The organism is Bacillus sp. z50 (assembly GCF_058313585.1).
Genome location: NZ_JBZFQL010000004.1, coordinates 172,216 through 229,886, shown reverse-complemented (window position 1 = coordinate 229,886; position 57,671 = coordinate 172,216). Strand labels below are relative to the sequence as shown.

59 protein-coding genes, 1 pseudogene and 1 riboswitch (2 of these 61 only partly in view) are annotated in these 57,671 nt (G+C 36.6%); of the genes and pseudogenes, 37 read left to right on the top strand and 23 right to left on the bottom strand.

Annotated features, from left to right (window positions below):
- Together AC4G3N_RS13785 and AC4G3N_RS13780 are read right to left on the bottom strand one after the other, a co-directional pair.
- Positions 1-86, bottom strand: a pseudogene (locus AC4G3N_RS13785) (hypothetical protein) (its annotated part extends 130 nt beyond the left edge of the window); the annotation flags it as partial.
- 47 nt (positions 87-133) lie between these two features.
- A complete protein-coding gene (locus AC4G3N_RS13780) occupies positions 134-340 on the bottom strand; it encodes a hypothetical protein (protein WP_066101973.1) in 207 nt (68 codons plus the stop codon).
- A 167-nt stretch (positions 341-507) separates the two neighbouring features.
- Here AC4G3N_RS13780 and AC4G3N_RS13775 point away from each other — a divergent pair, with 167 nt between their 5' ends.
- Positions 508-1,605, top strand: coding sequence for an AI-2E family transporter (locus AC4G3N_RS13775; protein WP_066101969.1), 1,098 nt, complete (start codon positions 508-510; stop codon positions 1,603-1,605).
- A 186-nt stretch (positions 1,606-1,791) separates the two neighbouring features.
- On the opposite strand, the gene AC4G3N_RS13770 is transcribed toward AC4G3N_RS13775, so the two are convergent.
- Positions 1,792-3,153: a hemolysin family protein gene (locus tag AC4G3N_RS13770; RefSeq protein WP_077247972.1), complete on the bottom strand. Its 1,362-nt coding sequence runs from the start codon at positions 3,151-3,153 to the stop codon at positions 1,792-1,794.
- Positions 3,154-3,627: 474 nt separating this feature from the next.
- Here AC4G3N_RS13770 and AC4G3N_RS13765 point away from each other — a divergent pair, with 474 nt between their 5' ends.
- The 4 genes from AC4G3N_RS13765 (at position 3,628) to AC4G3N_RS13750 (ending at position 7,038) form a co-directional block, all read left to right on the top strand.
- On the top strand, positions 3,628-3,798 hold the full coding sequence (locus AC4G3N_RS13765; RefSeq protein WP_175354230.1) for a hypothetical protein: 171 nt from the start codon (positions 3,628-3,630) through the stop codon (positions 3,796-3,798).
- Between the two features lie 348 nt (positions 3,799-4,146).
- On the top strand, positions 4,147-5,406 hold the full coding sequence (locus tag AC4G3N_RS13760; RefSeq protein ID WP_066101967.1) for a dicarboxylate/amino acid:cation symporter: 1,260 nt from the start codon (positions 4,147-4,149) through the stop codon (positions 5,404-5,406).
- Positions 5,407-5,470: 64 nt separating this feature from the next.
- A riboswitch (TPP riboswitch) is annotated at positions 5,471-5,571 on the top strand.
- Positions 5,572-5,684: 113 nt separating this feature from the next.
- The gene (gene thiT / locus AC4G3N_RS13755) at positions 5,685-6,275 is read left to right on the top strand and encodes an energy-coupled thiamine transporter ThiT (RefSeq protein WP_066101964.1); all 591 of its coding nucleotides are present in this window, start codon (positions 5,685-5,687) and stop codon (positions 6,273-6,275) included.
- 301 nt (positions 6,276-6,576) lie between these two features.
- Positions 6,577-7,038 carry a helix-turn-helix domain-containing protein gene (locus AC4G3N_RS13750; RefSeq protein ID WP_066101963.1) on the top strand — a complete coding sequence of 154 codons (462 nt, stop codon included), beginning with the start codon at positions 6,577-6,579 and terminating at the stop codon, positions 7,036-7,038.
- A 169-nt stretch (positions 7,039-7,207) separates the two neighbouring features.
- Here the strand turns inward: AC4G3N_RS13750 and AC4G3N_RS13745 are convergent, their stop codons facing one another.
- Entirely contained in the window at positions 7,208-7,708 is a 501-nt protein-coding gene (locus tag AC4G3N_RS13745; RefSeq protein WP_066101960.1) for a universal stress protein, read from the bottom strand.
- Between the two features lie 300 nt (positions 7,709-8,008).
- On the opposite strand from AC4G3N_RS13745, the gene AC4G3N_RS13740 reads away from it, so the two are divergent.
- Positions 8,009-8,173, top strand: a complete 165-nt coding sequence (locus AC4G3N_RS13740; protein WP_175354229.1) for a hypothetical protein — start codon at positions 8,009-8,011, stop codon at positions 8,171-8,173.
- A gap of 111 nt (positions 8,174-8,284) precedes the next feature.
- The gene (locus tag AC4G3N_RS13735) at positions 8,285-10,282 is read left to right on the top strand and encodes a transglycosylase domain-containing protein (RefSeq protein ID WP_066101956.1); all 1,998 of its coding nucleotides are present in this window, start codon (positions 8,285-8,287) and stop codon (positions 10,280-10,282) included.
- 100 nt (positions 10,283-10,382) lie between these two features.
- On the opposite strand, the gene AC4G3N_RS13730 is transcribed toward AC4G3N_RS13735, so the two are convergent.
- Positions 10,383-10,679 (bottom strand): HPr family phosphocarrier protein, encoded by a 297-nt coding sequence (locus AC4G3N_RS13730; protein ID WP_066101953.1) that lies wholly within the window; start codon positions 10,677-10,679, stop codon positions 10,383-10,385.
- A gap of 427 nt (positions 10,680-11,106) precedes the next feature.
- On the opposite strand from AC4G3N_RS13730, the gene fumC reads away from it, so the two are divergent.
- Positions 11,107-12,495 carry a class II fumarate hydratase gene (fumC, locus tag AC4G3N_RS13725; RefSeq protein ID WP_491090344.1) on the top strand — a complete coding sequence of 463 codons (1,389 nt, stop codon included), beginning with the start codon at positions 11,107-11,109 and terminating at the stop codon, positions 12,493-12,495.
- Between the two features lie 67 nt (positions 12,496-12,562).
- Here fumC and AC4G3N_RS13720 read toward each other — a convergent pair whose 3' ends face one another.
- From AC4G3N_RS13720 to AC4G3N_RS13705, 4 genes are all read right to left on the bottom strand, one after another.
- Positions 12,563-12,778 (bottom strand): alpha/beta-type small acid-soluble spore protein, encoded by a 216-nt coding sequence (locus tag AC4G3N_RS13720; protein ID WP_066101945.1) that lies wholly within the window; start codon positions 12,776-12,778, stop codon positions 12,563-12,565.
- 651 nt (positions 12,779-13,429) lie between these two features.
- Complete coding sequence (locus AC4G3N_RS13715) at positions 13,430-14,530, bottom strand: ABC transporter ATP-binding protein (RefSeq protein WP_066101941.1); 1,101 nt, start codon at positions 14,528-14,530, stop codon at positions 13,430-13,432.
- A gap of 135 nt (positions 14,531-14,665) precedes the next feature.
- Positions 14,666-15,565: a PucR family transcriptional regulator gene (locus AC4G3N_RS13710; protein ID WP_066101938.1), complete on the bottom strand. Its 900-nt coding sequence runs from the start codon at positions 15,563-15,565 to the stop codon at positions 14,666-14,668.
- A gap of 31 nt (positions 15,566-15,596) precedes the next feature.
- A complete protein-coding gene (locus AC4G3N_RS13705) occupies positions 15,597-15,812 on the bottom strand; it encodes a YheE family protein (RefSeq protein ID WP_066101936.1) in 216 nt (71 codons plus the stop codon).
- Between the two features lie 199 nt (positions 15,813-16,011).
- Here AC4G3N_RS13705 and AC4G3N_RS13700 point away from each other — a divergent pair, with 199 nt between their 5' ends.
- The 5 genes from AC4G3N_RS13700 to AC4G3N_RS13680 all read left to right on the top strand — a co-directional run bounded on the left by AC4G3N_RS13700 (position 16,012) and on the right by AC4G3N_RS13680 (position 21,755).
- On the top strand, positions 16,012-17,148 hold the full coding sequence (locus tag AC4G3N_RS13700) for a DUF445 domain-containing protein (RefSeq protein ID WP_066101932.1): 1,137 nt from the start codon (positions 16,012-16,014) through the stop codon (positions 17,146-17,148).
- Between the two features lie 93 nt (positions 17,149-17,241).
- A complete protein-coding gene (locus tag AC4G3N_RS13695; protein WP_066101929.1) occupies positions 17,242-17,592 on the top strand; it encodes a YlbF/YmcA family competence regulator in 351 nt (116 codons plus the stop codon).
- 171 nt (positions 17,593-17,763) lie between these two features.
- A complete protein-coding gene (locus tag AC4G3N_RS13690; protein WP_066101926.1) occupies positions 17,764-18,633 on the top strand; it encodes an HAD hydrolase family protein in 870 nt (289 codons plus the stop codon).
- Between the two features lie 673 nt (positions 18,634-19,306).
- Complete coding sequence (locus tag AC4G3N_RS13685; protein WP_066101923.1) at positions 19,307-20,809, top strand: coproporphyrinogen III oxidase; 1,503 nt, start codon at positions 19,307-19,309, stop codon at positions 20,807-20,809.
- 154 nt (positions 20,810-20,963) lie between these two features.
- Positions 20,964-21,755 carry an enoyl-CoA hydratase gene (locus AC4G3N_RS13680; RefSeq protein ID WP_139891505.1) on the top strand — a complete coding sequence of 264 codons (792 nt, stop codon included), beginning with the start codon at positions 20,964-20,966 and terminating at the stop codon, positions 21,753-21,755.
- 46 nt (positions 21,756-21,801) lie between these two features.
- Here the strand turns inward: AC4G3N_RS13680 and AC4G3N_RS13675 are convergent, their stop codons facing one another.
- Entirely contained in the window at positions 21,802-21,987 is a 186-nt protein-coding gene (locus AC4G3N_RS13675) for a YhzD family protein (RefSeq protein WP_139891504.1), read from the bottom strand.
- 152 nt (positions 21,988-22,139) lie between these two features.
- On the opposite strand from AC4G3N_RS13675, the gene AC4G3N_RS13670 reads away from it, so the two are divergent.
- The 6 genes from AC4G3N_RS13670 (at position 22,140) to AC4G3N_RS13645 (ending at position 29,991) form a co-directional block, all read left to right on the top strand.
- Complete coding sequence (locus AC4G3N_RS13670; RefSeq protein WP_148630830.1) at positions 22,140-23,039, top strand: ABC transporter ATP-binding protein; 900 nt, start codon at positions 22,140-22,142, stop codon at positions 23,037-23,039.
- On the top strand, positions 23,032-24,270 hold the full coding sequence (locus AC4G3N_RS13665) for an ABC transporter permease (RefSeq protein WP_139891502.1): 1,239 nt from the start codon (positions 23,032-23,034) through the stop codon (positions 24,268-24,270). The genes AC4G3N_RS13670 and AC4G3N_RS13665 overlap by 8 nt, the downstream gene beginning before the upstream one ends.
- Before the next feature lie 216 nt (positions 24,271-24,486).
- Complete coding sequence (locus AC4G3N_RS13660) at positions 24,487-25,710, top strand: metallophosphoesterase family protein (protein ID WP_066101903.1); 1,224 nt, start codon at positions 24,487-24,489, stop codon at positions 25,708-25,710.
- Between the two features lie 18 nt (positions 25,711-25,728).
- Positions 25,729-28,707: an ATP-binding protein gene (locus AC4G3N_RS13655; protein ID WP_491090343.1), complete on the top strand. Its 2,979-nt coding sequence runs from the start codon at positions 25,729-25,731 to the stop codon at positions 28,705-28,707.
- A 65-nt stretch (positions 28,708-28,772) separates the two neighbouring features.
- Positions 28,773-29,711, top strand: coding sequence for a 3'-5' exoribonuclease YhaM (gene yhaM, locus AC4G3N_RS13650; RefSeq protein ID WP_066101894.1), 939 nt, complete (start codon positions 28,773-28,775; stop codon positions 29,709-29,711).
- Between the two features lie 109 nt (positions 29,712-29,820).
- A complete protein-coding gene (locus AC4G3N_RS13645; protein WP_066101891.1) occupies positions 29,821-29,991 on the top strand; it encodes a sporulation YhaL family protein in 171 nt (56 codons plus the stop codon).
- A gap of 38 nt (positions 29,992-30,029) precedes the next feature.
- On the opposite strand, the gene AC4G3N_RS13640 is transcribed toward AC4G3N_RS13645, so the two are convergent.
- Complete coding sequence (locus tag AC4G3N_RS13640; RefSeq protein ID WP_066101888.1) at positions 30,030-30,878, bottom strand: peptidylprolyl isomerase; 849 nt, start codon at positions 30,876-30,878, stop codon at positions 30,030-30,032.
- A 282-nt stretch (positions 30,879-31,160) separates the two neighbouring features.
- Here AC4G3N_RS13640 and AC4G3N_RS13635 point away from each other — a divergent pair, with 282 nt between their 5' ends.
- Positions 31,161-31,247 (top strand): YjcZ family sporulation protein, encoded by an 87-nt coding sequence (locus AC4G3N_RS13635; protein WP_066101885.1) that lies wholly within the window; start codon positions 31,161-31,163, stop codon positions 31,245-31,247.
- 34 nt (positions 31,248-31,281) lie between these two features.
- Complete coding sequence (locus AC4G3N_RS13630) at positions 31,282-31,368, top strand: YjcZ family sporulation protein (protein ID WP_066101882.1); 87 nt, start codon at positions 31,282-31,284, stop codon at positions 31,366-31,368.
- An 81-nt stretch (positions 31,369-31,449) separates the two neighbouring features.
- On the opposite strand, the gene AC4G3N_RS13625 is transcribed toward AC4G3N_RS13630, so the two are convergent.
- The 3 genes from AC4G3N_RS13625 to AC4G3N_RS13615 form a co-directional block, all read right to left on the bottom strand.
- Positions 31,450-31,638: a hypothetical protein gene (locus AC4G3N_RS13625; RefSeq protein WP_066101879.1), complete on the bottom strand. Its 189-nt coding sequence runs from the start codon at positions 31,636-31,638 to the stop codon at positions 31,450-31,452.
- A 209-nt stretch (positions 31,639-31,847) separates the two neighbouring features.
- Positions 31,848-32,423: an HTH-type transcriptional regulator Hpr gene (locus tag AC4G3N_RS13620; protein WP_066101876.1), complete on the bottom strand. Its 576-nt coding sequence runs from the start codon at positions 32,421-32,423 to the stop codon at positions 31,848-31,850.
- A gap of 123 nt (positions 32,424-32,546) precedes the next feature.
- Positions 32,547-32,912 carry a YtxH domain-containing protein gene (locus AC4G3N_RS13615; protein WP_139891499.1) on the bottom strand — a complete coding sequence of 122 codons (366 nt, stop codon included), beginning with the start codon at positions 32,910-32,912 and terminating at the stop codon, positions 32,547-32,549.
- Between the two features lie 216 nt (positions 32,913-33,128).
- On the opposite strand from AC4G3N_RS13615, the gene yhzF reads away from it, so the two are divergent.
- Positions 33,129-33,356 carry a membrane protein YhzF gene (gene yhzF, locus AC4G3N_RS13610; RefSeq protein WP_483861443.1) on the top strand — a complete coding sequence of 76 codons (228 nt, stop codon included), beginning with the start codon at positions 33,129-33,131 and terminating at the stop codon, positions 33,354-33,356.
- A 60-nt stretch (positions 33,357-33,416) separates the two neighbouring features.
- Here the strand turns inward: yhzF and AC4G3N_RS13605 are convergent, their stop codons facing one another.
- On the bottom strand, positions 33,417-33,932 hold the full coding sequence (locus AC4G3N_RS13605) for a tryptophan transporter (protein WP_066101867.1): 516 nt from the start codon (positions 33,930-33,932) through the stop codon (positions 33,417-33,419).
- Positions 33,933-34,046: 114 nt separating this feature from the next.
- Positions 34,047-35,126 (bottom strand): 3-phosphoserine/phosphohydroxythreonine transaminase, encoded by a 1,080-nt coding sequence (gene serC, locus AC4G3N_RS13600; protein ID WP_066101865.1) that lies wholly within the window; start codon positions 35,124-35,126, stop codon positions 34,047-34,049.
- A gap of 349 nt (positions 35,127-35,475) precedes the next feature.
- Between serC and AC4G3N_RS13595 the strand changes: the two genes are divergently transcribed.
- Positions 35,476-36,462, top strand: a complete 987-nt coding sequence (locus AC4G3N_RS13595) for an alpha/beta fold hydrolase (RefSeq protein ID WP_257468977.1) — start codon at positions 35,476-35,478, stop codon at positions 36,460-36,462.
- Between the two features lie 279 nt (positions 36,463-36,741).
- On the opposite strand, the gene AC4G3N_RS13590 is transcribed toward AC4G3N_RS13595, so the two are convergent.
- Both AC4G3N_RS13590 and AC4G3N_RS13585 read right to left on the bottom strand, forming a co-directional pair.
- Positions 36,742-37,608 carry a glycosyltransferase family 8 protein gene (locus AC4G3N_RS13590; RefSeq protein ID WP_139891498.1) on the bottom strand — a complete coding sequence of 289 codons (867 nt, stop codon included), beginning with the start codon at positions 37,606-37,608 and terminating at the stop codon, positions 36,742-36,744.
- A gap of 327 nt (positions 37,609-37,935) precedes the next feature.
- Positions 37,936-38,358 carry an HIT family protein gene (locus AC4G3N_RS13585; RefSeq protein WP_066101859.1) on the bottom strand — a complete coding sequence of 141 codons (423 nt, stop codon included), beginning with the start codon at positions 38,356-38,358 and terminating at the stop codon, positions 37,936-37,938.
- A gap of 520 nt (positions 38,359-38,878) precedes the next feature.
- Between AC4G3N_RS13585 and AC4G3N_RS13580 the strand changes: the two genes are divergently transcribed.
- The 3 genes from AC4G3N_RS13580 to AC4G3N_RS13570 are packed head-to-tail and all read left to right on the top strand — an operon-like array spanning position 38,879 to position 41,556.
- Positions 38,879-39,619: an ABC transporter ATP-binding protein gene (locus AC4G3N_RS13580; protein WP_066101856.1), complete on the top strand. Its 741-nt coding sequence runs from the start codon at positions 38,879-38,881 to the stop codon at positions 39,617-39,619.
- Positions 39,612-40,811: an ABC transporter permease gene (locus AC4G3N_RS13575; protein ID WP_066101853.1), complete on the top strand. Its 1,200-nt coding sequence runs from the start codon at positions 39,612-39,614 to the stop codon at positions 40,809-40,811. The genes AC4G3N_RS13580 and AC4G3N_RS13575 overlap by 8 nt, the downstream gene beginning before the upstream one ends.
- Positions 40,812-40,830: 19 nt before the next feature.
- Complete coding sequence (locus AC4G3N_RS13570; RefSeq protein WP_139891497.1) at positions 40,831-41,556, top strand: EcsC family protein; 726 nt, start codon at positions 40,831-40,833, stop codon at positions 41,554-41,556.
- Between the two features lie 108 nt (positions 41,557-41,664).
- Here the strand turns inward: AC4G3N_RS13570 and AC4G3N_RS13565 are convergent, their stop codons facing one another.
- Both AC4G3N_RS13565 and AC4G3N_RS13560 read right to left on the bottom strand, forming a co-directional pair.
- A complete protein-coding gene (locus AC4G3N_RS13565) occupies positions 41,665-42,849 on the bottom strand; it encodes a M20 metallopeptidase family protein (protein WP_139891496.1) in 1,185 nt (394 codons plus the stop codon).
- 205 nt (positions 42,850-43,054) lie between these two features.
- Positions 43,055-43,549: a hypothetical protein gene (locus AC4G3N_RS13560; RefSeq protein WP_066101844.1), complete on the bottom strand. Its 495-nt coding sequence runs from the start codon at positions 43,547-43,549 to the stop codon at positions 43,055-43,057.
- Positions 43,550-43,836: 287 nt separating this feature from the next.
- Here AC4G3N_RS13560 and hemE point away from each other — a divergent pair, with 287 nt between their 5' ends.
- The 4 genes from hemE to AC4G3N_RS13540 all read left to right on the top strand — a co-directional run bounded on the left by hemE (position 43,837) and on the right by AC4G3N_RS13540 (position 48,058).
- Complete coding sequence (hemE, locus tag AC4G3N_RS13555; protein WP_066101841.1) at positions 43,837-44,898, top strand: uroporphyrinogen decarboxylase; 1,062 nt, start codon at positions 43,837-43,839, stop codon at positions 44,896-44,898.
- The gene (gene hemH / locus AC4G3N_RS13550; RefSeq protein ID WP_066101838.1) at positions 44,898-45,836 is read left to right on the top strand and encodes a ferrochelatase; all 939 of its coding nucleotides are present in this window, start codon (positions 44,898-44,900) and stop codon (positions 45,834-45,836) included. The genes hemE and hemH overlap by 1 nt, the downstream gene beginning before the upstream one ends.
- Before the next feature lie 29 nt (positions 45,837-45,865).
- Positions 45,866-47,299 carry a protoporphyrinogen oxidase gene (gene hemY, locus AC4G3N_RS13545; RefSeq protein ID WP_491090342.1) on the top strand — a complete coding sequence of 478 codons (1,434 nt, stop codon included), beginning with the start codon at positions 45,866-45,868 and terminating at the stop codon, positions 47,297-47,299.
- 228 nt (positions 47,300-47,527) lie between these two features.
- Positions 47,528-48,058, top strand: coding sequence for a GNAT family N-acetyltransferase (locus AC4G3N_RS13540; protein ID WP_491090341.1), 531 nt, complete (start codon positions 47,528-47,530; stop codon positions 48,056-48,058).
- Positions 48,059-48,361: 303 nt separating this feature from the next.
- On the opposite strand, the gene AC4G3N_RS13535 is transcribed toward AC4G3N_RS13540, so the two are convergent.
- Positions 48,362-48,496 carry a hypothetical protein gene (locus AC4G3N_RS13535; RefSeq protein ID WP_257468976.1) on the bottom strand — a complete coding sequence of 45 codons (135 nt, stop codon included), beginning with the start codon at positions 48,494-48,496 and terminating at the stop codon, positions 48,362-48,364.
- A gap of 898 nt (positions 48,497-49,394) precedes the next feature.
- Complete coding sequence (gene yhfH / locus AC4G3N_RS13530) at positions 49,395-49,529, bottom strand: protein YhfH (RefSeq protein WP_077247967.1); 135 nt, start codon at positions 49,527-49,529, stop codon at positions 49,395-49,397.
- A gap of 349 nt (positions 49,530-49,878) precedes the next feature.
- On the opposite strand from yhfH, the gene AC4G3N_RS13525 reads away from it, so the two are divergent.
- From AC4G3N_RS13525 to AC4G3N_RS13500, 6 genes are all read left to right on the top strand, one after another.
- Positions 49,879-50,616, top strand: a complete 738-nt coding sequence (locus tag AC4G3N_RS13525) for an MBL fold metallo-hydrolase (protein WP_066101825.1) — start codon at positions 49,879-49,881, stop codon at positions 50,614-50,616.
- Positions 50,617-50,634: 18 nt separating this feature from the next.
- Positions 50,635-51,624, top strand: coding sequence for a lipoate--protein ligase (gene lplA, locus AC4G3N_RS13520; protein ID WP_066101822.1), 990 nt, complete (start codon positions 50,635-50,637; stop codon positions 51,622-51,624).
- Between the two features lie 287 nt (positions 51,625-51,911).
- A complete protein-coding gene (locus tag AC4G3N_RS13515; RefSeq protein WP_491090340.1) occupies positions 51,912-53,465 on the top strand; it encodes a fatty acid--CoA ligase family protein in 1,554 nt (517 codons plus the stop codon).
- Positions 53,466-53,735: 270 nt separating this feature from the next.
- Positions 53,736-54,725 (top strand): ABC transporter substrate-binding protein, encoded by a 990-nt coding sequence (locus tag AC4G3N_RS13510; RefSeq protein WP_491090339.1) that lies wholly within the window; start codon positions 53,736-53,738, stop codon positions 54,723-54,725.
- A 45-nt stretch (positions 54,726-54,770) separates the two neighbouring features.
- Entirely contained in the window at positions 54,771-55,817 is a 1,047-nt protein-coding gene (locus AC4G3N_RS13505; RefSeq protein WP_491090338.1) for an ABC transporter permease, read from the top strand.
- Positions 55,783-56,577 (top strand): ABC transporter ATP-binding protein, encoded by a 795-nt coding sequence (locus AC4G3N_RS13500; protein WP_066101815.1) that lies wholly within the window; start codon positions 55,783-55,785, stop codon positions 56,575-56,577. The genes AC4G3N_RS13505 and AC4G3N_RS13500 overlap by 35 nt, the downstream gene beginning before the upstream one ends.
- Before the next feature lie 61 nt (positions 56,578-56,638).
- Here AC4G3N_RS13500 and AC4G3N_RS13495 read toward each other — a convergent pair whose 3' ends face one another.
- Positions 56,639-57,046, bottom strand: a complete 408-nt coding sequence (locus tag AC4G3N_RS13495) for a hypothetical protein (protein WP_066101814.1) — start codon at positions 57,044-57,046, stop codon at positions 56,639-56,641.
- Between the two features lie 244 nt (positions 57,047-57,290).
- Here AC4G3N_RS13495 and AC4G3N_RS13490 point away from each other — a divergent pair, with 244 nt between their 5' ends.
- Positions 57,291-57,671 carry the 5' portion of an AzlC family ABC transporter permease gene (locus tag AC4G3N_RS13490; protein WP_491090337.1) on the top strand. 342 nt of this gene lie beyond the right edge of the window, so 381 of the gene's 723 nt are visible here — the first part of the coding sequence; it begins with the start codon at positions 57,291-57,293; the stop codon falls past the right edge of the window.

Sequence of the window (57,671 nt, the reverse complement as noted above, 5' to 3'; positions counted from 1 at the left end):
GCCGAATGGAAACTAACTCCCGGGTCATAACTCATAATATGATATTTGAAAATCTCATCATTATGTTTCTCTATCCATACTCCGTAATAGCTGGTGAATTGTTATACCCTTTTCAAAGTTCGGGAATTGAATATTAAGACAATCTTCTAATTTCATCTCCCATTTCTGTGTTTTGGTTCTTATGGTTGTTTATGCTTAGTGAAAAAGCTGAACAAAGCAAAAATATGAATGCTAACCCAACTCCAACTAACATTGAATATCCGAAAATGTTTTTTAGCGCCATACCACCTGCGATACTTGCAACAAATAGCAACAGAAACATCACTGTGTAGTTCTTCAATTTAAACACCGCCTTACCAATATTATACAACAATCAGTAGGAAAACAGATTTTTATAAAAAGTATGACATCTAATGTATTAAAACATTATATTAATGGGAATGTTTTTTCTAACGAATAAATACGATATAATGGGGAATAACCGAATATGAGGAGAGGAGGATACAATTGAAATCAAAATTACATTTTTGGACATTGGAAATCTTGTTACTGTTATTGATTATATTCGTAAGTACAAAAATTTCCTTCTTATTTAATCCGATTGGGATCTTCATATCTACGCTTTTTTTCCCAATTTTGATTTCAGGATTTCTGTTTTATTTATTAAATCCACTTTTAAAATTTATGATAAAGCGGAAAGTACCAAAAATCATTGGAATCTTGATCGTATACATAGCCCTGATTGGTTTATTTATATTTGGTGGAGCAACAGTTGGGCCAATCGTTTCGAATCAAATAACAGATATAGTCGAGAATACGCCTAAAATCATTGATGATATTGGAAGAATCATTGAGGATGCATCTGATTCCCCTTTGGTTAATTATGTAATTCAACAGGATATAGTTAAAATAGACGAACTGAAGGACAGATTGCTTGAATTCACAACCACTGTGACAAAGAATATAACGACTGGAGTCTCGGCCGTCTTCTCCTTTATCACAAATCTGACATTAATTATCATAACAGTTCCGTTCATCCTGTTTTATATGTTGAAGGATGGGAATAAACTTCCCAATGCAATCATGAGATTTTTACCATCTTCTTTTAGGAAAGAAGGAATGGTTATTATTCAGGAAACCTCTGAGACATTGGCAAGCTATATACAGGGACAAATTATTGTCTGTATTTTTGTCGGTACGTGTTGTTTTATCGGTTTCTTAATACTGGATTTACCATATGCACTGACGCTGGGATTAGTAATTGCAATTACAAACATTATTCCTTATGTAGGCCCGTTTATTGGGGCTGCACCGGCAGTGGTAGTCGGTCTATTCCAATCGCCGCTAACAGCTATTTTGGTCATCTTAGTGATTGTAATAGTTCAACAAATTGATGGTAATCTGATTTCTCCGTTGATTATTGGGAAATCACTTAATATTCATCCATTGACCATTATCTTGATATTATTGGTTGCAGGAAGTTTAGCTGGTATAATGGGGATGATATTAGCCGTGCCGACCTATGCTGTTGTAAAAACGATCACCAAAAATATTGTAAGGCTCTATAGATTGTATAAGACGAAAACGACTGTTATAACCGAGTAATGATTGAGCAGGACCTGTTAAGGTTCTGCTTAATTTTGTTTTCCTGAAGTAAATAAGCTAGCTCGAAAGGATCTTGTAGCTAATCAGGAGAAGAGGCATACATTATAAAAACCGCTTCTCTAAGGAAATTAAATTCCAATTTGGAGAAGCGGTTTGTTGGTTGGTGTTCTATAAATAATTTAAATATTAAGAGAAGAGGACATTATCTTCTTCAGCGACGTTTTTTTGTGGTATACCGATTATCTGATATTCTTTAACCTTTTGCTTAATTTCAACATAATGGATATGATGGTCTTCCATATCGATGATGGTTACTTCATATCCTTCGAGGTCAATCGTATCCCCCAACTTGGCATCATAATTTTCGGTTAGAACCCATCCGCCGATTGTATCAATATCTGAGTCATCCAAATTAGTTCCAAGCAAGTCATTAATTTCACTGATAAGTACTTTTGAATCAACGATATAGGAGCCGTCTGGATTTTTACGAATCTCAGGTATCTCGTCAGCATCGAATTCGTCGCGGATTTCTCCAACAATTTCTTCAACTATATCTTCAATAGTGACTAAACCTGAAGTTCCGCCATACTCATCCATCAGAACAGCCATGTGAATGCGTTCAGTTTGCATCTTGACTAATAAGTCATGAATCGGCATGGTATCTAAGACACGGATTATCGGCCTAATGTAGGGATCAAGAGTGACAGTTGTCACCTGTTTATGCTGGACGATATCTGTCAGTATTTCTTTTACATTTACTAATCCAATGATGTGATCCTTATCTCCATCAATAATAGGATAACGAGTGAATTTCTCAGCATGAAATACATCAATAAATTCCTTTACGAGGTCATCTTTTGATAAGGAAATCATTTCTGTTCGTGGTACCATAATTTCTTTTGCAATTCGGTTATCAAATTCAAATATATTGTTCACATATTTAAACTCAGATTGATTAATTTCGCCGCTCTTCAAACTCTCAGACAAAATAATTTGCAGTTCTTCTTCTGTATGTGCAATCTCATATTTTGATGCGGGTTCAACTCCGACTGATTTGGCAATCAGCCTTGCTGACCCGTTAAGAGCCCATATAAAAGGATACATGATTTTATAGAAAGTCATAAGTGGCTTTGAAGTAAGAAGAGCAATTGATTCCGCTTTTTGAATGGCAACAGTCTTTGGTGCCAATTCACCAATGACTACGTGAATAAATGTAATTAACATAAAAGAGAGAATGATGGTCAGTGTTTTGGCAACAGCATCCGGTAATGTCAAGAATGATATTACTGGAGATATGATAGTGGCAAAGGTTTCTTCTCCGATCCAGCCAAGTGCCAGTGCTGTCATCGTTATGCCAAGCTGACAGGCAGACAAGTATTCATCCAGATTTGTGATGATTTTTTTTGTACTTATTGCCTTTTTATTTCCTTCTTCTAGTAATTGATCTATCCGTGAAGAACGAATTTTAACAATTGCGAACTCCGATGCAACAAAAAATGCGGTTAATGCAATCAAAATGGCTATAAAAACCAAATTCCATATGTCCAATAAATTTCCTTTAACCGTTTATGACGGTCAAGGAGTCACCTCCTGTAGTAATAAGCTGCTATCAGCTAAATGGTTTAAATATAAAAGATCGACTATATGAATGTTTTTGGTCATCAACTTCCCATGTGAATCACCCCTTGGATTATAAAAGAGAAGTATTTGAAAAAGAGTTATTACTATCCATTATATTAAATTTATAAATGAATAGCATTTGTTTTTATTCCTAATTTAATAATTTGACTATATTTTCAATAAATATGAAATTTGGGACTATCTTTTTTTCAGCAATTTAGTAAAATTTAAGTTGTGGAATTATTTACATAAGTAACATAACTATAGTGTTATTTACATAAAATCAGTTAGTGAATAAAACAGATATAAATGTCAAATAAAATGCTTGTATTTTGGTTTGAGGGATTAATATAAGGGTATATTTGTATGGATTAGTATAAATTAGAGGTGGAGATAGTGTGTATGGATATCGTATCTAAATTTAAGGTGCAGGGAGTTATCATTGAAAAGACAAAATCACGTAATGAAATATTTTCAAATGTATTTATTTCAGGGTTCTCTGATTTGGGTCATGAATTAATGGCTGAGGAAGCATCTGAGTCCAAGAAGGAAGTAGAACTAAAAAGTCATTGATCAATCTCATACATACATATTAGTTAAAAATACGATCATTTCACAGAAGACGCATGTATGCGTCTTTTTTTGCTGTTGTATGAGGATATTCAGAAAGGACGGAAATATAAAAATTATATTTATGTAATCAAGGGACAAAACGAGGAAAAATAGGCCCTCACTCAAGCTAAGAGTAAGATTGTACACACCTCCCTGTAATTCTTTCCATTGTCATCTTAGGAATAATCTACTATTATTATATAGAAATAAGAAAAACCATTCTAATTTGTGGGATGTTTTTTCGTTAAATTCTCCTTTTATGTGGAGTATAGTAGATTTTTTCTAATAGATAATTGAAGGAGGGCATCTATGAACCTTACAGTTAAAATTATATTAGGATTGTTTTTTGGTGCGATTGTTGGATTAATGCTTAACATTTTTTCACCTCAATCATTTGAAATCTTAAATGCTTTAGTATTTTCACCAATCGGCAGTCTGTTCATTAACGCTATTACCATGCTGGTTGTTCCTATTGTACTTATCTCAATTACTCTAGGTACGGCGGGTTTAGGGGATCCTAAAAAACTCGGCAGAATTGGTGGTAAAACCATTCTTTATTTTCTTTCAACGACTGCATTTGCTATCACAATTGGTATATTCCTGGCCTTAGTCATTAAACCAGGGAACGGAGGTAATTTTGATATTGCCTCAGCTGAATATACAGCCACTACAGCCCCTTCTATAACTGAAACTCTCATTAATATCATTCCAAAGAATCCAATTCAGGCAATGGCGGATGGAAATATGCTTCAGGTAATTGTAATGTCTATTTTCTTTGGGATCGCAATTACGGCTCTTGGAGAAAAAACAAAAGGTATTATCAACCTTTTGGAGCAAGGTAATGAAGTACTGATGTATTTAGTTAACCTAATTATGAAGGCAGCACCTTATGCAACATTTGCCTTAATAGCAACTGCTGTCGGAAGCCAAGGTCTTCCGGCTATTAAAAATATGGGTCTTTATATGATCGTAGTTCTTTTGGCATTATTGGCTCATACAATTGTCATATACGGGGGAGCGATTGCAATATTCGCGAAACGTAATCCAATAGAGTTTTTCAAAAAGTTTTTCCCAGCTATGACAGTCGGGTTTAGTACTTCGTCGAGCAGTGCAACTTTGCCGGTAGCTATGGAGCTTACACAAAAAGAGCTGAATGTACCAAAAAGTATCAGCAGCTTTGTGCAGCCGCTTGGCGCTACCATTAATATGGATGGAACTGCTATTATGCAAGGGGTTGCTACTGTATTTATTGCCCAGGCATATAGTGTGGACCTTACAATGACGCAATTAATTACTGTCATCCTGACAGCTGTTCTTGCAAGTATTGGAACAGCAGGTGTGCCGGGTGTAGGATTAATCATGTTGACTATGGTTCTTGGCCAGGTTGGCCTTCCAGTTGAGGGTGTAGGTTTGATCCTCGGTATTGATCGCTTACTTGATATGACGAGAACAGCAGTTAATATTACTGGAGATGCATCTTGTGCTGTAATTATTGCCGAATCTGAAAAGAAACGTGAAGAAAAAGAAGATAAAGCAGATACAATAAAAATAGAAGAAATGACTGCTTAGTTAGATTTGGATTAATAATACTTGCTAATGTATGGAAAAATTAGTACGATGTAAGAAATGAATAGTATTCCACAAGGGGAGCCTATGGCTGAGAGTGAACGATCGAGTTCTGACCCTTCGAACCTGTTAGTTAGCACTAGCGTAGGAATGTGGCTGAATGAATGTAATGTAAGCAATGCGAGCCATTTTTGTGCGAGCATTGCTTTTTTGCATTTTTGGATGCCCGATCAAGATGGAGGTTACGATTCAGGAGCTCTTGATTAGAAAGGGGAAGTAAGATGAGAAACAAACGATTATTATTTATGGTGGAGATTGCTGTTTTTTCTGCTTTGGCATTTATTTTTGATTTGTTGGCCACTGTTGTATCTTTTAGTTTATGGCCGCAGGGTGGCAGCGTGTCAATCGCTATGGTACCTGTTTTTTTAATGGCTTATCGATGGGGTGTTAAAGGTGGCGTAACCACAGGATTACTGTTGGGTTTGCTACAAATTCTATCAGGAACTGCTTATATCATGCATCCTGTACAAGGTTTTCTCGATTATATTGTCGCTTATACGGTTGTTGGCTTAGCTGGGATTGTATTTAAATATGCAGATAGAGAACGAATTGGCAAAAAGGATATTAAAACATCAGGTATTATTGTTTTAGGAATACTACTGGGAAGTACGATGCGTTTTTTTGCACACTTTATTGCTGGAATGGTTTTCTTTGGAACTGGCGCAGCAGATGGCCAATCAGTCGCAGTTTTCTCATTGTTTTATAATTTATCCTATATGCTGCCAAGTGTTATTGTAAGCGGAATGGTAATGATGCTATTATTTGCAGCAGCACCACGGGTTATCTTGCGGAAATCTGTACATCATTCCTAAAAAGATTAATAATTTGAATTTAGGGCTCTCGACATAGTCGAAAGTCTTTTTGAGTTTTTCTCATTCCATGTACTTGAACCCGACCCATCTTGGCTTCGCTCCTGAAAGAGTTATAGTTCTATCGTCCTTTTTAATTAATAGAAAGCAGTTTTTTGTAAAAAGAAGAAGAGAATATAAAAAAATTAGTAAATTTATACATAATAATACCTATCTTCCATTTATTTCTATTATAATGATAGTAGTGAACATTAAATTTGGAGTATAAATATTATATTTTATATTGATGGGAAGTGGGATGATTATGAGTAAGGATGAAATTATTCGTCTAATATCTGAACGTATGCGATTAATCCGTGTGGAAGTTGATTATACACAAGACAAGATGGCCGAAATAATCGGTATTTCTAAAAAAACATTGGTACAAATTGAAAAAGAGCGTAATGAAGCAAGCTGGACTACTGTCGTGGCTGTCGTTTCATTATTTCGTGAAACATTAACAGTGCAGACTTTATTTGGCGGGGACCCTCTCGAGGTCATTGAAACGGTTTCAAGAGAAAGAATTGATTACAGGAAAGAAAAAATGCTTGGCGGTAAGGTATGGTGGAAAGATATTCTTAATGATGGCGGGTATGTTCTGCAGCAAAATATGATTAGTGAGCACTATCGTATTTTAGATGGGGATCAGTATCGAATCTATAGTTCATTAAACGAGAATGATGCACATAATAAATATAAAGAATTGGTTAATAAAGTGTTGCAATAATACTCTGATATTGAGAGATTCCTGTTGAACGTACGTTTGTATGAAGTTGCCTGGAATGTCTCTTATTTTAGTTTGATGATTTTTTTAGATTTGGATTTTCTAGCAAAATAAATGGCCTCCTTTTGCTCTCTATGAGGCAGGAGGCCTTATATAGTTAAGGAACAATTAATTATTTTGCCACTAACACAGGACATGAGGCATTTTTAATGATTTTTTCAGAGATATTGCCGAGAAACAATTTACGAAGACCGGTAGTGCTGCTATTGCCGACAATAATTAAATCGACTCCCTCTTTTTCAGCATATTGAAGAATCATATCATCAATTGTCCCTTCAAGTACTACAAAATGTGAATGGATAAGATTATTACCTTCCAAGCTGTTTACATAGCGTTCAATTTCCTCAAGTCGATTGTTATTCGCAGAGTTATTGTTTATTAAAGAATTAGTTTCTGGAACGATTGCCTGCCCCTGGCTGGAGTCTGCGTAAAATGTGCTATTGGTTGAGGCTACAAATGTATTCTCAGGAATTAATCCTTCATTATTTTCTTCATAAACATAAACTACTGATAATAAGGAGTTCTCTTTACTCTTACAAAAATTTAATCCCATTGATAAACCCAATTTAGCCGAATCTGAGCCGTCGAACGCCACCAATATATGGTTAAACATATAACTCAGTCCCTTCATTTTATTTGCACTCGTTATTATTTATCCTTTATTTGGCTTTTGGAAACATCAGGCAAGGGAACCTGTCAATCCAATATCCTATATAGTGACCTTATGCCTTAAAAGAGTAGGTATGTTATTTTTGGGATAATTTGGAAAATTAGTCTTAATTTGTTGTGAAATAGGGTCAAATCAAGATTACCTATTTAGAAGTTCGAAAAATAGATAAATATGCCAAAAGACCAATGGTCATACCAGCAAATATCTTGTATTCTTGTATTATAGAAAAAAGAGGTGATGAGGATGTTAGATGAAAAACAACCCCAGGATATTCACCCAATTATTAAAAAATGCTTAACTCACTTGGATGTTTTGGGAGCAGATGTAAAATTAAAGCAAATTGTTTATATGTATATGGAAACATTGCATAAAGAAATTGGAAACTCGAATAATGAGATTAACAAGTGAAAGATATAGGTAAACCTAAAACAACTGTCTATCAGTTGTTTTTTATTTTTTGTGTATAATATGTAACAATGGATAGAAATTTAGTTGATTTTTAGAGAGGATGAGAATTGGATGGGTTATAAGTTTTTAAAAATATTTGACCATTCTCGTTTAGTACACATTCTTCTGCTTGGTCTATCGTTCATAGCCCTTATCATAAGTTCATTCCTTTATCTGCTCTTAAATCAGGAAGTTGATTTGTCTCATCTGAAAACTGAGCTTATGCAGCCAACCATCATTTATGATATGGATGGAGAAGAGGCTAGTAAAATTTCAGCAAATAAGACAGAAGGGGTTTCAATTAATCAGATTCCAGAGCATGTGATTGATGCTGTTATATCAATAGAAGACCGACGTTTTTATGAACATAGTGGGATTGATTATATAGGGATTATTCGAGCAGCATATGAGAATTTCACTGCAGGAACTGTTGTTCAGGGTGGAAGTACTATCACGCAGCAACTAGCAAAAATAACACTTTTAACGCCTGAACAAACCTTGAAGAGAAAGCTGAAGGAGGTTTCGATAGCCAGCCAGATTGAACGTGAATACTCAAAAGATGAAATCATGGAGATGTATTTAAATCAAATTTATTTTGGGCATGGCGCTTGGGGAATTCAAAATGCCAGCAAAGTATATTTTGGAAAAGAAATCGAAAAGGTCAATCTATCTGAGGCAGCTTTGTTAGCTGGTTTAATACATGCTCCCTCTGTTCTGGATCCTTATAAAAACTTTGAGGCGGCAAAAAAAAGGCAAGAAGTAGTGTTGGTTCAGATGGAAAATAGTGGGTTTATTACGAGTGAAGAGAGGGAATCAGCAGCTGAAGAAGAAATAAGTTTCACAGAGTTAAGCGATCCCTTAAAAGGAATGTTTCCCTACTATGTTGACCAGGTGATTATGGAAGCTGACAAAACATATGGAATAAAGCAGGACGAGTTGTTAACAGGTGGATATAAAATATACACAGAACTAGATCAAGGTATGCAGGAAGATATGGAAGAAGTATATAAACAAGATGATTTGTTTGCAAAAGGTTCAAATGCAGATGAATTAGTACAAAGCAGTGCCGTTTTGCTTGATCCAAAGACTGGCGGTGTCAGAGCCCTTATTGGGGGAAGGGGAGAGCATGTTTTTCTTGGATATAACAGAGCGACACAATTAAAAGCCCAGCCAGGTTCAGTGATGAAGCCCCTCGCAGTTTATACACCTGCCCTTGAAAAAGGATATAAACCTACAGATTTGATTAAAGATACGGAGATGGAATTTGCAGGAGGTTATTCACCGAAGAATTATAATGATCAGTATGAAGGAGAAGTTCCGATGTTCGAGGCTGTGTATAAATCGAAAAATATCCCTGCAGTCTGGCTTTTGAATGAAATAGGCATACAAGCTGGAATGGATTATGCAGAGAAATTTGGCATTAAACTTGGAAAGAATGACCGAACACTGGGTCTTGCTTTAGGTGGGCTAAACGAGGGAGTATCTCCACTGCAGATGGCTTCAGCCTATTCTGTATTTGCAAATGGAGGTGTACGTCAGGAAGCACACCTTATCCGGAAGATTGTAGATGCGAGCGGCAAAGAAGTTGCTGTCTTTAAAGGGAAAAAAATTAAAGTAACGACCAAGGAAGTAGCAAAAAATATGACTGCCATGCTAAAGGGTGTGGTTGATTATGAAGGTGGAACTGGAACAAATGCAAAGGTTGAAAATAGAGATATCGCTGGAAAAACAGGTTCAACTCAGGTAGATAATGTGTCTAGACAGGACGCGGTAAAGGACCAATGGTTTGTCGGTTATTCTCCCAACCTCGTTGGTGCCGTGTGGATGGGCTATGATAAAACAACAGCCAATCAGTATCTTTACAAAGATAAAATAAGCGGTGCAAATATTGTTTTTCAGGAAATTATGACAAAAGCCTTACAAAATGTCGAAAATCAAACATTTGATGTTCCAACAATAGATGATATGGAAAAGGAAGTAGAAAAGAACCGTTTTAAAAACTATTGGATTGAGCAAAAGGAAAAGATTCAGAAAAACTTTGATGAATGGATCAATCGCTGGAAAAATTAATTAAAAAATAAGTTGCCTTCCATATTCAATAGGAATGAAAAAAGCCCATTTGAAATCGTAAATTTTACGGTCTCAAATGGGCTTTTCTACTATGCTGTAATTAAGACATAGAGGGTGTTAACTCAGTATTTTCTGTCAGACATATTGTTTCGATTTGCTCAATTGCCCCTTGAGCATTTTCGCCTTTAACAAGGACTTTAACATGTGCATCCGTACCTAATGTTAGGAAAAAAGCTGTTAAAGAAGAAATATCCTTTACGTTAATTTCTTGTGTATTCCTTACCAATTTGATTGTTCCATTAAAGTTTTTCGCATATTGTGCTATACACATTAATTGTGGAAGTGTTATTTGTTTTTGAATGGAAAGTTCAGAAGAACCGATTTCATATTTTTGCATTTTGTCTCACCTTTTCCTCTGTTATTGAGCTAATTTATATACTATTTACCCTGTGTTAAATTAATTAAACAAAATATAGATAACGTGGGAAATTAATGATGGATTGGAATCAACATGAGTGATAGTCATAGAATTGTAAAATATTTTCATTTTTTAACCGGTCAGCCCAGAGTTAAATGTGCTATTTTTATCATTATAAGGATATGAGGAGGTAGGGAAAATGATTGATTATACTGTAACGCTTGCTATAGCTAGTATCATGACTTTAGGCTTTTTTATCGGGCACATGCTTTGGGATGCGTAAACCTAATATCTCCTAAAAGCTAACAGTCAAGGGGGCTAGATTTAAGCGCTATCATTTGACCATCTGCTATAATAGAGAGTATGTTCTTAATAGTAAGATAATACTTTATAGGGGATGATGAAGGTGGAATATCGGATTGAAAAAGATACGATGGGAGAAGTGCGTGTTCCAGCTGATAGCTATTGGGGGGCTCAAACAGAGCGTAGCCGCAACAATTTTAAAATTGGACAAGAATTAATGCCAATTGAGATTGTATATGCCTTTGCCCACCTAAAAAAAGCCGCTGCTTATTCCAATTTTGATTTAGGTAATTTATCGGAAGAAAAAAAGAATGCGATATCATACGTATGTGATGAGATTATCGCAGGAAATTTAAATAGTCAATTTCCTCTAAAAGTTTGGCAAACTGGAAGTGGAACCCAAAGCAATATGAATGTGAATGAAGTAGTAGCACGTAAAGGGAATGAATGGCTGGAGAATAATGGGTTTGAAGTAACGCTGCACCCTAATGATGATGTAAACATGTCTCAAAGCTCCAATGATACATACCCAACGGCTTTACATATTGCAGCTTATGAAACTATACATAAAAATGTTTTGCCTGAAATTATTGCTTTTAGGAAAGTACTTCAAGAAAAAGAGCAGGAGTTTATGGGAATTGTTAAAATTGGACGTACTCACCTGCAGGATGCTACACCATTAACACTTGGCCAGGAAATAAGCGGATGGAGATTCAGTTTTGAACGTTCAGAACAGATGATTAGGGAAAGTGCCGAGAAGCTGCTTAGCCTTGCGATAGGAGGTACTGCTGTTGGTACAGGCATTAATGCCCATCTCGAATTTGGGGATAAAACAGCGGGATATATATCTGAACAAACCGGTTATAACTTCATTTCTTCACCAAACAAATTTCATGCATTGACCAGCCATGATGAGATTGTTTATGCGCATGGTGCATTAAAAGCTTTGGCTATGGATGCGATGAAGGTGGCCAATGATATACGCTGGTTGGCAAGCGGCCCTCGCAGTGGTATTGGGGAGATTACCATTCCTGCAAATGAACCTGGGAGTTCGATTATGCCTGGTAAAGTAAATCCGACGCAAAGTGAAGCTTTAACAATGGTAGCTGTTCAAGTATTGGGAAATGATACATCCATTGGATTTGCTGCAAGCCAGGGGAATTTCGAATTAAATGTATTTAAACCCGTGATTGCTTATAATTTCCTGCAATCTGCCAGATTATTGTCAGATTCGCTTAAATCCTTCAGGGTTAATTGCCTGGTTGGACTTGAGGCTAATATTGAAAGCATTCAAAAAAATGTAGAGTCCTCCCTTATGCTCGTAACGGCACTAAACCCGCATATAGGCTATGAGAAAGCAGCTGAAATTGCTAAGCTTGCCTTTAAAGATAACAGTACGTTAAAAGAAACAGCCTTGAAATTGGGTTATTTAACTGAGGAAGAATTTGATCAATGGGTAAATCCAAAAGATATGGTCAAACAAAAATCCTAAAAACATTCGTAACCCCCTTCCGAATTGTTCGGAAGGGGGTTTTAGCCATTTTATATGAAATTTTTAATTAAGATTGAGATCTGCCGCTGATTTGTTGTTCACCCATACGAACAAGTCTTTTTGTGATTTCCCCTCCAACAGATCCGTTTGCGCGAGCTGTTGTTTCAGCACCAAGTTGTACTCCAAACTCAGTAGATATTTCGTATTTCATTTGATTGATTGCTTCTGCTGCACCTGGAGCAACCAATTGATTAGAGTTATTGTTTGAGCTGTTTTGAGCCATGATGTTAATCTCCTTTAAAAAAATGATTTATTTGGCTGGGTCAGTCGGATTTGAACCGACATACAGGAGATTATCGTATGAAATCTCCTAAGCCCTAAACGGCTTGACCCATTGATGTGAGTGCGTCTTTCTACTAGCTAGTATGGAAGGTCACACTTTAATTTATACATAGATATAAAAAGGTAAAAGCTGGAGTTGATAAGATTCGTAAGGGTGTACAAGCAGGAAAATATTATCTGGATTCCATGAACATAAAAAATCTCATGGGTGAAACGCTAAGGAAAAGAAAAGGTTTGGAGAGGATAATATGGAATGTCCTTTATGTAATGGTCTAACTTCTATAGAATACTTATGTAAAAATTGTGATATAAATATGGAGGACTTTGGGAAGGTAATGGATTACTATGACGACTATAGTGCATACCTGGAAACCAATATACAAAAACAAACGGACGGAGATCCTCAATCGGTAAGACAAAATATATGCAAACATCTTTTATCCTGCAGTCAATGTGGAAACGACGAGGTAGTATCTATTCACGAAATGTATATTTGAGAATAATTATAATTCCTGAAAACTGAATTAAAGCCATATCAGGAAACAAAAAAGCCAAAATCCCGAGAGATTTGGCTTTGAGTTTTTATAATTAATTATGGGCGAATTCTTAACTCAGTGTCTTTATCAAAGAAGTGTGCTTTGTTGATATCTAATCCTAATTTAATGGTATCCATTGGACTGATATCAGAACGGGAATCGATACGTGCTACGATGGATTGACCTTCAATTTGAGTATAGAGCATCGTTTCAGCACCCATTAATTCTGCCACTTCAATTATGCAGCTGACTGTAGTTTCTGGGGATGCATCCATGAATATAGGTTCATCATGGATATCCTCAGGACGAATGCCAAGGACAACGTCTTTACCTATATAGTCTTGTTTACGCAAATAGCTTAATTTACCTTCAGGTACGGCGATGCGAGTGCTGCCGGTTACAAAATATCCATCTTCTAATTTCCCATTAATAAAGTTCATGGCAGGAGATCCGATAAATCCACCTACAAAGATGTTTTCTGGATTTTCATAAACGTCTTTCGGTGCACCGACTTGTTGGATGAAGCCGTCTTTCATAACTACCAGACGAGTAGCCATTGTCATTGCTTCTGTTTGGTCATGTGTTACATAAATTGTAGTTGTATTTAATCTTTGATGAAGCTTAGCGATTTCAGCACGCATTTGTACGCGCAATTTAGCATCCAGGTTAGACAAAGGCTCATCCATAAGGAAAACTTTTGCGTCACGAACGATAGCACGGCCCAATGCAACACGCTGACGTTGACCGCCGGAAAGAGCTTTTGGTTTACGATTTAAATATTCCTCGAGACCAAGAATACGTGCTGCATCTTTAACGCGGCGATCGATTTCAGCTTTATCAAATTTACGAAGCTTTAGTCCAAAAGCCATATTATCATATACACTCATATGAGGATATAATGCATAGTTTTGGAAAACCATTGCAATATCACGGTCTTTTGGAGGTACATCATTCACGCGTTTATCATCAATATAGAAGTCACCTTTAGAGATTTCTTCTAATCCGGCGATCATACGTAAGGTTGTGGATTTACCACATCCAGATGGACCTACGAAAACGATAAACTCTTTATCTTTTATGTGTAAATTAAAATCGGTTACTGCAGTTACCTTATTATCATAAACTTTATAAATATTTTCTAATTTTAACTGAGCCATCTTTAAATGTCCTCCTTGATAACTATGTAATAATGAAACCCTTTTCACAAATAATTTTACTAGTCTAATAGTTAAAAATATATGTTCAATTTGCACAAATAAAATGATTATGAAATGGGCTGGTTGCACTTATAGTTAATTTGTATTCTCCAGTAACCGGATGGCTAAATAGGCACATAAGCTGTCTTCGAATTTTCGAACATCGAGATTGGTAATTTCATAAAATTTATCAAGACGATATTTTAGACTGTTACGGTGAAGAAAAAGCTGTTTTGCAGCAACAGTAGCATTGGCATTAGCTTTAATGTAAATCATAATAGTTTGGAGTAGATCTTTTTCATTTTCTAAAGTGCCGAGTAGATTTTTAGCTAGAGTTATACATAAAGTTTGATTTTTACCTAGTAATAAAAGATCCAAAAAAGCTGAAGAAAAAGTAATGACTTTATCTTTTGAGTTATACAGACGTATGGTTTTAAAGCAAGTATCTTCTGAAGAAAAATACGTTATGATTTCATTCGAAAGCGGATAATTATTTCCTATAAATAAACGGAAATGTGCGTATAAATCGCTTTCAAGGGTATGAATGACAGCATTAAAATCTTGATTTGTGAGCAAAGTGGATTTGGTGTTTTCTATAATGACTCCGCTAGATGGGTCCTTCCAGCAAATGACCGGGTCATGAAAAAAGCCATTTATAGCATCGGAGAAGTCTGTAATATTAATATCATTGTTTGGAAGATTATAATGAATAAAGCGGTATGACCCATCTTCAATTTTCGGCAATGGTGCAGAATCCTGTTGGTATAATAATTTGTGCCAATGCATTTGCTGGGCAGATCTATTAAGTTCTTCAGTATGAAGCAAAAAGGGTTCTAAAAAAATATTTAATAGAGCCAATTGATCAGATGATACAGACCTTTTTGGAATACCGATATATTGATTCGCATTTTCTATGTACCAATAATAGGATTGATCCTCCAACGGATATGAAACACGGATTGCGTTGGGAAAGAGTATAAGTAAGTCAGTGTTCATGAGTAATCCTCCAAATATTTTGTATCATAGTCTATTGATTATCATATACATGATAAAGCATCAATTCGTGTACTCTAGATTCTAATTCTGCTTTAGCATAGTCAGATGGTTGTGTTTCAATCCAGGTAATAGAACCATCTTTATGGTAAACTCCTTTATACCGTTTTTTTTCAAAGTAGAAGGAAAACTTCCAACCAGGTATTTTTTCTGTTTCATATAATGATTTCCATTCAAAATGATTAATCAATAGATTGCACCTCAAATCTAAATTTAATAGCAATAATCATAATTATACACTTTAAATAAGCATTTATATCCAATTACAACCTCGTATAAGGAAAGCTAGCATCAAAATCTTTGAAAAATGGACACCGATGGTTGCAATTTAATAGTAGAAAAGACTAAACTATTTCTTACAAACAGGAAGTTTTAAAAAGGAGCTACTTATGGGTACATTTATAACGATTATCACAGTGGTTGTAGTAGGGGCCTTAATAGGCGGTATTACAAACGCCTTGGCCATAAAAATGCTATTCCACCCCTACGAGGCTATTTATATCTTTGGTAAACGCTTGCCATTTACGCCTGGGTTAATACCGAAAAGACGAGACGAATTGGCTGAGCAGATGGGGAAGATGGTTGTAGAACACTTAATCACTCCAGAGAGTATTAAAAATAAACTGCTTACTGGTACTGTCAAAGTGGAAGCTAAGAGAATTGGAGAAAATATATTAGATAAAACAATTTTTTCTGAGATCTCTATAGAAAAGGCGCTTGAAAAAGCTGGGTTGGCTGACATTCCGGATTTAATCGTAAGAAAAATTGAATCGCATTCAACAAATTGGTTAGAGGATTGGTATTTGCAGCATAAAAATAAACCTATAGCAACCTTTATACCAGCAAGTGTTGAGGAGAAAATAGAGAACAAAATACCGGATGTATCTCATTATATCTTGGATAAGGGAATCGCTTTTTTTGCCAGCAATCAAGGTAAGGAAAGACTTCAAAAAATGGCAGATGATTTCATGAGGGAACGGGGAAAACTCGGTGGAATTATGCAGATGCTATTAGGAAATGTAAATCTTGGCGAGAAACTTCAGCCGGAGATTATTAAATTTCTCTCAAATCCTGGGACTAGGGATACGCTGACACAACTCCTGCATAGTGAGTGGCATAAAATAAAACATAAGCAGATTTCAGACGTGGAGGAATTCTATTCATTGGATGAAATGAGAAGTTTACTCTATAAAGGAATTATAACCGGCTATAAAAAAGTGGATTTATCGAATCTGACACTTAATCAGATAACTGGTGAATGGAATGAGACCATCAAGGGAAGATTGCTGCCAAATGTTATTGAAGAGGTTGCAGCGATTTTAATTGAAAAAGTACCAAGCATAATGGAAAAATTGAAACTAAAGGAAATTGTCCGTGATCAGGTTGCTTCTTTTCCGGTGGCTCGTCTGGAAGAAATGGTACTGTCTATCACAAAAAGTGAATTGAAAATGATTACGTATTTAGGAGCCCTATTAGGAGGCTTGATTGGAGTTTTCCAGGGAATCTTTATGATTTTGATGAATTAAAACCATTCCAGTAAACATACAATGGATGTATAATGCTTTCGATAATGGTATAGTAAGAGAGACTTCAGTGTAATAGAAAACAGGAGGTATATGATGTCAGTTAATTTATATGATTTAGCGTATACAGTAGAAAAAGGAATACGTGAAAGTGCAGAATACCAAGAACTAAAGAATCAATACAATGCGATAATGGCTGATGAGCAAGCAAGAACGATGTTTAACAATTTCAGAGATATTCAGCTAAATCTTCAGCAAAAACAAATGATGGGTCAGGAAATTACTGAAGAAGAAGTAATGCAGGCTCAAAAAACTGTTGCGCTTGTGCAACAACATGAAGCGATTTCTAAATTAATGGATGCTGAACAAAAAATGAGCGTCATCCTTACAGATCTCAATCGTATTATCACAAAACCATTGGAAGACTTGTACGGAACACAATCCTAAGCATATATGGAACCGATTAGTGTCGAAGCTTCTCTGCCAGTTAGATTTATTTAATTGGTGAAGGGAAGTTCAGGGCGCTAAATCGGTTCTTTTTTCTTTATAACTGTTCTATTTCTGCCAAAATCCTCATACAGAATGTATATGGGCATCATGAAAGGTGGATTGGACATCATGGTATATAAACTGTTAATGATTAATATGGATGGTGCACTATTATCTTCAAAAGGAAAACTCCACACTCATACAAGAGAATCAATTGAATACGTTGCTAAAAAGGGAGTAGAAGTAGCTCTGATGACCTCTGAAAATTATGACTATACACAAAGAACCGGAAAAGCTCTTAGATGTAATCCGCATATTATTGCGCATCAGGGTGGCTTTATTTTGGAGAATCTTCATAATCCGATTTTTGTTAAGCGAATACCTGAGAACACTACCCTCGATATCATTCGTTTTTTAGAAAAATTAAGCGGGCACATCCGTTTAATTCATGAGGATATGACAATCGGAAATAGAATGGATCTTCCAACACCGCTCTTTGCAAGAATCAAATGGACGCCGGGAGAGACCAATATATATGCCCAGCAATTTGTAGATTCTCTAGATGAGTATTTACGCACCCATCCGATGTCTCCATTGCAAATTGATATATATATAGATAAGAAACAGGACAGAATAGATGCAAAGTCTGGTCTTGAAGCGATGTTTGAAAACGTAATGATCCAGGAGAGTCATCCGAATAAACTTGTGATTTTACCAGAACAAGTCACAAAAGAGAAGGCTTTTAACTACTTATTAAAAAACAGGGGTATAGCAGCAAATGAAGTGGTCTTAATTGGCAGTGATCAAGATGAATCGGAGCTGGTAAGAAATGTGGGACTTGGTGTAGCTGTGGCAAATGCTGATGCAGCGGTAAAGCGCTCAGCCAAATGGATTACCCGCAGTAATGATGAACTGGGTGTGGCCTATCTCATTAAAGAGGTATTCAGAAGACAGCATCCAATTGGCTTCTTAAAAAAGATGAATATCAAAACTGACTAAATAGGTGTTGAAGGTGTTTTTTACCACCTACCAAAAGGATGGCTCCTCTGGGGTTATCCTTTTTTATTGGGCTTCGGTAATAAATATTGTCGGTTTAGGGTTTCGTTATGATGATAAAGGTGCTATGTAGGGCTGAAACAGTTTTCTTGGCAATTAAATTAATTTTGTGTACTTAATTCTTGGCAAGAGATGTAGGATATTCAGCCCAACGAGGATGAATCCAGCCGAATTGAGCATAGATTCAGCTTAACTTCGTAATAATCCGGCCGATTCAGCTGAAAATCCAGCCAAACTCCGTAATAATCCAGCCGATTCAAACAATAATCGAGCCAAACGCCTAAATGGGGCCATTCCTTTACTCTTTTGATGGAATCCAGCTTCGGCTTCTAGGAACTCAAGTCATCAGTAAATACTCAGCGGAGGCCTGCGGGATTTAGTTCACAATGATCTTTCTACGCGATGTGGTGCTTCTTAGTCTTTGCTCAATAGGACCCTTCCTCTCAGTACTCTTCTTATGCTTGTCGCTCCTAGGCAGTCTCCTAAGCTTTTTTATTGGCTGAATAGCTTCATTCCCAAATAGTCATGATAAGGAAGAGATGGTCTATTTGTGATTGACCGCTGTCTTGATGTTCAGTAAACTGATATGGATTGAATTTTTGAAAAGGGGATAGGCATGCGTATTTTAATAAATGGCATTGAGGATGAAAGGCTGTATCGGCCCTTATCTTTAATTGCGGACTTATTTTTTGAAGAGGCAACACTGCTTAATAGCGATGAATCACCATCGGATTTATCAATTACATTAAAACAAGAAATGATTAATCATACATTATATACAAAAGCGATACTAGAGGATTCTACATCTAATAAAGTACATGAATCCACATTTGAAAGAGATGTCTTGAATCAGACGGATGAAAAGGCTCTTTTTAAGCAAAAAAAGCATTCCTATTCTTATGTTTTTTTAAAGGTTTTGGAACAACATACAGGAATGATTCAGAAGTGGGGATTGTTGACAGGTGTTCGTCCCACAAAATTGTGGCATCAATATGTGAAAAAGAATATAGATGCATCTGTTGCCAAGAGAGAGCTGAGCGCCTCCTACTCCATTACAGACGAGAAATTAAATTTACTGGAGGAAATTGCTGACCGTCAATTAGAAGTCATTCCAGATTTATATGATTTGAAAAGGGAAGTGAGCATTTATATAGGAATTCCTTTCTGCCCTACTAAATGCGCCTATTGTACATTCCCCGCTTATGCAATTAATGGACGTCAGGGAAATGTAACATCATTTCTGGGTGGACTGCATTATGAAATGCGAGAAATCGGTAAATGGCTGAAGGACAATCATATAAAAATTACTACTATTTACTTTGGCGGCGGTACACCTACGAGTATATCAGCTGAAGAAATGGACATTCTTTACGAGGAACTATATGAATCATTCCCTGATATTAAAAATGTACGGGAAATTACGGTGGAAGCAGGTCGGCCGGATACGATTACACCGGAAAAATTGAAGGTCTTAAAAAAATGGAATATTGATCGAATCAGTATTAATCCACAGTCCTATACACAGGAAACATTGAAGGCGATTGGGCGACATCACACGGTAGAGGAAACAATTGAAAAATATAAACTGGCTAAAGAGGCCGGTATGAATAATGTGAATATGGATTTAATTATAGGGCTTCCGGGTGAAGGTGTCCCTGAATTAAAGAATAGTTTACACGAAACAGAAAAATTGATGCCGGAATCATTGACTGTTCATACGTTATCCTTTAAACGGGCTTCTGAGATGACGAGAAATAAAATGCGCTATAAGGTTGCGGATCGTACGGAAGTAGAACAAATGATGAATGAAGCTGAAAAGTGGACTGCAGCCCATGGATACCATCCATACTATTTATACAGACAAAAGAATATACTGGGTAACCTGGAGAATGTCGGATATTCATTACCTGGAATGGAGAGCTTGTATAATATCCTGATTATGGAGGAGCAGCAAACGATCATAGGACTTGGATGTGGGGCAGCAAGTAAATTCATTGATCCTGATACTGGAAAAATCACGCACTTTGCCAACCCAAAAGATCCAAAATCCTATAATGATAGTTATGAGCATTATACAACTAAAAAAATTGATTACTTAAAAGAATTATTTTTGCGCTGAAATTAACAAACCGAGTTCTTGTTTGGATGAAGAACTCGGTTATTTTTTCTTCTAATATACAAATAATTCTAATAAATTACACCTTTTTTGTGTTAAAACGCTTACATAAACCTTTATAATAAATATATATCAAATTTGAAAGGGGATTTTGCCAGTGAAACCTGCCTCTATTATCAAGAGCGTGCTTGTGGAAAAGGAAGGCACTGTAGCTACCGTGTCATTAAACCGTCCTGAAGTATTAAATGCTCTTAATAAAGAGATGCTTGTTGAATTAAACAAGGAATTAAAAGCATTGAGTCTTGATGAGGAAATTACAATTATTATTCTTAAAGGAAATGGCAACGGATTTTGCTCAGGCGGCGATATAAAATCGATGTTTAATTTAGGCAGTGAAAAAGATTTTTATGGAATAATGGATTGTATTAACGAACTAGCCATGGCCATGTATACGATGCCAAAATTAACAATTGCAGCAGTTCACGGGGCAGCAGCGGGACTTGGATTCAGCCTTGCCTTGGCCACTGACTGCATTATTGCAGAGCAGGAGAGTAAATTAGCCATGAATTTCATTGGGATCGGCTTGATTCCTGATGGCGGAGGGCACTTCTTTCTAGAACGAAGACTGGGAGAATTGAAAGCTCAGGAAGTAATCTGGGAAGGTAAAGTGATGAGCGCTGAGCAGGCATCAGAAATTGGATTGGTTGATCTGGTAACAACGAATAGCCTTGAGGATGAGGTTCAGAAAAAGGTAAAAGAATGGCAGGCAAAACCAATTTTGTCTATGATCCGGACGAAGAAAATTCTTGCTGAAACAAATCGTCCTAAGCTATTGAAGATGCTTGAATTGGAGAAATACTCGCAATATGTAATGAGACAAACAGAGGATCATGAAGAAGGTATCAAGGCGTTTGTTGAGAAAAGGAAGCCTAATTTTAAAGGGAAATAAAAAGGTTTGTATGATTCCGTTATAAACGGATCATACAAACCCTTTCTTATCTATGGAATAATAGTAGCTTGCCAAGCGGTGAGGTGAACCGATGTGTCTTTTCTTCGTATTCTTTTTCAGCTAAAAGCTTTTGTCCAAGTTCTTTTGCGCTTTCATCATTCTCTGCCTGAATCGATTCTTCTAAAATCTTTTCACCATCTGCTTCAAACACGGTTAATTTATAGATTTTCATCTTTATTCCTCCTAAATTCAGCTGATCAGCAGTTGATATTATTTTCGCACAAGAAGACAAAATTTGTAAAGTTTAGAATTACCTTTCAATTCTCTGGGCGGATAGATTAGAATATATATAGACATAAAAATTGATAAAAGGGGGAAATGCTTTTGACTTTACTGGTAAATAACGTAGTAAAACAATTTGGAGAATTTACAGCAGTAAATCATCTTTCACTTGATGTGGGAGAGGGAACGATGTTTGGTATGCTCGGGGCAAACGGGGCTGGTAAGACTACTACTTTCAGAATGATTCTTGGTTTATTGGACCCTACAGAAGGGAGCATTAGTTGGAAGGGAAGGAAAATTGACTATTCCACAAGCTCGACGATAGGTTATCTTCCTGAAGAGCGAGGGTTGTATCCAAAGATTAAAACGGGTGAACAATTAATTTATCTGGCTCGTTTGCGAGGGATGAACAAATCGGATGCAATGCAAGAAGCAAAAGTCTGGTTGGATCGCTTTAATGTCCCGGAATATTTCGATAAAAGAGTTGGTGACCTTTCTAAAGGAAATCAACAAAAAATACAATTTATTGCCTCTGTTATACATAAGCCAGAATTGTTAATTTTGGATGAACCATTTAGCGGTTTGGACCCTGTAAATGTTGAATTATTAAAAAAAGCGGTTCATGATTTAAGAAAAAACGGAACAACTATCGTCTTTTCCAGCCACCGTATGGAACACGTAGAGGAATTATGTGAACAGCTCTGCATACTTAAGCAAGGAGAGGCAGTCGTTAATGGTTCACTAAAGGATATCAAGCGTTCCTATGGAAAAAAGAATGTATCTATACATGCTGATTTTGATCTTAAATTCCTGACTGATTATCCTGGTGTGACAAAAGCAGTAGAAGTAACGGAAGGAATTCATTTGCAAATTGCGGATGAGAAGAATGCCGAATTAATCTTACAGGATACAGTTAAGCGTGGTTTCATACGTAAATTTGAATTGGAAGAACCATCCTTGAAGGATATCTTTATTGAAAAGGTTGGTGCTCAATATGAATAAGTTTTGGATTATGACATTTCAGACGTATATATCAAAGGTTAAAAGTAAGTCATTTGTCATTTCGACTGCAGTTATTTTATTAATGGTTCTCGCTTTTACGAACTTGGATCGAATTATCGGTTTGTTTGATGAAGGTGATACAACAATTGGAGTTGTGGAAAATTCAGGCAATTTCTATGCCGCACTGGAAAAGCAGCTTGATAGTAGTGGGAGCGAATTAAGCCTGAAAGCATATAAATCTGAAACTGAAGTAAAGAAAGCTGAAGAAGAGGGAGAATTGGAAGGATATTTATTGCTTGAAGAGCAAGACGGTATTCCAATAGGTGTCTATAAGGCCCAATCCATCGCCAATTCAAATGAAAGTACAGAAATTCAAAATGCTTTGCAGCAAATACAAACAAGTATTCTAACAAAGCAGGTTAACATAACAGATGAGCAGCTGGCAGCTATCTATAAGCCCGTTTCCTTTGAAGTCGTCCCATTAAATAATCAGGCTAAATCAGAGGAAGAGCTTAATCAGGCCCGCGGCCTAGTCTATGTGATGATCTTTGTCATTTATTTCTCTGTTATTGTGTATGCCGGTATGATTGCCAACGAAGTGGCCATTGAAAAATCATCACGTGTGATGGAGATCTTAATTTCAAGTGTGTCACCAATTCAGCAAATGTTCGCGAAAATCACTGGAATTGCTCTGCTGACATTGACACAGCTTGCCATATTTGTGCTGGTTGGATATTTATCATTTAAAAGCAGCAGTGGGATGGGAGAAATTTTCGAGGCTTTTGGCTTTGACAATATGAAAGCGAAGACGATTGTTTATGCGGTTATATTTACCTTCTTAGGCTATTTATTATATGCAACAATGGCAGCGTTTCTTGGTTCCTTAGTAAGTAAGATTGAAGACTTGCAACAAATGATCATGCCAATGACCATGCTGGTTATCTTGGCTTTCATGCTTGCCATGACCGGGCTTGGCAATCCGGAAGCAACCTTTATAAAGGTGTCATCCTATATTCCGTTCTTCACGCCTATGCTAATGTTTATGCGTATAGGAATGCTTGAAATATCCAATATCGAAATTGCGATAAGCATTGGTATTCTGCTTGTGACGATTGGACTATTAGCCTATTTTGGAGCTAAAGTCTATAAAGGCGGAGTTTTAATGTATGGAAATTCAAGTTCTTTTAAAGATATTAAAAAAGCACTTGATTTAACAAACAGCAATAAGTAAACAAGGACTCACTTCCAAATGGGAAGTGAGTTTTTTATGGTTCTTAGCAGGATATTTGATTTGCTTAAATAAAGGCATCCTTTGCAATCACCTGGCTGATTACGGGGAGGTAACAATTATCTAATAATATTTGTATATGAGATAATTAAATTTACGTTTTTTTTGATTAAAAGAACAATCGTTTGTAGTAAAATGGCATGGAAGGAGTGTGGTACAGTGCGAGGCGTAAAATTTATACATGCAGCTGATTTGCATTTGGGCAGCGTTTTTTCAGGATTTCAGCATATGCATAGTGCCATTTATGAAAAAATAAAAAACAGCGGATATTCAGCATTAACAAGGCTCGTGGACACGGCAATTCAGGAAAGAATTGATTTTGTTATTTTTGCTGGAGATATTTATGATAATGAAGAACGAAACTTGAAAGCACAATTGAAATTTAAGGCTGAAATGGAAAGATTGGAAACCTATTCGATTCCTGTCTATTTAATTCATGGAAATCATGATTACATGAATGGGAATTACTTTGATATAAGCTTACCAGCGAATGTTCATCTGTTTGGACGCGAAGTAGAAGTTAAACAATTTATTAAAGAAAATGATGCAACTGCCGTAAATCTTTATGGATTCAGTTACGACAAGCGTCATATACATGACCGGGTTATTCAGGAGTATAAAAAGGCAGACGATGGTGATTATCATATTGGTATTTTACACGGTAATTTAGATGGAGAGAGTGCTCATGGAAACTATGCTCCTTTTACCAGAAGTGAACTGCTTAGTAAGCAATTTGATTACTGGGCTCTGGGGCATATCCATAAACGAATGGAAATCCTGCAGGATCCACCAGCCATTTATCCAGGATGCTTGCAGGGGAGAAATAAAAAAGAGACAGGTGAAAAAGGGTTCTATATAGTCTCTATGTCAGGGTCAGATACTTCTTTAGAATTTGTACCTGTATCGACAGTCGAATGGAAAACAGAAACCATTCAGGCAGATCATATTTCATCTGTAAACGAACTTATAGCTGAAATGGATAAAATAAAAGAGGGTGCGTATGAGCCGGATAAGTCTATTCTGCTGAATATTATGATCGATGCATCTGATTGCAAAATGAATCCTGAATGGCTGTTTGTGGATATGGATCATTTACTTGAAGGTCTCCAGGATGAGGAGATGGATGAGATTTCTGTATGGATCCATTCCTGTACACTGATTCCACCCCGCTATGCAAGCAGAGGCGGAGAGCTGTCAGATACATTTATTGATGAACTTTTGAGGACAACTGCCAATATGAATTCTGAGCAGTATCTGAAATACGGCGAAGCTCTCTTTACTCATTCTGCGGCAAGGAAATATATAGAGCCATGGGAGGATAGCGAGTGGCAGCAAATCTTGGACGAGGCAACGCTTGAATTAGTAAAGCGCCTGAATCGTTAAAAATGAGGAGAAAATGCTTTGATTATAAAGAAAATACATATATATGGATTTGGTAAATTTGTAGACTACAAACAAGAATTAACATCAGATATAAATGTATTCTACGGAGAAAATGAGGCTGGTAAATCAACGATTTTTTCCTTTATCCATGCCATGTTATTTGGATTCCCTGCTAAGAACCAAACAACAGCCTCCTACGAACCGTCGGGGAGCGGCCGGTATGGTGGAAAACTGGTCATTGAGCTCCCTGAAATAGGTGAAATAACGATTGAAAGAGTTAAAGGGCACCAGGGTACAGAATGTGGAGTTTATAACAGGTTTGAGAGAATAGGGGGGGAGGAGAAAATAAAAGAATGGTTGAAGGGAGTCGACCGAAACTTCTATGAATCTATATACTCCTTTAATCTAGACGGCTTGCAGGATATCTATCGTCTGGAAGAAGATCAATTGGGCAAATATCTCTTTTTTGCTGGCATGAGTGGCAGTGAAAGGCTTTGGGAGATGGAAGCAGGCTTGCAAAAGCAAATGGACAGTCTATTTAAGCCAGGTGGAAAGAAGCCTATTCTGAATCAAAAGCTGGCTGAATTAAAGCAAAGCTCCCAGGCAATTCAAAAAGCAAGGGAGAAAGAGAAAAGCTATAATACCTTTTTGAGCGAAGAAAGGGAACTAAGTAAAGAAATTTCGCTCACTCAAGAACAAATAGAGCGAATAAAAACGAACTTAATTCATTTAAAGGACTGGAAGAGACTGTTGCCATCCATTCAGGAGCTTGCTTCCATTGAAGTGCGCCTGTCAGAATTAGAAGAATTTCCTTTTCCGGTAAATGGGATGGGGCGCATGGGAAAGATAGAGGCTGAAAGGTCGGCAAAGGAAACATTTCTGCAAACTCAGTTAAATAAATTGAAAGTACTCCAAAATGAAAAGGATTCCCTCCAAGTCAATGAACAGTGGCTGGCAAGTGGGGAGAGGGTACGTCAAGCCGAGCTTTATAGTGATAAATTGATCATCCTACTCGAAGAAATTAGGACTCAATCGATCGAATTAAAGCATATAGAGGATAAAATCATTAAGCTTCAGGGAGAATTACATACACAATTTGATCCTGTTATGGTTGAAAGTTTTGATACAAGTATCTTTCGGAAAGAAGAAATTAAACAGATAGAATTAGAGAAGCATACACTTGCCAAGAAGAAGATGGAGCTTGATGCTCAGCTTGAAAAAGAACGAGTCAAATTGGAACAAATCGAGCAAATCACTGAAATTTATGAGAGAAAATTGCTGCCTGAAAATGAAAGAGAAAGGCTTAAAAGAATAGTAGAGCAGTATGAACATGCTGACAAGGCAGCACAGGAAGAGAAGTCAGCCAAGGAAGTGATCCAGCGATTAAAGCAACGAAGGAATCAAGCGTTGGAATCAGAGAAAAAGGGTAAGAAAAAACAGAAAGTTATTCTGGGCTCGGTCTTACTGGCTTCCATTTTGGCGGTTCTTTTATTAATCTTAGGCGGACAGCTTGGCGTTGCATTGATTGTGGCGGTTGTTGGTATCGTACTCGTTATATATATAAATTCGATGAATGGCAATCAATTGCAATCTGAGGAATTAGCGAAAGAAATTAACTACTATGAGGAAATTGTAAAAAAATCATCTTCGATTTCAATTGATGAACAAAGCTACAGAATGCAAAAAAGTATGCTTGAAGAGGATACGGCAAATCGAGAAAAATACAAGCTGGAATCACTGCGCAAAGAGCAACAGGAAGCAATATTTGACAGTTTAATTGATTCCTTTGAAGAATGGGAAAAAGAGTTGGCGCTTTGTAAACATAAATTGATTACGCTCGGAAATGAATGGTCATTGCCTAATGAGGTGTCATGTACGATGCTTTCAGATGCTTTTGAGCGAATTGAACAAATTAAAAACCTTATGTTGGAGAAGAGCAAACTCATTTCATTGCTTGCTTATACAGAGGAGAAAAAGGATGAGTATATCCGCTATATAGGGAAGCTTTCAGAGGAATTTGGTGTTACGGGCACTCAAAGTATCGAGCAAATAAACTACTCTATTGTTCAGAAGTACAAAGAGAATGAATTGGTCAATAGGCAAAAAAATAATATGCTCGAAAAAATACAGGAGCTCGAGGAAGAAATTATACCTTTAAAGGACTTGTGCAGACAGCTAAATCAAGAAAAGCAGCAATTGCTTCAGGAAGCAGATTGTCATGAAGTGGAAGGGTTCTATCAGCGCGGTAGAGATGCCGAAGAAAGAAGTCAGCTCAGCATAGCAAAGAGACAATTGATTGGGCAGCTGGGACGTTATGCAAATCGCGATCAGTACCATTCTGTTACAGACTTGGTTTTAAAGGATAGAATTGAGGAACAAGAGGCTGAGCAGTCTTCCTATGAATCAACATTAAATCGGTTACGAAAAAGACTTGCAGAGGTAAAGTACGAGATAAATAGGCTTGAGGAGGATGGAACAGTAGAGGCGTTGCTTCATAACCATCAGCTTTTAAAACAGGAATTTCAAGTGTTGGCTAAGAAGTGGACAACGCTCAGCCTCATGAAGGGGACTCTGGCTGAGTCTATAACGACGTATAAAGAAGAAAAACTGCCTGCAATTATTGAACAAGCTAATGGGTATCTACGTAACCTTACGAATGGAAGATATGAAAAAATCCTATTCTCAGAAAATGGTGAGGGACTCTCTTTATTGGACCATAGGGGATTAGAGGTTCATTCGAAAAATTTGAGCAGAGGGACGGCAGAACTTACTTATGTATCTATAAGGCTTGCTTTAGCGGGTACGATTGATGGAAGAAAAGAATGGCCGCTGATCATGGATGATACGTTTGTCAATTTTGATGATAAGCGAACGGAAAGAATGATTTCTCTATTAAAGCATATTAGTAAAGAGGGGAATCAGGTTCTCTTTTTTACCTGCCATGATCATATTGCTGCGATGTTTAATGGGCAGAATATCATCCAATTAACAAGATGATTTTTAATATTAATTTGCCTTCGCATGATATAATAAATATTGGAATGGACCGGGGAGGGATATACATGAAGGGAATTGCCCATCATGAAGTTGGAGATACGATAGATCTTCATCTATTCATAAAGAATGCTATAAAAGGAACAGCAAGTAATGGAAAACCTTTTTTATCTTTAATTTTCCAGGATAAAAGCGGAGAAATAGAAGCAAAGCTTTGGGATGTAAAACCTGAGGATGAACAGCTGTATATGCCGGAAGCAATCGTACGGGTAACAGGAGATATACAAAATTATAAAGGTAAGCTTCAGCTTCGGATTCGATCAATTCGCCTAAAGTACGATAATGAGACGGTTAATATTGCTGATTTATTGCCGACTGCTCCTCTTGGAAAAAATGAAATGTCTGAAACGATTACAAAATATATATTCGAGATGACGAATCCTAATATACAGCGGATTACTAGACATTTGGTTAAAAAATATTTTAATGAGTTTTTGGAATATCCTGCTGCCACGAAAAATCACCATGAATTTTTCTCTGGTCTGGCATATCATGTTGTATCGATGTTAAACTTAGCAAAATCAATTGCTGAGCTATACCCATCATTAAATAAAGATTTATTATATGCGGGAGTCATCCTTCATGATCTCGGAAAAGTGAAGGAACTATCAGGACCAATTGCGACTACTTACACAGTGGAGGGCAACTTGCTTGGCCATATTTCCATTATGGTGAATGAAATCGGTAAAGCTGCTGATGAATTAAATATTCAGGGGGAAGAAGTTCTTATTCTTCAGCATATCGTTTTAAGCCATCATGGAAAAGCGGAATGGGGAAGTCCGAAACCGCCATTGGTTAAAGAGGCAGAGGTTCTGCATTATATTGATAATTTGGATGCGAAAATGAATATGATGGATCGTGCGCTTGATCGGGTAAAACCGGGAGAATTTACAGAGCGAATCTTCCCTCTCGATAATCGCAGCCTTTATAAACCGAATATCAAATAGATTATCGATTTTAAAAATATGCTTTCCTTTAAGTGGAAAGCATATTTTTTTTTTAAAAGCATATAGTTTTAAAAAGGATGCTTAATCCTTAAGGAGGGGGAGGACAAGCTTGTCAATTTTTATTGGAGTAATCATAGCTGGTATCTTCTTTAGTGCCTTTATGACCATAAAATCAATCAGGGAAGAGCAAAAAGTTGATGAATCGTGGATTGAACAGGAGGGGAATGTTTATATAGAAAGAATGGAAGAAGAAAAAAGAAAAAGAGCAATGGCACAATAAAAACTCGACCAAACCGGTCGAGTTTTCTGTTTCACCTATTAGAATGCATCTTTTAAATCTTTATCTTTTACTTCAACATCAGCATCATCAATCACTTTTTGAATAGCTTCTTGAGCTTTTGCGGAATCTAGCTTGGTCATTTTAACGTTTCTAGTTACTTCATCTTTGGATTCTTCGAAAGAAGGATTGTCATTTTCTTTCTTCTCTGTTACTTGAATGATATGGAATCCATGCTCAGTTTGTACAGGATCAGAAATTTTGTTGACTTCAAGGCCGTATGCAGCATCTTCAAATGCAGTTACCATTTGTCCAACCCCAAACCAACCAAGGTCTCCACCTTTATCTTTATTGGCTGTATCTGTTGAATATTCTTTTGCCAAATCCTCGAATTTTTCACCTTTATCAAGCTTAGCCTTTACTTCTTTCGCTGTTTCCTCATCTGCTACAAGAATATGGCGAGCTTTTAAGTCGATTTTATATTTGTTATTATAGTAATCCTTAAGTTCTTTATCTGTTACTTTGATTGTATCAAGAGCGGCTTTTTCCTGTAAAAGATTGAATTTCACAGATTCTTTAAAAGCTTCTTCATCTTTAAAGCCAGACTGTGCCAAAGCTGCTTCAAAATTTTCGCCAAGATTTTCTTTGGCTTCTTCAACCTGTTTATTCACTTCTTTATCTGTTACTTTATATTTATCAGAGAGAACTTTTTTATATACGAGTTCTTTTACTGCTTGATCCCCGTATTGATCTTTTAGTTGTTGATAAAGCTCCTCTTTAGTAACATTTCCTGCTTTCGTTTCTACCACTGCTTCATCAGATTCATTATTGCAGGCTGCAAGACTGACAAGTAAAGCTGCTGATGCCAACGTAATTAACCATTTCTTCATCCATTACACTCCTTTTAGCGTGTTGCCAAGTAAAAGTATTTCATAACAAGCCTAACTATAACACAAAAATTCTGTTAAAAAAAGGATAAGCACAAATGTTATTTGATAATTATAATAATTGGAACAATCTTACTTAAATTCTAATCAGCGTTTTCATGGAATCTCATGTGTTTTTAAGTCTGTTTAGGGTCTTCATTAAAAATCATTTATTTAAGCAAAAGGCCCATTCCTTTTTGTGGAAATTGAATATGATACGGTAGCAGCTCAAAAGGAGGTGTGATCATGAGTCAAGGATTTGGTGGAGGATTTGCTTTCATCGTAGTTCTGTTTATTCTACTCGTGATTGTTGGTGCGTCATATGTGTACTAACTAAGTAAGTATGTAACTGAAGGGAGGATACAACATGTCTGGTGGATACGGCGGAGGTTTCGCTTTATTAGTAGTTTTATTTATCTTGTTGGTTATCATTGGAGCATCTTGGATTAACTAATTCAAGATTTGCAAAATCCTCATAAAGGTCACCTATGATCTATAGGTTGAACGAAAGACGAGTGTGAGTAACACTCGTCTTTTATATGGTGTAGAATATTTCAATATAAGTAGAGATTAACAGGATGGTAATAAGGATATTGATTGTTCGAAAAAATTTGGCCTGTTTAGCTTCTGGCAATTCCTTTTTAGTACAGAAGCTGTCTGATAATTTATTGATATAATACAAAATAAAAAGTGCAAATAATGAAAACCAAATGAGAGGTATCATCCTGTTATCCTCCTTGACGCTAGTATCTCTCTAACATTATCAAAAAAGTATCAATTCTGTAAAGAATATGAATCGTTAGAACATTAATTACTCGGGAAATTAAGAGGGGGAAGAAAACGAGGGATATATAAAACATTGTGATTAAATACACAAGCCCATTCAAGATAAAAGCGGAGGTATGATAGATTAGTGTCCGCTTTTATCTATTATTATTGAATGGGCTCTTTTTGATTTTCAATTTTTTCGAGAATTCCATTTTCGTCTGTGAATTCATTCTCAAGATTTGCAAATGATTTTTCAAATATATTCATAAAGTCGTCACCATAGATATTTTTAACAATCGCCATCATTTCCATCATATCAGGGAATTTTCCGTATAAGTCTTTTAAGGGTTGAGCACCTAAATAGACGGAGTTCTTGGATGAATCGAATACGCTTACGATTTCAAGCAATAGTTCGTTCCCTTCATCTGTAAGCTCAATATAGGTGTTACGTTTGTCATTTTCCTTTTTTGAAAATCTGAGAAGACCACGTTCTTCCAGCTTTTTTGAAAAGTTAAAGGCTGTAGATACATGCATAACACCGAACTTGGCCACATCAGATATGGATGCTCCCTTAAGATGATAAGCAATCCATAGAATATGATGTTCATTGATATTTAAATTATAGGGTTTAATCCACTGCTGCCAGTCTTTTTCAATTGCTTTCCAGAGAGCTTTGCTAAGCTGAGCAACCCGCTGGGTAAATAGCATGGCTTCTTTGATGGAATTTAAATTTTCAGTCATAATACGCTCACCTACTTTTCTCAATTTATCTTACTGATTTATTATCCTTATAAAATATTAAATAACAAAAATGGTAATTTGCCAAATTTTTAGTTTTTTTACCGAGATTTTCTTGGCGCTGAGTTATTTTGTAGTGAGCGGAGATATAGCTGTTTCAAGCTCCTGGATGGCTGTTTCAACATCATTAATTTGGACTTGAATAGCACTTGTGTGTGCCTGGCTGTCTTGTTTCCATTCTTCCAATGCTTCTTTTACACCTTTTACGAACACTTGAATCTGTGTCTTGCTGACCGCGGTTGCAGATACGGATTCGTTCTTTAACTGGACGATACTTCTTTTTACATCCTGAAGAAGGTCCATAGTCTCATCTTTCGATTGTTTAAGCTTCAATCTGAGCTCTTGTCCGGATGAAGGCGTGCTTAACAATACTGAGACTCCAGCTACTGTAAACCCGGAAATAAAACCTATTAATAATGATTTTCCTTTCATTGCTATTCACCTCAATTTTATCTTTCCATAACAGATTTCTACATAAAGTTAAAATACCCTTTAAAATTATTCCTTATATTTAACAATTCCTTTTTTTATATTATTTTAAACGTAAAAAGCTATTTTCGGAAACTATTCTTGGAAAAAAATTCATTTATTTTTAGGTTATACCTTATTATTCATCCAGTATTATGTTATTTCATATAAATATTGAATGTGCATACAATTAGATATGTAGATGAAAAGGAGGAGGAGGAAGTGTCATTATTTTTACTCATATTAATTCTCTTCAGTGGGTTTATAAGTATATTGTTTTACTCAATCATTTCTCTGGGAAAAGGAGGCGTATATCCAGCTAGACGTGTACTAAAGAAGAGGATTCATATGAGTGGAATATGGGCTTCAGTTCTTCTTTTGGTATTAATCTTAATATGGAAGTTGTAGATAGTAGAGGAACGTAAAAAGAGGATGTTAACCTTTTATGGTTTGCATCCTCTTGTTCTATTAGTTAACTGCTATATTCGAGCGTTTTAAAATGCCGCTGGCAATGGGGTGTATAAGGGCCATTACGACAGTATTAACAACTGTTGCAGGTAAGACTACGCCAGCTGCCAAAGCTAGAAATGGTCCAGGTAATCCAACGATCAGATAGGCCGATCCAAGAAATAGCATGCCGGATACCAGTGTACCTATAAAAGTCAGTACAAGTGAAAAGGCAAAGGTTTTGCCTAACTTTTGAACGATACTAAAAATAGCATATATAAGTAAAGCAGTGAAAAATTTATCAATCAGATTTGGAATTAATCCTCCAGGGAAAGTAGTGGTCAATCCGGATATGACCCCGGTTACGCTCCCTAACAGTACCGTGCTTTTCAAATCAGGGAATAAAAATATCCCTAGGAACATCATAATCAGCATAAGGTCTGGCTTCATCCCAAACACAATTCCCGGCATGACAGTGTGCAATACAGTACCAATTCCAACTAGCAGTGATAAAGTCACCAAATTCTTCGTATTCACTTCTCATCTCTCCTATTCTAAGCTTATCTCATTTTCTTCTCCGATTGTGCACTCGTTGCCAACCGCGAAAAGGTTATATAGAGTATATCACCCATTAGCAATATTTAACACATGTTAATGCTTATTTTTAAAATTATTCATGAAGTCGGCCAGCTTTTGGCAGTGCTCAATCGGAACTGCATTATAGATAGATGCCCTGCATCCTCCAATGGAACGGTGGCCCGCCAAACCGACGAAGCCAGCATTCTTGGACTCTTGAATGAATAGGTCGGATAATTCTTTAGTAGGAAGAGTAAAGGTGATGTTCATGGTTGAGCGGCTATCTTTCTCGGCATGGCCACTGTAAAATCCGTTACTCTCGTCTATTGTCTGATAAATGATCTGGGCTTTTTGTGAATTTATTTTTTCTATTTCGTCAACACCGCCTTTATCTTTTGTCCACTCAAGGACTAAGGCCAATAAATAGATGGCCAAAGTCGGCGGTGTGTTATATAAAGACTTTGAAGCCGCATAAGTATCATAAGAGAGCATGGTTGGTAATTGCTGATGTTCTTTAATTAAGTCATCCCGGATAATCACGACTGTGACGCCAGATGGACCTAGGTTTTTTTGAGCACCTGCATAAATCAGTCCAAAATCAGTTATGTTAATTCGCCTGCTTAAAATGTCGCTGGACATATCTGCAATCAGAGGAACTGTATTTGTTTTGGGGAATTCCTGCCACTGAGTGCCGTAAATGGTATTATTACTGGTGATATGCAGATAGGCAGCATCAGGTTTCAAAGAAATATTGTTATGTTCAGGAATACGCTTATAATTTATATCCTTAGTGGAAGCGGCAATTTCTGTGTGTCCAATTTTACGAGCCTCTTTTAAAGCTTTTTCAGACCAGGATCCAGTCAAAATATAGCTTGCGCATTTATCGGGTGAAAGAAGATTCATAGGTACCATAGAAAATTGAAGACTAGCTCCGCCTTGTAAAAATAGTACTTCATAATTATCAGGAATATCTAATAGCTCTTTCAATAAATGGGTAGCTTTTGAATGCACTTTGTCATATTCTTTGCTGCGATGGCTCAATTCCATAACAGACATATGGCTGCCTTCAAAGTTCATCCACTCCTGTTTAGCCTTCAATAATACTTCTTCCGGTAATGCAGCAGGACCGGCATTAAAATTGTAAGCACGTGTCATGATTATTCCCCTTCCGATATCGCGATTCTTTACTTAATTCCCTATAATACTTTTCAGTACTAAAGTGAGTGAATTCCACCATATTCTACAACAAAAGGAGATAAAAATAAATAAATAATCAGACTATTAGGTTAATTGCAGGGGGCGTGGAGATAACTTGTTAGGATCAACACAGGTTAATGGAATAAATTAAAACTCTAATATGGGAGATTCTATCTTGAGGGTTTTATGAAATTAGATGTAGAGTTTTATAAGGCTTAAGACTTATCTTAAAATACTTCTGAGGCTCATTTCTATTATCTTGTTGCTAACTTATGATAGATAAAAAGAAAGTGGGTCATAAAAAGTAATGAAGAAAACTAAAAAAAGATATCGAATTTGGATAGTTTTAAGAAATATTTTATTCTCCATTCTAGCAGCGTTTGTTATTTGGATTACCTTTAGTAATATTATGACAGTATATGAACAAACAAAATACCAACCCATAGGGGAAGTAGTTGAAGTGGATGGTGAAAATATACACATTTATACAAAGGGTGAGGGCGCTGACACAATCGTTTTATTAAGCGGGCTCGGAACAGCAGCACCAGCATTGGATTTTGACCCTTTAATAAATGAAATCTCAAAAAATAATAAAGTAGTAGTGGTAGAGCCGTTTGGATACGGATGGAGTGATATAACCAAAAAAGAACGGACAGTTGAAAACATTGTAGAGGAAATAAGAGTAGCCTTAAAAAAATCAAACATACAAGGCCCGTATATTCTGATGCCTCATTCAGTTTCAGGAATTTACAGTATGTATTTTGCTAATACATACCCAGAGGAAGTTAAAGGTATCATAGGAATCGACCCGACATTACCACATGCTTTAGAATATTTTAGTGAGGATGCACCTAAAATGCCTAAGTTTTTAAAATATCTGGCACCAACCGGAATCGCTAGATTAGCATTGTATATTAATTCTCAAGTTTTTTTACCTATTGCAGATGACGGCACCTATTCCGAAAAAAATTTAAAAATGACCAAGGCACTTTCCGCATGGAAGGGTTACAACAAAAACGTTGTTGCTGAAGCCAATGAAATAAAAGAAAATATTGATAAAACCGTTGATATGAAGTTACCATCTACTATTCCAGTCTTATTCTTTACAACGAAAGAAGAAAAGGGATTAGAGGATGGCAAGAATAACGTGTCTTTTTATCAGACACAATTAACTAATCATCCTGCTAGTAAAGTTGTAGTCTTACAGGGTCATCACTATCTTCATTGGACACGTTCTAAGGAAATGAACAAAGAAATTAATGAATTCACAAGTTCATTTTCTGTTGAGCAATAACAACATGCGAAGGCCATTGAAGGGGCTTTAACTGAATAAGGAATACAGTCGTTCTATATAGGGGTGGCTGTTTTTATACCTCGCGTAGGAAATTGATAGTAATGTTTGAATTTAGACAAGCAATGAGGAGCATTTGATTTCTTGTCCTTAAACTATCTGGGCATTTTAGTTCAATAACAAGTACAGCCACTTCCTGTATGGAGGTGGCTGTTTTCACACTCAGAAAAAATATTAAACAATAGCAACAATTCTTACGAAACAGCCTTTTAAATAACAGCCTTATATTGGCTTACTCCTTAGAGAAGGCTGCATGATTTCTTGACCAATAGCGTATGCTCCACGAAATGCCATTTTATCATAGTGTTTATATAAAGCATGGAATCTACCGTTGTAGTTTTGTTTCCATGGCTTTTTCTTTCCGCAAAAGTGGAGAAACACGGTGTGATGGATTACATAATCCATATCCATCTTATGATTGGACATTAATTTATAATAATTGTAGTATCTGGCGTCATAGTTATAAATCGTTTCTTCTAAATTTTTAATATATTTGGAGTAAAGTGCGTTTAATATATCCTGATCAGGCAAAATTAATTTTTTCTTATTTTCTTCTACAAATTTAAAAATCTCATCCTCGTTTATTACTTTTCGCTGTTCTTTTAAATTCATTAACAATACACCTGAATTGTAATAAGCATCTATTTCATAAGGGGATAAACGGATTTGATTAATTCCTTTTACTGATATTTTATTATGACAGGCAGCAGCAAATAAATTATTGCCTAGGTCCATCTCATAAAGGTCATCAACAGAGTTTAGAACAAGAATATCCGGATCCAGGTACAGGATTCGGTCCAAATTTTTCGGTAGGAACTTGAAGGCCAATAATCGATAGTACATTTCTTTTGTATAATGCATTAAAACCGGTGCATCTTGAAAATGTCCATCATCCACCTGAACACTTATAAGCTCACTTCCATTTCTATGGACAAATTGTTCTAAGGAATGAATCTCTTCTGTTTTAATATCAGTATGCATAATAAAAATTTTAAAGGTTTTATGTGAGTTATTTAGGAACAAGGACTGAAGCATTACTTTAAGTGGTTTTAAATAAGTGGAATTTAGCGTTACCAGTATATTAATCACTGTAAATCATCCTTCCAATTGCATTTATATAGGCTTGTAAGAAATACACCTTTTTTATCTGAACGATTATGTAACATCTACATCTAATAATAAATAAATAATATAAAAATAGTATAGTATATTTTTAAAATATTTCTCAAATCATTATTTCGACTTACTATACCGTTTTATTGTAATTCTAACAATTGAGTTAACAGTTATTTTCAAAAAACACCTGTATCTTAAAATGAACATTGGTTGTTTGAATGTATACTAATAAGACAGACAGCCTTCTTAGCTGTAAAATTAAAAAAAGGCTCCCCTATTGAAAGGAAGCCATTTTTCTTATTATTGTATATGCTGATTGATTGATGCAGCAATATTAGCGAGGTCTTCGCCCGTATATTCACTTGTATGTGTTTTCCAAACAGCGCCAAACCCATCGTTTTGTCCATAGCGTGGAATCAAGTGGATGTGGAAGTGGAATACGGATTGTCCAGCATGTTCACCATTATTATTTAGAACATTCATTCCGATCGGTTGATATTCCTGCTTCAAGGCACGAGTTATTTTTGGAACTACCTGGAACACATGGCTTGCTATTTCAGGAGTTAATTCATAAACATTTTCTTTATGTACTTTTGGGATGACGAGAGTATGTCCCTTAGTGACCTGGCTTATATCTAAAAATGCCATCACATGCTCATCTTCGTATACTTTTGCAGAGGGGATATCACCTTTAATAATTTTACAAAATATACAATCTTCCATGGTTAACATCCTTTCTATTTATTGATTCATTATGTATTAGTGTAGCACAGACAAAAACGGGAAAAAAGGAAAGGGACGCAACATATAATGTTACGCCCCTAAGTCCTCGAGGAGAAGCTTAATTCCTGGATATTCTTACAGAATCTTCTCTGACAATTACTCCAATCGTTTAGATGAAGCAATTTTGTCGTTTTCCCATGTTATGTCCAATGCAACCATCCCCTTAACACTTGGAATTATTGATCCCAATTTCAGGTTCTAGGCCTTTAGCGAACACCCCATTTTCGAAAGAAGTACACTGATCAAACCCTAGGTTAAAGCCTTACGTTATCGCGAACCAACACCCCATTTATCAATGAAGTAAAGTGAATGTTGTTCCCCTCTGATTATAGATTGCCCATGTTTTTTCCTAATATACATATTAAATGTCCAAAAAAGTTCCACATTTACTTTTAGCGTTTTCCGTTTTAGGAACCGTTTGTTACAATGATAGGGAGAAAAAGAAAAGGAGACTGTCTCTATGTCATTGCTTGAAATTAATCATATAACAGGCGGTTACACAAAAACACCTGTATTAAAAGACGTGAGTTTTGAAGTGAAACCCAATGAACTTGTCGCATTGATTGGATTAAATGGGGCAGGGAAATCAACGATCATCAAACATATTATTGGTTTAATGACACCGAAAAATGGCGAAATCAAGATAAATGGAAGCCAGTTTAAGGATGATAAAGACAACTATCGCAAACAATTTTCATTTGTGCCTGAAACCCCTATCTTATATGAAGAACTGACTTTGGAAGAGCATTTAAAATTGACTGCTATGGCCTATGGTATAGAAGAGTCTGTTTATCAAGAAAGAGTCGAAAAGCTATTAAAGGAATATCGAATGGAAAAAAGGCTGAAATGGTTTCCAGCTCACTTTTCCAAAGGGATGAAGCAAAAAGTAATGATCATGTGTGCATTTCTTGCTGAGCCTTCTTTATATATTGTTGACGAACCATTTGTTGGGCTTGATCCGATTGCCATCCAATCCTTATTGGATATGATGAAGGATATGAAAAATCAGGGGGCAGGAATCTTAATGTCTACCCACATCTTGGCTACGGCTGAAAAATATTGTGACTCCTTTATCATTCTTCATGAAGGTGAGGTACGGGCTAAAGGAAATATTGAAGATTTACGCAATCAATTTAACATGCCTGGAGCTTCCCTGGATGATATTTATCTGCAATTGACAAAGGAAGATCGCCATGAATAGGGAAACATTGTGGAAGGACCGTTTTAATAATTATCTGAAGGAGACAACTAAATACTTGCGGTTCATATTTAATGGACATCTGGTCTTTGTAATGATTATTCTGCTGGGAGGAGCGGGGTTCTATTACAGTGAATGGCTTAAAACATTAAGTCCTGATTTTCCAACCGTATGGATTATGGCGATTCTCTTAGGATTAGTTACAACAATTAGCCCGGTTTCAACGTTTTTCCGCGATCCGGACATAGTGTTCTTACTGCCAATCGAGTCAAAATTATCATCCTATATAAAAAAATCGATCATATTTAGCTTAGTCATGCAGGGCTATATTCTTATCATGGTTCTGGCTGTATTAATGCCAATGTATATGCAAACAATGCAAGAACAAACGGTATCCTTCTTGTGGATGCTCCTATCTTTGTTGATTGTAAAGGGGATTAATCTTTGTTCGCGCTGGTTCGTTTTGTACTATAGGGAAAAAAGTGCATCTTTCGTTGATGGATTAGTCCGTTTCGTCCTAAATGCGGCTTTTGTGTATTTTCTTGTTAAGAATGAGTCTTTTCTTTTTATGGGAATTGTCCTCCTTCTTTTAGGAGGGCTTTGCTTCTATTATTGGAAAAGCACAAGAGAGGAAAGTTTACATTGGGAAAAGCTGATTGAGCTAGAGAATGGAAGAATGGCTGCTTTTTATCGAGTAGCAAATTTGTTTACGGATGTTCCAAAATTACGTGAAAAAATCTCAGAGAGAAGATGGCTTGGTGGTGTTATGACTCTTCTTTCGGGTAAGTCTAACAATCCATTCAGCTATTTATATGCCAGAACATTTGTAAGAGCGAATGACTATCTAGGTTTATTTGTGAGGTTAACTTTCATTGCGGCTGTTTTATTCCTGTTTACAGATCTGGGATGGGGAACATTATTTATTGCGATTCTCTTTTTATATATAACAGGTTTACAGCTCCTGCCAATCTGGCATCATCATGATCAAAAAATGGTGATGGATCTTTATCCATTGCATACAGATTATAGAAGGAAGGCTGTTCTTAGACTGCTCATTACCGTTCTAGTTATTCAAAATTTAATTTTCTTTATGACGGTTCTGATTGGTGCAGGAGTTAAATTGGCAATTGTAACATTAGTGAGTGGTTTTGCGTTCATTTTCATTTTCAGACCGTATGCAATGAAAAAAATGTGAGTGGCATTGGAGGTTTTGTATGTCATCTGAACGGTACGAGGAAAGAGCCAAGCAGGATTTGATGTTATGGAAGAAGAAAATCAGCGCTAAGCCAAGTATGGCAATGCGTATCTCCAAACAGGCCCAAACGGCAATTAATCAAAAGATACCTCAAAAAGTACATGATATAATTAGCTCTTCTATTAAAACAATGGTGGACGGCGTATTATACGGTTCAACCTATTTTAAGAAAGTAGACCATGTTGGGAATACGCTCGAGGAAAAGGAAGAGCTGGCTCAATCTATGCTGAATATATATAGAAGAACAGCAGTCATTGAAGGAGCGGGAACAGGGGCAGGAGGAATATTGCTTGGTCTATCGGACTTTCCACTGCTTCTATCTATAAAAATAAAGTATCTATTTAATATCTCTCAGCTTTATGGTTTTGACCCAAGAAAATGGGAGGAAAGAGTATTTATCCTGTTAGTATTCCAGCTTGCTTTTTCTTCTTTAGAAAAAAGGAAAGAGCTTCTCCCAGTGATTGAAGACTGGGAAAACAAAAAAGGATTGTACCAGGAAATTGATTGGCAAAGCTTTCAGCAGGAGTACCGGGATTCGATTGACTTTATAAAAATGATGCAGTTGGTGCCGGGAATCGGCGCAATTGTAGGAGCCTGGGCCAATCATCAGCTGCTTGAACAATTGGGTGAAACGGCAAAACACGCTTATCAAATGAGATGGTTTACTGAAGAGGAAATGGGCTGAAAATAAAATTATTAGGCTTAAAAACTGGCATCGATTAAAGATATGCCAGTTTTTCTGTTTTTCATATTAAAATGTCGAAGATAAAATTTGCTGGTGGAAGTAAGGGGATTAGAAATAGCGCCATTCCTGAAAACCGATGGCTGCACTGCCCAAGGTCTTTGCGGCAATTAACATGGCTTTCTCATTAAAATCGAATAAAGGATGGTGGTGTGGATAAGGGTGATCTGTGTTCTCGGGAGCAGCGCCTGTAAAAAACATAGATCCCCTGACCTGTTGAAGATAGTACGAGAAATCCTCTCCTACCAACAGGGGTGTAAGTTTTTTTATGTTTTCGCATCCGACGATTTCGGTTGCCTTATATTCAATATAGTCAGTCTCTGATGGATGATTAATGGTTGGAGGATATCCTCTGAAGTATCTCAGTTCATATTGGCAGTTATTTGCCAGGCAGACACCTTGAACAATTCGTTCAATTTCCTCAATAATTTGTTCTTGAACTTCTGATTCAAAGGTTCGGACAGTACCTTCTAAAAAGGCTTTATCAGGTATGATATTAAATGCTTCCCCAGCTTTAAATTTCCCGATTGTTAAAACGGCTGCTTCCATTGGATCAATTCTTCTGCTCGTTATAGTTTGCAGGAGAGATACGATTTCTGACGCAATGACCAATGAGTCTTTTGAAGTATGAGGCTCTGCCCCATGACCACCCTGACCGTATATGGTCACTTTAAACCGATCGGCAGTGGCGGTTATTGGGCCAGGGCTTATATAAATAGATCCAGTAGGGAATGGAGACCAAAGATGTGTTCCAAAAATGGCATCTACACCATCAAGGCAGCCATCTTCAATCATAAATTTTGCCCCACCGGGAGCAAGTTCTTCTGCATGCTGATGTATAAAGACATATGTTCCTTCCAACAGATGCTGCATTTCTTTAATCGCTTTGGCCAATATTAGCAATAAAGCTGTGTGTCCGTCATGGCCACAGGCATGCATGACTCCAGGGACTGTTGAGCGGTAAGAGACATTTTTTCCATCCTGGATGGGGAGGGCATCAAAATCTGCACGCAGGGCAACTGTTCTGCCAGGGGATTTACCATGTATGGTCGCCACAATCCCGCCACCTCCAACATTGCTTCGGATAGGGACATTTAATTCTTTATAAAAATTTTTTATGAATTGTACTGTTTTCTTTTCATGAAAGGAAAGCTCAGGGTGCTTATGCAAATAACGGCGAATGGCCACCATTTCTTTGAAATCATCTTCTAATCTTTGAAATAGCTCCTTTTCCATATAATCCCCCTAATTAAATGACATGGTTTCCTAGTATCCTTATTTACATAATTAACCATTATTAAACTAAATTTAGTAAAACTTCTATAAGTTTAGTAGATTGACATTTTAAAAAAAGGATAAACAATGATTAAGGAGCCAAATAGATGATATGTCAGTATGGTTATCATTGTAGACGGTTTTCAAATATGATAATTGCATTCCCCTACTTGTTTTCTTCTTTGTAAGCATGAAAGGTGACAGTGTAAGGACTGCCTGTAAACAATACCTGTGTGTTAAAAAGGCTGGACTTATTTGGGACTAGTGCACTTGTATCCCCTTTTGCATAGGCCTGTTCGTTCTTCCAGTTTGTCAAAACAACATAGGTATCAGATTTGATAGGGCTAAGTATACGCATCGCATGGATCCCAGTTTCATTTTTGATGGACACTAATTTATTTTTAAGGTCAAATTCAAATGCAGGCCGATCTTCAATAGAAACAGGTATATTATGTAGAGCATAAAATCCTTCTTGTTTAAGTGGACCGAATCCATCCAAAACTTCGAACTTTCTTGCTGAAGAAAAGATTGTTTTCTGATCCGTTTCATGAATCAGAGCGGCAGTTTTAGGATTGTTCAATAAAATAAGAGGTAAATTTGCTCGTTTATCTTGTATCCTTTTTAAAAAGCTGAAGGTTCCTGTCGTTATATAGAAGTTCATTATTTGCCCCCTGATTAGATATTTTAGTATAATGGAGTCGTTAGTTAATAGTAATTATTCTAATTTGTAACATTTTATTTACCCATTATTAGTTAAGTCATAACCTACATTGCTGTTAGGTAAGGAGCATTTAACTATAATGGTTTAAATTAAGTCTATTTTTTGACAATTTTTTCACGATTATATACAAGGAAAGGCTGAAAGGATATAGTTGTTATTGATGCCTAAACGATGTAATTCAGGAAAAAAATATAAAATATATAGTAAAAAAGAGGGGCGGAGCGGCTTTGAGACAAAAATTCAATGATACCTTCCTAAAAGCAATTAATAAAGAGAAGGTAAATCACACTCCAGTATGGTATATGAGACAGGCGGGAAGATCTCAGCCTGAATACCGAAAAATTAAAGAAAAATATTCCTTATTTGAAATTACTCATCAACCTGAATTAGCAGCCTATGTAACTCGACTACCGGTTGAACAATACGATGTAGATGCAGCTATTCTATATAAAGATATTATGTCTCCGCTGCCTGGAATTGGTGTACAGGTTGACATTAAATCAGGAATTGGTCCGGTTATCGACAATCCAATTCAATCATTAGCCGATGTCGAAAAGCTTGGTGAATTAAATCCAGAAGAAGATGTTCCTTATATTCTCGATACGATTAAACTGTTGACTGAAGAACAATTATCCGTCCCGTTAATCGGATTTTCAGGAGCTCCTTTCACAATCGCAAGTTACATGATTGAAGGCGGTCCTTCTAAGAATTATACAAAAACAAAAGCATTTATGTATACCGAACCAAAGGCATGGTTTGCATTAATGGATAAGCTGGCAGATACCATTATTATCTATGTGAAAGCTCAAGTAAAAGCAGGCGCAAAAGCAATCCAAATATTTGATTCATGGGTCGGTGCCTTAAATGTTCAAGACTACCAATACTATATTAAACCAATTATGAATCGGATATTCACAGAACTTAGGGAAGTGCGAGTTCCTTTGATTATGTTCGGTGTGGGAGCAAGCCATTTGGCTAAGGAATGGAATAGCCTTCCACTTGATGTTGTCGGTCTTGACTGGAGGCTGTCCATTACTGAAGCAAGAAATATCGGAATAAACAAAACAGTAATGGGAAATCTTGATCCGGCATTGCTTACCTCATCCTGGGATGCCATTGAGAAGAAAGCAAAAGAGATTATTGAACAGGGATTACAGGAACCGGGTCATGTATTTAACCTTGGACATGGGGTCTTCCCAGAGGTAAATCCTGAAGTTCTAAAACGCCTGACTGCATTTATACATGAGTATTCTGCAACTATCATCACATCAAAAGGAGAGGCTGAATAATGGCACATACAAAGAAAAAAATCGGTTTATTAGTAATGGCATACGGTACACCTTATAAGGAAGATGATATTGAGCGTTATTATACACATATTCGTCACGGAAGAAAGCCGTCTGAAGAAATGCTTGAAGACTTGACTTCAAGATATCGTGCGATTGGCGGGATTTCACCGCTTGGAAAGACAACGGAAGATCAGGCAGCTCATTTGGAAGCAGCGCTAAATAAAGTACAGGATCAATATGAATTTGTAGCTTATATAGGTTTGAAACATATTGAGCCATTTATTGAAGATACTGTTGAAAAAATGCATGCTGACGGAATCACGGAGGCAGTTAGCATTGTGCTTGCACCTCATTATTCCACTTTCAGCATTAAATCATACAATGGACGTGCAAAAGATGTTGCTGATAAATATGGCATGAAAATTACTTCAGTTGAAAGCTGGTACAAAGAACCAAACTTCATTAAATATTGGGTTGACCATGTAAAAGAAGCATTTAATCAAATGACTCCGGAGGAAAGATCAGCAGCGGTATTAATCGTATCTGCACATAGCTTACCTGAAAAAATTAAACAGCTAGGCGATCCATATGAACAGCAATTAGAAGAAACAGCAAAACTGGTTGCTGAAGGAGCAGGCGTTGAAAACTATGCGGTTGGTTGGCAAAGTGCCGGAAATACACCTGATCCATGGCTTGGACCGGATGTTCAGGATTTGACAAGAGATCTTTATGAACAACATGGATATAAAGCGTTTGTCTATACACCGGTTGGCTTTGTGGCTGAGCATTTGGAAGTTCTTTATGACAATGATTATGAATGTAAGGTGGTTACGGATGAGATAGGCGCAACATACTATCGCCCTGCCATGCCGAATACGCATCCTGATTTCATCAATGCCATGGTTGATGCAGTTATGAAAAAAATGGAGCTTAACTGATAACCAACAATGAAAAGAAGGCGATAAAATTGGATTCAACGAAACAAAATATTGCAATCATTGGTGGTGGAATCGCGGGTCTGACGGCAGCCTATTACCTTGATAAAAAAGTAAAGGAAGTCAATCTTCCATATAATGTAATTCTAATAGAGTCTACAACTAGGCTTGGCGGTAAAATGCAAACGGTAGAACGTGACGGTTTTGTCATTGAAAGAGGCCCAGATTCATTCTTGGCTCGAAAGAAGAGCATGACAGAATTGGCGAAAGAAGTGGGTCTTGAAAGCACGATTGTTCCAAATTCAACAGGGAAATCTTATATTCTCGTAAAGGATAACCTTCATCCAATTCCGGGTGGATCGGTTATGGGGATTCCTACGGAGATAGGGCCGTTTATTACAACGGGGCTGTTTTCTCTATCAGGTAAAATGAGAGCAGCTATGGATTTTATCCTGCCGCGTTCTAAAGAGCCAGGCGATCAGCCATTAGGGAAATTTTTAAGGCGCCGTCTTGGGGATGAGATAGTGGAGAATCTGGTTGAGCCTCTTCTTTCAGGAATTTATGCAGGCGATCTCGACAAGTTAAGCACAATGTCCACGTTTCCTGATATGCTAAAATTGGAGAAGAAATACAGAAGCATTGTATTGGGTACAAAAAAGAACCGTCCTAAAAAACCAGTATCACAAGACAATAAATCAGCAGCAGATAGCAAAATCGGTATGTTCCGAACCTTTAATAAAGGGCTGCAATCATTGACGGATGCCATTGAAGCAAAGCTTCCAGCAAATCAAATCCTTAAAGGGACAAGAGTTGATGGGATTATTAAAACAGGTGAAGGATATATGCTGACATTAAATAATGGGGATCGGTTACCTGTCATTTCAGCTATATTGGCTACTCCCCATCAGGCTGTTCCGCAAATGCTGCCGGATTATGGGATGTTTGAGCCGTTTAAGGTAATACCTTCCACATCGGTTGCAACGGTATCAATGGCATTTGATGCAAGCGCGATTAAAGAGGATATTGATGGAACAGGATTCCTTGTATCAAGAAACAGTGATTATACGATTACGGCTTGTACATGGACTCATAAAAAATGGCCGCATACTACGCCTCATGGCAAGGTTTTACTGCGCTGTTATGTAGGAAGAGCCGGTGATGAGGTAGTCGTAGACTTATCAGACGGTGAAATTGAACAAATTGTATTGGATGATTTAAACAGAATCATGCAAATTACTGAAAAACCGGATTTCACCATCGTCACTCGTTGGAATGAAGGGATGCCTCAGTACGAAGTCGGTCATTTAGATCGTTTAAAAATGATTAAAGAAAGAATGGACAAGGAGCTTCCGGGAATTTATCTGGCCGGAGCATCCTATAATGGTATTGGAATGCCTGACTGTATTGATCAGGGGATTGCTGCCATGAATCAGGTCCTTACATTTATTAAAGAAAAAAATCTATAACTTTACAAAATAAACAAATCCGATTAATTCCTCTTATTATGGAGAAGAATTAATCGGATTTTTTATATCTTTTTATTGGGCTCTGTTCGTAGATATTGTTTTCTAATTAAACTTACTTCTTATTTAACTATCGGGGGAAGGATTAGCTGGATAGCTAGCTAATTGCAGGAATTTGCCTATAAGGAAACGAATTACCTATCTATTATAAATAATAAGTGAGGAATATTTATGCTGTTTCAAAATGGTAATCTAAAGGTTCGAAGATTAGAAAAAAAGGATAAATATCTATTTGTAAAATGGCTATCACACCCAACGGTTCTCGAATTTTATGAGGGTAGAGACAACCCATTTAATTTAGAAAAAGTTGAAAAAGCTTTTTATCCACCTGAAGATAGTGAAGTGAGATGTATTGTGGAAATCGATGATACCGAAATTGGATATATTCAATTTTACCAATTGGATGATGACACAAAAAATGACTATGGATTTTTTCAAGAAAATGTTTTTGGTACTGACCAATTTATTGGGGAAATAGATTATTGGAATAAAGGGATTGGAACATTACTTGTATCATCTATGGTTTATTTTTTAACTGAAGAAAAAGGAGCTGAAAGAGTAGTGATGGACCCTCAATTAAGAAATACAAGGGCTATCAGATGCTATGAAAAATGTGGATTTAAAAAGGTTAAAATACTGACTAAGAATGAATTGCACGAAGGAAAATTTCAGGACTGTTGGTTAATGGAGTACCATAAATAATTTTCCCCCTTCAACTATGTGGGGTATTAATCCAAGACGGATTAACGCCCTTTTTATAATACGAAGGACAGTTTAGTTCAAAGGGGATTTTATTAATATCAGTGAATACATTAGATAATTCTATAGTGGTTAATTAAAATAAAGATAACGCTGGCGATTGCAAATAAGGTGTCGCACCCTAGGAGTTAGTTTTACTCTAACTTTTCGGATATGGCACCAAAATAGTCTCTTTTTATTAAGCTATTAGTAATAACCTCTACGAACAGCATTTTGTTTTATAAAAAAGAATCAGCTGAAAAATATTTAATTCTCTTTCAATGCTGCATCCTCAAGATCATGTGAAGATTGTATTAATTTTGTTAAATAGATATTACCTGCCGTTTCACCGATTATTAATAGTATGATAAAAAATATAAAGGCCAGCATCCAGGTTATCATATTCAATCACTCCTTAGCTTCTGAAGTACTATATATGAGTCCTATTACAGCTTTATACCCACATTCAGAAGGAGGCAATCACCTTGAATAATAAAATTGGAGATATGACGATGATTCAATCCCTAGCGGCAACGGGGGAGAACAGATAGCTGTGTAAAAACATAGGCTATCTATTATTTAGAAGGGATTGCATTTTAGAACCTAGTTATTTCTTATCTAAATACAATGAAGACAGTCTAATAACGAAGAAACGCTCAAATGATGTGAACCACCGTTTGAGCGTTTCTTTATAAAGACTATTTTCATAGAGATTGCTGTTATTGTTACTATTAATCTGAGATGTAAAGGAAGGGCTATACTTGTTATCAACAAACGCTACATCCATGATAGGAATAGGTAACTATCTCTATATTTTCATTATTAGAGCTAATCCATAGTAGATAGGATGCTAATTTTTCGGAGCTATCTTTATTATTCTTGGAGCGTTTTTAGGACTTATTACAATAGCAAATGGAATTCTTATAGTGTTGATTGGAATTATAAGATGGATTATTGTCTTTTTTCAAAGGGGAGATTAACAATTCTTTCTTCTATAGAACCGAAATTCGAATTGATAAAGGGTTTAAAGCAGAAGCAGACCATTGTTTAGCTATATGTTGAAAAGTTAACATCAATAAAGGATTTCTTACTATAGGAACTCTTATCAAGTGAATTTATAAATGAATGATTTATTTATGTTTTCTTTAAAAATAACCTAAAAAATAACCAGCCATATATAATTGGCTGGTTTTTTGCAAATCGCAAAATAGAGGGAATTTAAAAAATCAGGGACTGTATGAATACAGTCGATATGAGCACCCCAGGATTAAAGGGGATTGCTGCTAACATTATTTAAAGACTATTCAGATACATGACGCAGGCATTTATCACAGACGATTCCGTAGCATTCGTGCTGTTCTTCAATGTTTTCACCGCATTCTGAACATTTCTTAGGGGGCAAATTTCTGAAGAATTCCATAACGTTTCGTACCATGTTTAAAACCTCCGTTTTTTTAATTGATTTATAACAGATAGTCCATTTTCGAATCTGTTATATAACTGCTTGATAATGTCATTGTATTATAACAGATATGGAAAGTCAACACTGTTTTAAGACAATTTTGAAAAAGATGAAAAAATAGGCTAATTGTTATATATTGAGTGTGAAGCTATATTAGATTTTGCGAAGTCATAACCATGAAATTGGTTATAATTGCATGCAATTAATGGAAAAGGACAGATTATGAGAAAGAACGATAGGAATTTTATAGCTTATAGATTTCGTTACAGCCATTTGCCAACAAACAATATAAAGTTAGATTGATTTTTAATGGGGGGATAAAATGCGTTTAACAGTTATCGGGTTTTGGGGCGGCTATCCTGGGAAGAAAGAAGCCAGTTCGGGTTATCTGATTGAGCATGAAGGATTTAAATTGCTGCTTGATTGTGGAAGCGGAGTATTATCTCAGTTACAGGAATACATAAGACCAGGCGATTTGGACGCCGTTCTTTTATCACATTTTCATACAGATCATATTGCAGATATAGGGGTCCTGCAGCATGCATTATTAATCGATCAAATGGTAGGAATTGAAAAAGAGCCATTGCCTATATATGCTCATACGGAAGATAAAGCTACAGCTGTTACTCTGACATATAAAAGCCAGACTGTATGGGAACCTATTGTGGAAGGGAAATCTGTTCAAATTGGTCCTTTCCATGTTAAGGCACTTAAGACGAAGCATTCCGTTCCATGCTATGCTTATGTTATTGAAGCAGGGGGCAAAAGATTGGCTTATACGGCAGATACAGCCTATTTTCCTGAACTCGTGTCTTTTTTCAGGGATGCGAATGTTTTACTATGCGAGTGCAATTTTTATGAGGGCATGGATATGGCTGAAAGGGCCGGTCATTTAACCAGCATTCAAGCCGGAGAAATAGCCAGGGATGCAGCAGTTCAAACCTTAATCTTGACCCATTTGCCGCACTTCGGGAATCAGAATGATCTGGTAAAGCAAGCCGCAAAAGTCTATAAGGGTGAGATTGATTTAGCCAAGACTGGTTTACAAATTTATATTTAATTTTAGGGGGATTGAGTAATGCTATTTTTAGATAATAGAGGAATAACAGATCCACGTATTAATTTGGCAATTGAGGAGTATGCATTAAAACATTTGGATATTGATGAATCATATTTATTATTTTATATTAATCAGCCATCCATTATTATTGGAAAGAACCAAAATACAATTGAGGAAATCAACAGTGATTATGTAGAAGAGAACGATATTATTGTTGTCCGCAGACTTTCCGGCGGCGGTGCGGTTTACCATGATCTCGGTAATTTGAACTATAGCTTTATCACTAAAGATGATGGTGAAAGCTTCCATAATTATAAGAAGTTCACTGAACCTGTGGTGGAAGCATTGAAGGAACTAGGCGTAAATGCTGAATTAAGTGGTCGTAATGATTTAGTAGTTGGAGAACGCAAAATTTCAGGAAATGCTCAATTTGCCACTAAGGGAAGAATGTTCAGCCATGGAACATTAATGCTTTCCAGTGAAATTGAAAATGTGGTTTCGGCCTTAAAGGTGAAAGAAGATAAAATTAAATCAAAAGGAATAAAATCCATTCGCTCAAGAGTTGCCAATATTTCCGAGTTCCTGTCTGAACCATTGACTATGGAAGAATTCCGCCAAAAGCTACTTGAACATATTTTTGGTGGAATGGAGAATGTACAAGAATATCAATGGACTGATGAAGACTGGAAAAAAATTATGGAAATCTCTGAAGAACGTTATCAACAATGGGATTGGAATTATGGAAAATCACCTAAGTTTAATATTCAGCATTCTCATCGTTTCCCAGTTGGACAAATAGATGTTCGCTTAGAGGTAGCTAAAGGTAAAATTGAGGAATGCAAAATATTTGGTGACTTCTTTGGAGTGGGTGATGTAGAAGAAATCCAAAAACGATTAGTTGGTGTTAGATTTTCAAAATCTGAACTAGAAAATGCATTGAAAGATGTGAATATCAGTCATTATTTTGGAAATATCACAAAAGAGGATTTTGTTAATCTTTTATATTAAATAAAAAGTGAAAATACTTTCTATCAAAAAGCTTCTAATGGGTTAAATCCGTTTGAAGCTTTTTATTTATACAAATAACTATATCAATAAAAATACGATATTTTTGTGAAAACATAAAGGTTATAGGTAAATTATCCTGTTTATGAATATTGTGAATGTAGGGATTGCTTAATCTATGATTTCGATTAAATAGTTGCTTATACCTAGTTCTTTTTCTATAATAAAAATTGGGTGTATTTAGAATATTTTAACAAAATTTACACCTTTCTAACAGGGGAGGGAATAATATGAATTTATCAACCCAACTTCTAGAAACGGCAGAAAAGTTTAAAACAAAACCAGCTTATATTTTTATGGATCAGGAAACGAGTTATGCTGAATTGAATGCAGCTGTTACACGGTTTGCTGATGGTCTTCAGAGTTTAGGGGTAAACAAAGGAGATAATGTTGCTCTATTATTGGGTAATTCACCGCATTTCATAATTGGTTTATATGGATTAATGAGATTGGGTGCAACGGCTATCCCGATTAATCCAACGTATACACCAGATGAAATAGCCTACATATTGAAAAATGGTGATGTAAAAGCAGTAATCACATTGGATTTGCTGATTCCTATGTTTGATAAGATGAGTAAGATACTGCCAGATATTAATCATGTGATTGTTTGTCCGTCCGGTACAGGACCAGATGAATTGCCTCAGAACCTATCTATCAGCGACAAAATGAAACCGTTTACAGATATACTCAAAATTGCTACCGGACAATTTTCTGCCCCGAAAGTGGAGGAAGATGACACCGCCCTTATTTTGTACACCTCAGGGACGACCGGTAAACCAAAGGGTGCTATGCTTACGCATAAAAATCTCTATAGTAATGCCCGGGATGTAGCAGATTACTTACAGATCAATGAAGATGACCGTGTTATTACGGTGCTGCCAATGTTCCATGTATTTTGTTTAACGGTTTCTTTAAATGCGCCACTAATAAATGGAGGTACATTAATCATCCTGCCTAAATTCAGTCCACAAGAAGTGTTCAGAGTGGCCGAGAAATATGAAGTAACCCTTTTCGCAGGTGTGCCTACTATGTTCAATTATCTATTGCAATATCCCGAGGCTAATCAAGATAGCTTTAAAACTCTCAGGTTCTGTATTTCCGGAGGTTCAGCTATGCCGGTTGCGTTATTAACAAATTTCGAGAAGAAATTTAATGTTATTGTGTCAGAGGGATATGGTCTTTCAGAAGCATCTCCAGTTACCTGTTTTAACCCAATTGATCGCCCTAGAAAGCCTGGCTCTATTGGAAAATCCATCATTCATGTTGAGAATAAAGTCGTAAATGAATTGGGTGAAGAGGTTCCAGCGGGTGAAGTTGGGGAATTGATTGTTAAAGGTCCAAATGTCATGAAGGGCTATTATAAAATGCCAGAAGAAACTGCAGCTACCATTAAGGATGGTTGGTTATATACTGGTGACTTAGCTCGTGCAGATGATGAAGAATATTTTTATATTGTTGATCGGAAAAAAGACATGGTTATTGTCGGTGGCTTTAATGTTTATCCTAGGGAAGTTGAAGAAGTTTTATTTGCACACCCCGAAGTATCGGAGGTAGCTGTAATAGGGGCTCCGGATCCGAATCTTGGAGAAGTCATCCGATGTTTTGTAGTATCCAAAAGCCTAGATTTAACGGAAGAGCAATTAATCAACTATTGCCATGAGCATTTAGCAAAATATAAAGTACCTACATCGATTGAATTTATGGAGGAGCTTCCTAAAAATACGACAGGTAAGATTTTACGCAGAGCTTTAAGAAATACTGTGCTGCAGCAAACAAAATAGAAAAACGAACTTTGGACCCGCAGTGATGCGGGAATTTTTTTTGCTTAATCCGTATTTATCTATCATTTTTATGGGTCTTATCCTGCTAAAACTAATCAACCTACTCACCCAGCTAAAAAACAGCATATTATAGTTTAAGTTTCAATTTTTACAGATATGCCACTGCTTTATTGTCTGAATATTCTATATTATTTATTGCAATTCTAAAATTTTCAGGCTATAATTTAACGAATAAAAGCATAAAAGCGATAAAGGGTGGGGGAGCATATCATGAAATGGAAAAGTTTATTGGCAAGTATAGCTGTAATATCAACCATTGCACTTGCAGGCTGTGGTTCGGATGAAAAATCGTCCGGCGAAGGTGAGAAAAATGGAGAAGGAAAACAGTATAGAGTAGGGATTTCTCAATTTGTTGAACATCCATCGCTTGATGAGGCCACAAAGGGCTTTAAAAAGGCTCTTGAGGATTCTGGGTTGTCCATTAAATATGATGAACAGAATGCTCAGGGGGAGTTAAATAATAATCAAACGATTGCTACTAATTTAGTGAGTGAAAAAGTCGATTTAATCTTTGCTAATGCTACTCCAAGTGCTCAAACTGCAGCCAATGTTACAAAGGATATACCGATTGTATTTACATCTGTTACAGATCCAGTAGGGGCAAAATTGGTATCCAGCATGGAAGCACCGGATAAAAATGTGACGGGAACAACAGATACTCACCCTGAAGCGATCCCTAATACAGTGAAGTTGATAAAAGAAATGGGCTATACGAAAATAGGAACGATTTATAATGCCGGTGAGCAAAATTCGGAGGTTCAGGTCAAAACTGTTGAAGATGAAGCAAAGAAAAATGGAGTGTCTGTTGAAAAGGTTTCTGTTGCAAACACTTCTGAAGTAAAGCAAGCTGCAGATTCTTTGGTGGGTAGAGTAGATGCTATTTATATCATTACAGATAATACAGTTGTATCCGCACTCGAGTCTGTGATCCAGGTTGCAGAAAAAGAAAGTATTCCTTTATTTGTTGGAGAATTGGATTCAGTCAAAAGAGGTGGCTTTGCAGCATATGGCTTCAATTATTATGATATCGGCTATCAGGCGGGGGAACAAGCTGTGCAATTACTGAAGGGTGAAAAAGAGGTGAAGGACTTGCCTGTTGAAGCACCGAATGATTTGAAATTAGTTATTAATAAATCAGCCGCTGAAAAAATGAAGATAGATCTTACTAAAATTAAAGAGGAAGCTGAATTTCTGGAATAAGGTTCTTCAGCCGTAATTAATCCAAACAGAAAGGAAGGTTAATACGTGTTTGCATCTGTTTTTGGTTCGGTGGAAGCCGGCATTATTTATAGCATTATGGCCTTAGGTGTTTACTTATCATTTCGAATTCTTAACTTTCCTGATATGACAGTGGACGGAAGCTTTGTAACAGGGGCGGCCGTCGCTTCCATTTTAATTACAGGCGGAACAAGTCCTATCCTTGCTACGTTTTCGGCGATATTTGTAGGGTTCTTTGTAGGAATAATTACGGGGTTACTGCACACAAAAGGGAAGATTAATCCACTGTTATCGGGAATTTTAATGATGATTGCCTTATATTCTATTAATCTAAGAATTCTAGGTAAGCCAAATGTATCCTTATTATCAGAGGATACAATTTTTACTAAGCTTGGTACATGGTGGGCGAGTCTTGGAATTGATAACTGGATTGCATCACTTTTCACAAACATTGGATTAGAAGGCTATATTCCGCATACATGGTCCATTGTATTGCCGATGATTTTATTTGTTATCGTAGGCAAGATGTTACTGGATGCATTTTTGAAAACAGAAATAGGCCTTGCCATTCGAGGAACTGGAGATAATGAGCAAATGGTGCGCAGCTTTTCGGTTCATACAGATATGACGAAAATGCTGGGACTTGGAATCGCCAATGCGCTGGTCGCTTTATCAGGAGCTTTTGTCGCACAGTATATTGGGTCTGCTGATGTCGGAATGGGGATTGGAATGATCGTCATTGGGCTTGCATCCGTTATTATCGGGGAAGCAGTCTTCGGTTCTAAATCCATTGCCAGAGCGACCTTAGCGGTTATTGGCGGAGCGATTTTATATCGATTGGTTGTAGCCTTTGCGCTTAAAGTGGAGTTTCTTGAAGCGGGAGATATGAAACTAATTACGGCTGTAATTGTTATTATTGCTTTGCTTATTCCAAAATGGATAGACAGTACGAAAAAATCCCGGAAAAGACGCAATCGAATGAAAGAATTGAATGCAGAAACGGTTAAACCTAGTATAAATGAGAATGGAGGAGAGCAGCTTGCTGCAACTAAGTCAGATATTAAAAGTGTTTAATGAAGGCTCTCCTGATGAAAAAATGGCATTAAATCAGATTAATCTTGAATTGAAGCAGGGAGATTTTGTGACGGTAATTGGAAGTAATGGAGCGGGTAAATCCACACTTATGAATTTAATTTCAGGAAAAATCCTGCCCGATTCAGGAAAAATCATCCTTAACGGAACCGATTTGACGTATGCGGGAGAACACCGCCGTGCCCGAAAAATAGGAAGGGTTTTTCAGGATCCGCTGGCAGGTACTGCTCCGACGATGACAATCGAAGAAAACCTGGCCATTGCCTATGCAAGAACAAAAAGAGCAGGGCTCAGTTTCGGGGTTACAAATAAGCGCAGACTGTTTTTTAAAGAAAAACTAGAGGAGCTTCATTTAGGTCTGGAGAACCGATTATCTGCGAAGGTCGGCTTGTTATCAGGAGGGGAAAGACAGGCGCTATCCTTATTAATGGCTACTTTTACAGAGCCGGATATACTCCTCCTTGATGAGCATACTGCAGCACTCGATCCATCACGGGCTCAGCTTATAACCGAACTTACGAAAAAAATCGTAAAAGAACATAAATTGACAACCTTAATGGTAACCCACAATATGCAGCAGGCCCTTGATTTGGGCAATCGATTAATCATGATGGATAGCGGTGAAATTATTTATGAAGCAGATCAAAACTCTAAACAAACGTTAACCATTGATCAGTTATTGAATGAATTCCAAAAACTAAAACGGAATACGCAAATTTCTGATAGGAGCTTGTTGGGATAATAGATGTATAGGAGTAAACAAACGGAAACAGCAAGCATAATGCTTGCTGTTTCCATCTATTTTAGCCAACCTTTCTTGTTGGAACAAATGTTTCTTTGTATGTATCTTCCCACAAATCAATTCGGCTCTGGATATGGATTTCATCGCGCATGCTTTCATGATGCTTTTCGATTTTTTTGGTGATTCTCTCTCTCCAGAAGCTTTTGAAATTTGGTTGAATCGTCATAGAATGCTCTACACATACATGGTTATTGTTTTCGTGGAATACGACTAAAACCTGGCAATCTTTATAGGAATGGCCCATTTTAGAGAAAACTTCATCTAAGTGATTAACTGAAATTATTTTTTGTAAACGTTCTTGTTCGTCTGGATCAGGATGATGCAGAGTGTTTGGACAAATATGTGCTACTTTGCCAACTTCATCAATAACTACTCGTACATATCCTAATGTTTTTTCATTACCTTGCATAAGTATCCCTACTTTCATCTTCATCATAAATCCATTATATGAGGGATGAATGTAATTCTACAATATTCAAAAAATTCCAATACAAAAGATAAGTTCGATAAGACAGACTTTTGGTATAACCATTAAAAGAATAAGTAAAATACGTAAATCTCTTACAGAAGCCTGGTAGATAAGAGTAAAAACCCTTGAATTATTAGGAATAGCTTATTTTATCTTGACGTAAGAGACTAGAAAGGAGTATGTCATGGAGGTGCAGGTTGCCGAGCGCAGTGTATCGGATTTTAAGGAGGGGATTCAGGCAGGAATCAGTATTGCGATAGGATATTTTCCAATCGCGCTAACATTTGGTCTGCTTGCCAAATCATCGGGACTAACATTTGGGGAAGCCTTAGCTATGAGTATATTGGTATATGCAGGTGCTTCTCAGTACACAGCATTAAATTTGCTGTCACTCGGTACAGGTGTAATTGGTATTATTGTCGCTACATTTATTTTAAATATACGGCATTTATTAATTGCGACATCCATTCAGTTAAAATCTGTGAATGATCCTTTATGGAAAAAGATTATTTATTCATTTGGTATTACAGATGAAACGTTTTCGGTCGCATCCTTTAAAAAGGGG

Bases quoted from the DNA above. Each gene is read 5' to 3' on its own strand.
- AC4G3N_RS13765 (WP_175354230.1), top strand. From the start codon at position 3,628: ATGGATATCGTATCTAAATTTAAGGTGCAGGGAGTTATCATTGAAAAG.
- AC4G3N_RS13760 (WP_066101967.1), top strand. From the start codon at position 4,147: ATGAACCTTACAGTTAAAATTATATTAGGATTGTTTTTTGGTGCGATT.
- thiT (WP_066101964.1), top strand. From the start codon at position 5,685: ATGAGAAACAAACGATTATTATTTATGGTGGAGATTGCTGTTTTTTCT.
- AC4G3N_RS13750 (WP_066101963.1), top strand. From the start codon at position 6,577: ATGAGTAAGGATGAAATTATTCGTCTAATATCTGAACGTATGCGATTA.
- AC4G3N_RS13745 (WP_066101960.1), bottom strand. From the start codon at position 7,708: ATGTTTAACCATATATTGGTGGCGTTCGACGGCTCAGATTCGGCTAAA.
- AC4G3N_RS13740 (WP_175354229.1), top strand. From the start codon at position 8,009: ATGTTAGATGAAAAACAACCCCAGGATATTCACCCAATTATTAAAAAA.
- AC4G3N_RS13735 (WP_066101956.1), top strand. From the start codon at position 8,285: ATGGGTTATAAGTTTTTAAAAATATTTGACCATTCTCGTTTAGTACAC.
- AC4G3N_RS13730 (WP_066101953.1), bottom strand. From the start codon at position 10,679: ATGCAAAAATATGAAATCGGTTCTTCTGAACTTTCCATTCAAAAACAA.
- AC4G3N_RS13720 (WP_066101945.1), bottom strand. From the start codon at position 12,778: ATGGCTCAAAACAGCTCAAACAATAACTCTAATCAATTGGTTGCTCCA.
- AC4G3N_RS13715 (WP_066101941.1), bottom strand. From the start codon at position 14,530: ATGGCTCAGTTAAAATTAGAAAATATTTATAAAGTTTATGATAATAAG.
- AC4G3N_RS13710 (WP_066101938.1), bottom strand. From the start codon at position 15,565: ATGAACACTGACTTACTTATACTCTTTCCCAACGCAATCCGTGTTTCA.
- AC4G3N_RS13700 (WP_066101932.1), top strand. From the start codon at position 16,012: ATGGGTACATTTATAACGATTATCACAGTGGTTGTAGTAGGGGCCTTA.
- AC4G3N_RS13695 (WP_066101929.1), top strand. From the start codon at position 17,242: ATGTCAGTTAATTTATATGATTTAGCGTATACAGTAGAAAAAGGAATA.
- AC4G3N_RS13690 (WP_066101926.1), top strand. From the start codon at position 17,764: ATGGTATATAAACTGTTAATGATTAATATGGATGGTGCACTATTATCT.
- AC4G3N_RS13685 (WP_066101923.1), top strand. From the start codon at position 19,307: ATGCGTATTTTAATAAATGGCATTGAGGATGAAAGGCTGTATCGGCCC.
- AC4G3N_RS13675 (WP_139891504.1), bottom strand. From the start codon at position 21,987: ATGAAAATCTATAAATTAACCGTGTTTGAAGCAGATGGTGAAAAGATT.
- AC4G3N_RS13665 (WP_139891502.1), top strand. From the start codon at position 23,032: ATGAATAAGTTTTGGATTATGACATTTCAGACGTATATATCAAAGGTT.
- yhaM (WP_066101894.1), top strand. From the start codon at position 28,773: ATGAAGGGAATTGCCCATCATGAAGTTGGAGATACGATAGATCTTCAT.
- AC4G3N_RS13640 (WP_066101888.1), bottom strand. From the start codon at position 30,878: ATGAAGAAATGGTTAATTACGTTGGCATCAGCAGCTTTACTTGTCAGT.
- AC4G3N_RS13635 (WP_066101885.1), top strand. From the start codon at position 31,161: ATGAGTCAAGGATTTGGTGGAGGATTTGCTTTCATCGTAGTTCTGTTT.
- AC4G3N_RS13630 (WP_066101882.1), top strand. From the start codon at position 31,282: ATGTCTGGTGGATACGGCGGAGGTTTCGCTTTATTAGTAGTTTTATTT.
- AC4G3N_RS13625 (WP_066101879.1), bottom strand. From the start codon at position 31,638: ATGATACCTCTCATTTGGTTTTCATTATTTGCACTTTTTATTTTGTAT.
- AC4G3N_RS13620 (WP_066101876.1), bottom strand. From the start codon at position 32,423: ATGACTGAAAATTTAAATTCCATCAAAGAAGCCATGCTATTTACCCAG.
- AC4G3N_RS13615 (WP_139891499.1), bottom strand. From the start codon at position 32,912: ATGAAAGGAAAATCATTATTAATAGGTTTTATTTCCGGGTTTACAGTA.
- serC (WP_066101865.1), bottom strand. From the start codon at position 35,126: ATGACACGTGCTTACAATTTTAATGCCGGTCCTGCTGCATTACCGGAA.
- AC4G3N_RS13595 (WP_257468977.1), top strand. From the start codon at position 35,476: ATGAAGAAAACTAAAAAAAGATATCGAATTTGGATAGTTTTAAGAAAT.
- AC4G3N_RS13585 (WP_066101859.1), bottom strand. From the start codon at position 38,358: ATGGAAGATTGTATATTTTGTAAAATTATTAAAGGTGATATCCCCTCT.
- AC4G3N_RS13580 (WP_066101856.1), top strand. From the start codon at position 38,879: ATGTCATTGCTTGAAATTAATCATATAACAGGCGGTTACACAAAAACA.
- AC4G3N_RS13575 (WP_066101853.1), top strand. From the start codon at position 39,612: ATGAATAGGGAAACATTGTGGAAGGACCGTTTTAATAATTATCTGAAG.
- AC4G3N_RS13570 (WP_139891497.1), top strand. From the start codon at position 40,831: ATGTCATCTGAACGGTACGAGGAAAGAGCCAAGCAGGATTTGATGTTA.
- AC4G3N_RS13565 (WP_139891496.1), bottom strand. From the start codon at position 42,849: ATGGAAAAGGAGCTATTTCAAAGATTAGAAGATGATTTCAAAGAAATG.
- AC4G3N_RS13560 (WP_066101844.1), bottom strand. From the start codon at position 43,549: ATGAACTTCTATATAACGACAGGAACCTTCAGCTTTTTAAAAAGGATA.
- hemH (WP_066101838.1), top strand. From the start codon at position 44,898: ATGGCACATACAAAGAAAAAAATCGGTTTATTAGTAATGGCATACGGT.
- AC4G3N_RS13540 (WP_491090341.1), top strand. From the start codon at position 47,528: ATGCTGTTTCAAAATGGTAATCTAAAGGTTCGAAGATTAGAAAAAAAG.
- AC4G3N_RS13535 (WP_257468976.1), bottom strand. From the start codon at position 48,496: ATGATAACCTGGATGCTGGCCTTTATATTTTTTATCATACTATTAATA.
- yhfH (WP_077247967.1), bottom strand. From the start codon at position 49,529: ATGGTACGAAACGTTATGGAATTCTTCAGAAATTTGCCCCCTAAGAAA.
- AC4G3N_RS13525 (WP_066101825.1), top strand. From the start codon at position 49,879: ATGCGTTTAACAGTTATCGGGTTTTGGGGCGGCTATCCTGGGAAGAAA.
- lplA (WP_066101822.1), top strand. From the start codon at position 50,635: ATGCTATTTTTAGATAATAGAGGAATAACAGATCCACGTATTAATTTG.
- AC4G3N_RS13515 (WP_491090340.1), top strand. From the start codon at position 51,912: ATGAATTTATCAACCCAACTTCTAGAAACGGCAGAAAAGTTTAAAACA.
- AC4G3N_RS13510 (WP_491090339.1), top strand. From the start codon at position 53,736: ATGAAATGGAAAAGTTTATTGGCAAGTATAGCTGTAATATCAACCATT.
- AC4G3N_RS13495 (WP_066101814.1), bottom strand. From the start codon at position 57,046: ATGCAAGGTAATGAAAAAACATTAGGATATGTACGAGTAGTTATTGAT.